Here is a 45472-nt window from a genome sequence, read left to right as displayed (position 1 = left end):
GCGGGAGTCGTTCTTCGGTCGGTCCCGCGGTGTGGTCACCACTTTTCCCGGAGCCGCTAACGCTCCGGAAACGACTCACTCACGCCCCGCGAACCGACCGCGCGCGAGCGGGGGAGACCGAACCGCCGCCGGCCTGGAGCACCGCGGCTCTGGCGCCCGCACACGGCCCCGAACCGTCTCCGAGCCGAAGCTCGGAGACGGCACCGGCGAAGACGGACGAGCCGGCGGGGAGGACTACACGGCCGTTCCACGCCCGATCCGCTGAACTGAAGGGGCGCGCACCGCCCCATCGCCGATCTCTCCGTTGGCGGCCTTTGATCGCGGTGGCTTCCTGCCGCACCGCCCCCGGCTCCGGCACTTCCGGCATGAATCCGACCGCTGCGCCCCACGTCGTCTACCGACGTGCCCGGTGAGGATGGCGGAGAGCCGGCAGGTGATCCAGAATGATCGGATGGTCACACTGGAGACTCCCCGTCTGATCCTGCGCCGCTGGCGCGAGGAGGACGTTGCGCCCATGGCCGCCGTCCATGCCGACCCCGAGGTCATGCGGTGGATCCGTGACGGCAGCGTCCGGGACGAACAGCGGACTCGCGACGGGATCCAGGCCTGGGAGGGCGAGTGGGAGTCACGGGGCTTCGGCCTGTTCGCCGTGGAGATCCGGTCCACTGGCGAGCTGGCCGGGTTCGCCGGCCTCGCGGTGCCCGACTACTTGCCGGAGGTACTGCCGGCGGTCGAGGTCGGCTGGCGGCTGGGACGTTCCCACTGGGGACAGGGCCTGGCCACCGAGGCCGCCGTGGCCGCGGTTCGGTTCGGGTTCGAAGAGCGAGGGCTGGAGCGGATCGTCAGCATCATTCAGGTGGGCAACGACGCCTCCGAACGGATCGCGACCAAACTGGGCATGCATCCGGTCCGGGAGACCGTCCATCCCACCTGCGACCGGCGAGTGCGGGTGTTCGAGTCGACGTCGGACCAGTCCGTGCCCACCGCTCGTTGACGGCGGCGGCGAAGCGGTGACCTCGTGACGGCCTGCGAGTCGCGGCCATGGCCTCGGCGGCCGCCGCGCCGGGGACGGCGCCCTCCCCGGCGCGAGCTCGAAACCGCGCCAGATGGTCTCCAGCCCGTCCCGGCCGGTGACCTTCTGCTCCGGCACCGCGGCGAGGCGACCGACGCCGAGGGAACATCAGGGGCACCGCACACCGGCGTGGATCCCGATCCTCACGACTGTCGCGACGGGCCGCGAGCGTCGGCTCCGTCCCATCCCTCGCCCAGGTCGGCGAGGGTGCCCGCTGAGCGGTTCGCGATTCGATCAGGAGTCGAGGCGCTGCGGCCCGGGCCCGACCTCGCGGACGACGGTGTAGGTGGGAGCGCCGCTCATGCGAGCCTCAGCCTTGCCGGACAAGCCCTCGAGTGCCGTGCCGATGGCGGCCATACGGCCGTCGGTGTCGGAAGTCTCCACGAAGGCCCGGTAGTCCGCCTCGCTCGCCCAGTGCACGATGTTGTACACGCGGGTGCCATCGGTACTTACGTGGAAGCGAGCCGACCGGTAGCCGGGATGGAAGCGCACCCACCGCTCCTGGATCCGCGCGAAGGCCTCCACCAGCTCCCGTTGGGTGTCGAAGCCGTCGACGGTGTAGTCGATGATCGAGTAGAAGCCGGTGTCCGCGTTCACGTCATGCTCCTCAGGTCGGTTGCGGGGCGATGCCTCGATGGCATCCTGCAACCTCAACCACAGTTGAGATCAAGGGCTCTACCGGTGTTCCCCGCGTCACCGGCCCGGCCTCGCACTGACCTCGCCGCCGCCCGGGACACGGGCCTACTCGCCCCTCTACCGGAACGGCTCCGTCGCTTCCGTTTCGTTTCGGCAAGTCGTCGGTGTATCACGTGTCCTCCCCGGGTCCGCCGTCCGGACGGACCCGGATCGGCAAACTGTCAGGAGGGCACCGCGGGGCATCTGGTGCCCCGCGGCGGGACTGTCAGGTCAGTGAGGTAGCTGTCCACGGCGTCCTCCATACACGGGCCGCTGGTGACACTGCCGTGCCCGTGCCCCTCGTAGGTGAGGAGCACGCCGCTGCGGCGGAGCTGCCGGGCCACCGAGACCGCCCACGGGTAGCCGGTGGCGGGGTCGTGCAGCGCGTTGGAGACCAGGATCGGCGGGGCTCCGTGTGCGTCCAGGCGGTGCTGCGGGTTGGCGGTCGGCGCGCCCAGGCACGCCGCTGCCATGTGGATCGGCAGCAGGTACGGCAGGTCGGGCGCGGTCTTGCTCATCATGGCGACGAGCGAGGCGTACTCCCGGTAGTCGCGCACGGGCAGGCGCCAGTCCGAGCAGAAGACCGGGGTGGCCATCGGCAGCGGCGCTATCGAGGTGGGCGACGCGGGCAGCGGCCGGCTCGCGTCCATCCCCGCGATCGCCTTGGCCAGGCCCGCGTAGTCGGCCGCATAGAACTTCCGGAACGCGATCTTGTTGACCAGATCCGAAGGCGACAGCGAGGTACCCGGCCCATCCGGGTCCTCCAGCTCGCCGCGCCAGGCCCGGGCCAGTAAGTCCCGCCAGACAGCGCGGACGTCGCGACCACGCAGCGCGCAGTCCGCGGCACCGGCGCACCACTTCACGAACTCCTGGAAGGAATCCTGTGCCGTGGCCGCCTCGGACCGCAGGAAGTCACGAGTGGTCGGCACGCTGTGGTCCATGACGCTCTCCAGCACCATGGCGCGCACGCGGCGCGGGTAGGTCTCGGCGTACTGCGCACCGAGCAGCGTGCCGTACGAGCTGCCATGGAAGGTCAGCTTCCGCTCGCCGAGGGCAGCTCGGAGGGCGTCCAGGTCCCGGACCGTCTGGGCGGTGTCGAGGTGGTCGAACACCGGGCCGGTACGGGCCCGGCAGTCGGCCCGGAGCCGCTTGTTGTACGCCAGGGTGGCGTCGAAGTCCGCCTGGCTCTTCAGCTCCGGTGACGGCCGCTCGGCAAGCAGGTCGCCGGAGCAGGTCACCGGGTTGCTGCGGCCCACGCCGCGCGGGTCGAAGCTGACGATGTCGAACCTGCGGCGGACCTCGGTGCTGAACCGGCTGATACGGTCCTCCACCATCTCCACACCCGAGTCGCCCGGCCCGCCGGGGCCGAACACCATCGGGCCGACGCGCGCGCCGGGGTCGGTGGCCTTGCGGCGGGCCACGGCCAGGTCGAGTCTCGGCCCGTCCGGGTGGGCCCAGTCGACCGGCACCGAAAGAGTGGCGCACTCGGCTCCTGGCTTTGCCGGGTCGCCGCACGGTGACCACCGCAGGGCCCCGGTGGCGGACGGCGACGCCTGGACGGCGGGAGAGGCGGCGAGGCCGACGATGACCACCATGGCGGCTCCCGCGGCCATGGCCCTTGCCGGCGCGGCGGTGCGCCGCAGTGCGGATCTGCCCCTTGACGGCACGGATCCTCCTTTGAAGAGAGCGGTTGTGTCCGGCCTGCGACCCCGGGGCGGCCGGCACGGCCCGGGTCACCGTCGTCACGTTAGGTGCGCTGTTGCCCGAGTGGTGTCCCTGTCGGGGGCTTTTCCGGGACGGGTCGGGGACAGCTCAGGGGTGATCGGCGCAGGTCCACTAAGGGTCAGGGTCGGGCCAGGGGGAAGGCCCGTCGCCGTCCCGGTCGGCCCGTCGGCCACGACGCGGCGCTCCCAGGACTCCGCCCGGGCAGGAATCGGTAGACGGGCCCGCGCGTGCCGGCAGGCGCCCCTCCCCCGGCGAGCCGGGGCCGAGGGTGACACCGCGACACCGCGATGGAGTAGGGGTTCTGCCGGGGACGGCTGACGCTTCGGCGGGGCTGGGCTGCGGGCCGGGGCCGGGGCCGGCTCCACGGTTCGCCACGGCATGGAGCGGTGTTCGGCACAGTCGTGGCCTGTCGTGGGTGTGAGTGGCGGAGCGTGCGTTGCCCTGCGACATGCGCCACCAGGCCCGCGCGCTCGCGCGGTGCGCCGTCAGGTGATAGGGCTCCGGCGCTGCCGGGAAGCCCGTCGGAGCCCAGGTAGCGGTTGACGCAGGGGCCGTCTTGAAGGGTGCGCCGGATGGCGGCCACGGTCCCCCGCGTACGCGGGTCGACGGGTGGGCGGTGGCCGTGGAGCAGACCGAGCAGGAGGCCGGCGTCCAGTTCGTCGCTGCGGCGGAGCGCACGTAGCTGTTCAGCCGCGGGTTGCAGCAGCGTGCTTCGACGAACTCGGCGTTGGCCTCTCGCTCTCGCCGCCAGCGCGGCGTGCCGGTCGGGGATCGATGCCGTCTGGCCAGGTCTGGACGTCGGGGTCGGCTTCTTGCCGTCCGTGCGCCCCGCGGCCTGTCAGTGCGGCTGCCGCTCGCCGTGGTAGCGCTGGGCGAGCCGGGCGAGGGCGACCGCGCCGAGCAGGAGGCCGAAGTCACGCAGTGCGACGTCGTAGTGGCCCGGGGTGGTCAGCAGGTTGACGATGATGCCGGCGAGCCATCCGGCGACCAGCCAGCCCCCGAAGCGCGGAGCGATGGCGACGGCGAGGCCCGCGACGATCTCGATCACTCCGACGGCGTACATGGCGGCCTGCGCGGTGCCCGGGACGATGTCGTTGATCCAGGGCGCCAGGTAGGTGGGCCAGTCGACGAGCAGGTTCGCGAACTTGTCCAGCCCGAACAGGATCGGCGCCACGGTGAACCCGGTGCGCAGGATGACGAACGCCTGGTAGCCGGGGTCGGTGCGGGCGGCCCGTCGGGGGGTGGCGGACGTGGTGGTTGTGGTTGCGGACGACATGACGCCCTTCCTTCTATCGGCAACACTTACTTACCATAGAAACGCGCCGACCTTCTTTAGTCAATGACTTTGGGTTTTACAATGGTGCTCATGGACCACCCGAAACAAGCGCCCCACCCCGACGTCTCCGCCGTCGCCGCTCTCGACGAGCCGACCCGCAGGAGGCTGTACGACCACGTCGTGCGCCAGCCGGGGCCGGTCAGCCGCGACGAAGCCGCCGAGGCCATGGGCCTGGCCCGCAAGACCGCGGCCTTCCACCTGGACCGCCTGGCGGACGAGTCACTGCTCGACGTCATCTACGAGCGGCGCAGCGGCCGCACCGGCCCGGGAGCGGGCCGGCCCGCCAAGCTCTACAAACGCTCCACCAAGCAGGTGACCGTCAACCTGCCCGAGCGCCACTACGAACTGGCCGGACGGCTCCTCGCACAGGCCCTGGAGGAATCGGAGGCCACCGGCGAGCCCGTCCGTGCCGTCCTGCACCGGAAAGCCCGCGAGCTGGGTACTCAGCTCGCCGGACAAGAGCCGGCGGGCGTCTTCGACCTGCTGGACGACAACGGATTCGAGCCGCGCCACGAGGGTGCCGCCATCGTCCTGGGCAACTGCCCCTTCCACGCGCTCGCCCGCGACCACACCCGGACCGTGTGCGGCATGAACCTTCACCTGCTCCAGGGCGTGCTGGAAGGACTCGGCGAAACCGGCCTCCAGGCCTGCCTTCAGCCCAGCCCCGGCCACTGCTGCGTCCGCCTCCAGCCCGCTTCCGCACCGCCCGTGAGCGTGCGGCGCCCCTGAGAACCGCCGTCGCCGGCAGCCCGCAGGCCCTCCTTCCCACTCCGAGGAGAACGTCATGGACTTCGCCACACCGGCCAGGGACTCGGCGCCGGATACGGCCGACCTCTCCGCCCGATTCACCGGGGTCCCCGCGCCCCAGACCACGCTGCCGTCCACAACCCCGCTGCGCGTCGTCCACGACACCGGCGGTATCGACCTGGGCGAAGCCGAACGCGCCGCCGCCCGGTTCCTCACAGCGCTCGGCATCGAAACCGACACCGAAAGCCTGGCGGGTACCCCCGGCCGCATGGCCCGTGCCTACGCCGAACTGTTCAGCCCCCGCCCCTTCGACCTGCCGACCTTCCCCGACGACGAGGGCTACGACGAGCTGGTGCCGGCACGCGGCATCCCCGTCCGATCCGTCTGCGAGCACCACGTGCTGCCCGTCGCCGGCACCGCCCACGTCGGCTACCTGCCCGGCCACCGCATCCTCGGCCTGTCCGAACTCGCCCGCGTCGTCGAACACTTCTCCTGCCGTCCGCAGGTCCAGGAACGCCTGACCAAGCAGGTCACCGACGGGCTGCACACCCACCTCGAGCCCAAAGGGGTCGGCGTCGCGATCGAAGCCGAACACACCTGCATGACCCTGCGCGGAGTCCAGGCCACCGGCTCCAGCACCCTCACCTCCACCCTCCTCGGCACCCTCCGCCACGACGCCCGCTCGCGTGCCGAATTCCTCGCCCTCGCCGGCATGCCCACCTGAACCTCCAGGGCCCGCCGGCACCTGCCGTCCCCTCCGGTCCCGCCTCCGAGCCGAGCGGAGCCGCGGAATACCGGTGCCGCGGCGGTCGGCGGTCTGAGATAAAAGGTGGACACGCAACCGATCCGGTGAGGCTTCCCGTGACGATCACCTGGCGCAGACTCGGTGAGTCCGACTTCCCGATGCTGAGGGAGTGGCTCCGGCAGCCCCATGTCGCACGCTGGTGGAACCACGAGACCTCGCCCGAGGCGGTCGCACGCGATTTCGGTCCGGCGGCCCGGGGCGAGGAACCTTCGGAGGACTTCCTGGTCGCTGTCGACGGAGACCCGGTCGCACTGGTGCAGCGGTGCCGGCTCGCCGACTATCCGCAGTACATCGGCGAGCTGGCGTCCCAGGCGGAGGTGCCCGAGCAGGCGATGACCCTCGACTACCTGATCGGTGACGCCCGGCTGACCGGCCGCGGGCTCGGCACGCGCATCATCCAGGCGATCGTCGCGGCCACCTGGATCGACCACCCGGACGCGAAGAGCATCGTCGTCCCCGTCCACTCCGCCAACCGCGCCTCCTGGCGGATGCTGGAGAAGGCCGGACTCCACCGCTACACCGAGGCATTTCTGGAACCCGGCAACCCCGTGGACGACCGGCTGCACTTCGTCTACCGGATCGACCGCCCGACCGACTGACCGGTCCCCCGCTCACCACGGCCGACGCCCGGTTGCGCCCCGGCACGGGCGGCCGCGGGCCGAATCGTCGCCTCGCCCCTGGTCCTGCCCGGGCCCGACCGCCAGCTCACCGGCCTGGCCGGCGAGCCACATCGCCATCGAAGCCGTCCCGGACCTCGGCGCGCCGACGCGTCGTCGCACGACGGACGCGTCGGCCGCGGGGTGAAGAACCGGCCCCCGGGGCCGGAGCACCCGCCGTCCTGCCGGGGCGGGCGAGGCAGGGGGCGTCGCCGCACCGGTTCCGTTCAGGGCGTGGTGGGTCGGCAGGCGGGGTGACCCCATCCCTGCGGGCCCTTGGCGATGGGGTCCTTGGCGGCGTAAGAGCCTCCGCAGTAGCACCTGCCGGGGAACTTCGCCTTGATGACGCCGCCTGTCGGGCGCCGGGCCCCGGCGCCCTCTTCACCGTCCCGGCCACGGGTCGGGCCGGCCGGTCGGGGGCGGGTGGTGCCTGGTGGCCGTGTGACGTGCCGGCGGCGTGCTGGCTGGTGGCGGCGTCGCTGGCGGCCTGGTCCGCGAGCGCGTTGAGGAGGTCGCCGTCCGCGCGGTGCGCCGGGACGTACACGAAGTCCACGTCCCGGTCGTCCAGGAGGGTGTCGATGCGCCTGACGAGCTCCTGGTTGGCCACGGGCTTGCCCGCCGCCGTCTTCCACCCGTTGCGCTTCCAGCCCGGCAGCCACTTGGTGACCGCGTTCATGGCGTACTGCGAGTCCATCCGCACCTCGAGCGGCACGGTGGGGTCGGTGGCCTTCAGCAGTTGTTCCAGGGCGGTCAGCTCGGCGACGTTGTTGGTCGCCTTCCCCAGCGGGCCGGACTCCCACTGCTGCGGGACCTCATGGACATCGGCGACGACATAGCCCCAGCCGGCCGCCCCGGGGTTCCCTTTGCTCGCCCCGTCACACGCGGCGATGATGCGATCAGACATCCTCCGATCATGCCAGCGCGGCCGGCGCGGCCGCACTCGCCTGCCACGGGCCGCCCCGTCCCGGCGAGGCGCGGCCCGGTCCCCGCCGGGTTCCCTTCGCTCCTGTGGGCGTGGACCCCGCGACGTCGCCGAACTGTGCCTCGCCGATCGCGGGCGAGGTAGTGGATCGGCTGAAGAGGCCACCCTGACGCGGCTTTCGTTGCCCAATCGTCATCGATGCCTCTCTTGATCGTCCGTGAGTTCGATGGCTAGCTTCGTCCGTCAAGACCATCCGGTAATCGGTCAGTCCAGTCCGATCCGGATGTGGACGAAGTGGAGACTCCATGACATCGCGCCCTTCGCGCACGCGCCGCGTCGTAGCCCCCGTTGGCATGGCCATGGCCACCGCACTGGCCTTCTTGCCGGCCACGGCCTCCGCGTCCTCCGGTGACCAGCGTGCCGCGACCGACCGCAGCGCCACGGCGACCCCGGCGGCCGGCGGTGAGAAGCTCAGCTACGTCGTCAACGTGAAGAAGGGCAAGGGGCACCTCGCCCCGGTCAAGAAGGCGATCGTCGAGGCCGGCGGCACCATCGTGATGGCGTACGACCAGATCGGTGTGATCGTCGTCCATGCCTCCAACGCCGACTTCGCGGCGAAGCTACGCGCCGTCAAGCACGTGGAGTCCGCGGGCGCCACCCGGACCGCTCCGCTCGCCGCGCAGAGCACCACCGACGCCGGGGGCGCCACCCAGCCGCTCACCGCCGAGCAGGCCGAGGCCGCGGCCGCGCAGGCGGCGCCCGGACAGGACCCGATGGAGCCGCTCCAGTGGGACCTGCCCGCCATCAAGGCGGACAAGGCGCACCTCAAGAGCCTGGGCAGCCGGGACGTCACCGTCGCGGTCATCGACACCGGCGTCGACGACACCCATCCCGACCTCGCCCCCAACTTCGACCGGGCCGCCTCGGTGGACTGCGTGGGCGGCAAGCCGAACACCGCCGAGGGCGCCTGGCGGCCGTACGCCACCGGCGGCAGCTCGCACGGCACGCACGTGGCCGGCACCATCGCCGCGGCGAAGAACGGCACCGGCGTCACCGGCGTCGCGCCCGGCGTCAAGGTCGCCGGCATCAAGGTGTCCACGCAGAACGACGGCATGTTCTACACCGAAGCGGTGGTCTGCGGCTTCGTCTGGGCGGCCGAGCACGGCGCCGACGTGACCAACAACAGCTACTACGTCGACCCGTGGATGTTCAACTGCACCACGGACCCCGACCAGAAGGCACTGGTCGAGGCGGTCTCCCGGGCCACGAAGTACGCCGAGCGCAAGGGCGCGCTGAACGTGGCCGCGGCCGGCAACTCCGCCTTCGACCTGGACGCCGACACGATCCTCGACGACTCCAGCCCCAACGACACCACCCCGGGCGACCGCGAGATCGACCCGTCGGTCTGCCTGGACCTGCCGCGCCAGGTGGACGGGGTGGTCACCGTCTCCTCGACCGGAGCCAAGGGCCTGAAGTCCTCCTTCTCCAACTACGGGCTCGGCGTCATCGACATCGCCGCCCCCGGTGGTGACGCGACCAAGTACCAGAAGCCGGACGCCCCCGCCGAGGACGGGCGCATCCTCAGCACGCTGCCCGGTGGCGGCCACGGTTACAAGGCCGGTACCTCCATGGCCTCCCCGCACGTCGCCGGTGTCGCGGCGCTCATCAAGAGCACCCACCCGAACGCGACGCCCAAGCAGGTCAAGCGGCTGCTCACCGGGCAGGCCGACGAGCTGGCCTGCCCGACGGAGTACGACCTCGACGCCGACGGCAAGGCCGACGCGGTCTGCGCGAGCGACGAGAACGGCACCGGCTTCTACGGAGTCGGCATGACGGACGCGCTGGACGCCGTCGAGAAGTGATCCACCCGCCGGCGGCGGGCTGCCCACCGGCAGCCCGCCGCCGGTGCCGGGTCTCGCTTCGTTCCGGCAACGCCGCGGTCCGGCCCGCTCGCCGGGGCGGCTGCGAACCCGCCCCGGGGCCACTCCGGTTGCGCTCCGCGGTCCCGGCCGTGCCGCCGTGCGGGTGCCCGGCCGCGGCCTGAACCGACCCGCCGCGTGGTGACCGGGCCGTTCCGGTGGCAAGCTCAGCGGCTGACGACGGTCTCCCGCGCCACATACGACAGCTTCTCCGGGTTGCGGACGTGGTAGGCCCCGGTGACACAGCCGTTCTCGACCCGCACGGCCACCACCCCGTCGATCTCCCCGTCGACGCGCACCAGCAGCCCCGGGCCGCCGTTGATCTGAACCGGCTCGACCGACCTGTCGGCGTCGCGCTTCCACCAGCCGCCCGCCAGCAGGCGGGCCACGTTGTCCGCGCCCACGATGGGCCGCGGCAGGGCGTGCCTGACTCCGCCGCCGTCGCTCAGGGCGACGACGTCCGGCGCGAGGATGTCGAGCAGGCTCTGCAACTCGCCGGTCTCGACCGCTCGCTGGAAGGCCTGGAGCGCCGCGCGGGTCTGGTCCGGGGAGACGGGGCCGCGTGGTCGGCGCGCGGCGACGTGTGCCCGGGCCCGGTAGGCGAGCTGGCGGACCGCGGCCGGGCTCCTGCCGACGGCTTCGGCGATCTCCTCGTAGTCGTGATCGAACACCTCGCGCAGCACGAACACCGCCCGTTCGACCGGCGCGAGCGTCTCGAGCACCAGCATCATCGCCATCGAGATGCTGTCGGCCAGTTCGACGTCCTCGGCCACGTCCGGCGCGGTCAGCAGTGGTTCGGGCAGCCACGGCCCGACGTAGGACTCCTTGCGCCGGCCGAGCGCACGCATCCGGTCCAGTGCCTGCCGGGTGACGATCCGCACCAGGTAGGCACGTCGCTCCCGTACGGTCGCCGGGTCCACGCCCACCCATCGCAGCCAGGCCTCCTGCAGGACGTCCTCGGCATCGGCGGCCGAACCGAGCATCTCGTAGGCGACGGTGAACAGCAGGTTGCGGTGGGCGACGAACACCTCGGTGGCCGAGTCGACCCGCTCCGCCCGGCCGGCACGATCAGGCGGCTCGGCTGCGCTCGTGGTCCGTTCGCTGCGCTCGCTCATACCCGGCTCCCGCCTGTTCGCTCCCAGCCCTGCTCCACCCACCAGACGCCGGTCCCCGCCATTCCGTAACACCCCCGCTCGGTGGCCTGTGCCACACCCCGGCGGCTGTTACCGGCGCCGGGCCGCCGACGTCTCGTGTTCGTCAGCACGCCGCGAACGAACGACCGGCAACGGCAGGCGGCATCCGAGGGGCGGCGGGACCGCCGGTCCCCTCGGCTGCGTCCAGCCCCACCCGGCGCATCGCTTCGAGCGGCGGACCCGGTGCGCCGCGGTACCGCGCCGTACCAGTCGTACACCCCGGCATCCAGGAGGCACGGAACATGAACCCCGGTAAGTTCGCAGTGGCGGGAGCAACCGGAAGGTTGGGGCGCCACGTCATGGACGTCCTCGCCGAAGGCGGGCACCACGCCGTGCCGATGTCCCGCGCCACGGGCGTCGACATCATCACCGGTGAGGGTCTCGCCGAGGCCCTCACCGGCGTCGACGTCATCATCGACGCAGCGTCGTGGCACGCCTCCGACCAGGAGGCCGCCACCGAGTTCTTCCGCACCGCCACCCGCAATCTGCACGAGGCCGGCCTGCGTGCGGGAGCCAGCCGGATCGTCGCCGTGTCCATCATCGGCGCCGACAAGGCCACCGCCGGCTTCATCGCTGCCCAGCAGGTGCACGAAGAGGCCCATCGGGCCGGCCCGCTGCCCGCTCGCATTCTGCGGGCCGCGCAGTTCCATGAGTTCGTCGGTCAGCTCCTGGACTGGCAGCAGGGCGAGGTCGCCCGCATCCCGGCCCTGCCCACCCAGCTCGTGGCCTGCCGCACCGTGGCGGAGACGCTGGTCGACCTGGCCACCGACCTCGACTCGCCGGCCCAGCCGGATCCCGGAACACCGATCCCCGAGATCGCCGGGCCCCGAAGGGAGACCTTGGCCGAGGCGGCAGCGCTCCTCGGCGCCCGTCGAGGCATCGAGGTCGTCGAGGTCGACGGCTCCGGCATACCCGATGCCGAGACGGCGGCGGCCGGCGGGTTCCTGCCCGGTCCGCACGCCAGGCTCGCCGGCCCCACGTTCCGGGAATGGCTCGACACCCAGCCCTGATGCGGACCGGCCCGGCCTGCGCCCGCGAGGGAAGTGCGTGTCCCGGGCCGCCGTCCGGCTCGCCAGGGCGGGTGCGGTGACAGGTCCGCGGCGCCACGACGGGGGGCCCTGACCGTCAGGGGTGTCGGGTGCGCGGATGGGCACCCGGCCGGCGGTCCGGCGCGTCTCCCGGGCGCGGGGCCCTGGTGGCCGCCGCGGCCCGGGCCCCGTTCAGTCCGGCCAGGTCCACTCGATGCCGTACACGCCGGGCGTGCATTTCGCGGGCAGCAGGTGCGTCGTGTGGAAGTCGTCGAGGGTGGCCCGGTGGCGGCGCTGGGGCTCGCCGTCGAGCTGCCGGCGGTAGTAGTGCCAGCAGCTCGACGGGAGCGCCCGGGGGTGGAAGCGCACGTGGAGCAGGTAGGCCCGGAGCGGCGTGGTGACGCGGCGGTCGTGTTGGCGGGAGAGGCCGTCGGCGCGGGAGCGAAGCGTGTACTCGACGACCGCGGTCTCGTTCACGGCCAGTCGGCGGCCGAGGGGGATGTCGGCTGCCACGCAGTCCACTTCCGGCAGGAACCGGATGGCCGGCGCCGGTCCGTAGGGGACGGTGAGGTCGATCGTCTCGGCCTTCGGCGAGTCCAGGGAGTGGATGACGGTCAGGTGCCGGACACCGCTGCGTACGGCGCGCACCACCGTGGTGACGCGTGTTTCGTCGATGAAGCGGTGCTCGTTCACGTTCACCGCCTCCTGGACGACCAGTCGCCGAAGGTCGGCGTTGAAGTGCGGGAAGGCCTCCCCCAGGACCTGTTCGACGTCGGAGTTCTCGCCGTAGACGCCGCGGATGGCGGCCGGGTCGTGCGGCGGGGCCCAGCCGCGTGGCCGACGGGGGCCCAGCAGCGAGCTGAGGGTTCCCGTCGGCAGGCCGAGCAGCGGCTCCAGCGCGTCCACGGCGCGCAGGGACTGGGGCTTCTCGGGCTGGCTGCGTCCGCTCTGCCAGTAGCTGAGGGTGGCGAGGCTGACGGTGATGTCGTGCGCCTGGAGGTGGTCGCGTATGCGTTCCAGTGACAGCCTGCGCCGACGCAGGGCCTGGCGGAACACGGACGCGAACGTCGTGTCGGGACCGTCGGTGGGGGGGACGTTCGGCATGGCTCTTCCAGCGGGCGGGAGGCCGCCGGAGGGCCGGGCAGGTGACCCAGGGCTCCGGCGGGTAGGGCTCGATGGCCGTTTCGGGTGCCAAGTGGCCAGGGCCGCCCACCTTATCCGGTGGGCGGCCCGTGGCCGATGGTGCTGCGGTCAGTTGGTGTTGAGGGTGAGCCCGTAGTAGCGGAGGGTGTCGTCGAGCGGCTGGAAGTACGAGGAGCCGCGGGAGTAGACGCCGCCGGTGCACTGCTGGCCGATCGGGCCGCCGGAGGTCATGCCCTGGGCCTGGTTGCCGGAGATGTAGGCGCCGCCGCTGTCGCCGCCCTCGGTGCACACACTGGAGGTGGCCAGGCCGGTGACCACCGTGTCGGGACCGCCGTTCTGGTCCTTGTAGGTGACGGTGACGTTGTACGAGCCGACGGTGCCGCAGGTCCACCCGGTGGTGGCGCCGGACTTGCACAGCGCGGCACCGGACGCGGCGCGGCTGCTGCCCTTGACGGCGACCGTGCTGGTGCTGCCCTGACCCCAGGTGCCGACGGCGGTGGTGATCGAGTGGCCGGAGTTGATCGAGGCGATACCCATGTCGACGCTGCGGGTGCCGAGCGCGAAGCGGGTCTTCACGCCCTTGGCGAAGGCCGTTCCGTCGTAGCGCAGGGTGGGCAGGTTGGAGACGCAGTGCCCGGCGGTGACCAGGTACTGACGGCCGGACTGGTCCCGGGCTCCGTACCCGACGGAACACCACCCGTTGGTGTCGTTGATCGTCATCTTGCTGCCGGGGTAGATCGCGGCCTGGGGCGCCAGTGGCTTCTCCCCCCGCACGACCTTGACGGCGTCACCGTGCTTGGCGGCCTCGGCCAGGAACGCCTTGGCGGCGGCCCCCTGGGTGTCGTTCACCTTCACGGTGACCTTGTCCGAGGCCAGGTCCACGGACCAGGCGACCACTCCGGCCGGAGTGCGCTTCGCGGCGACGGCGTCCAGCTTGGCCTTGATCTCGTCGAGCTCGGCCTGTCCACGGGCGGGCACCCGGGCTTCGAGGCCCGCCTTCTCGATCCTGTCGACATCGGCGGCCCGGCCGGCGTTGACGGTCAGCTTGCCCGAGGTGTCGAAGAAGGCTCCGTCGACGGATATCCCTCTCTTCCGCAGCCCGTCGAGCTTGGTCTGCTGGGCGTCCTGCCGGTCCAGCCGGTCGATCGCGGCCTTCTCGCTCACACCGAGTGAAGCGGCGAGCGCCTGCACCATCTCAGGCTGGTAGCGCGGAGCGGGCGCCGTCTCCTGTGCCTGCGCCATGGTCTGGGTTCCCAGCACCGCGGAGGCCGACAGGACAGCGCCCACCACGGCAATACCGAGATTACGGGAGTTACGCACAATGAATCCTTCCGAATAGCGGACAGGAACCCGAGGGGGGTGATATCGCCGAACCGCACGGGAATGCCGTGTCGCCGAAGAGAGGACCCCTGTCCGGCGGGAGTGGAGAACTCGCCGCGACCGGAACTATGTCCCAGCGCATCGCCGCGTCACAAGGTCCACGACGGCGGCAACTTTTAACAGAGACTCCGACATAAATGTTGAATGGAGCCAGGCCGGCGCTTGCCCCACCTGGGGTTATGCCGGTCCTCGCGCAAGCGGGCACCGTCCCGCCCCGCGGCGGACTCCGGCGCGGACCCGGACGGCCTCACTCAAGGAAGAACCTTCCGGCGGGGAATGGCTGCACTGCCCTCGGTGCAGACTGATCCGCGCCCGGGGGAAATGGGGAAGGTTTATCTGTTTCAGTCCCCGAAGGGCATGTTCGGTCATCCCGCCGAGGACCGCGGCGGGCCTGGACCGGCTTCGGCCCGCGGCACGGGTTCGGACCTCGCGCGGGCAGGTCTCGACGGTGCTTCAGCCGAGGGAGACACCACACCCGGAACGCCGTCGACGCGGTGCGGAGCACCGGTGCGCGGTTCGCGTTCTCCGACGGCCGCGGCCATCGGGAAGTCCGAGAACCCGAAAAGCGGCCGGCGAAGATCGCCGGCCGCGAACACTCAACCCGACTGTCGGCATCCGTGACGTGGACGCCGCAGCGGTCTCACCCGCCGAACCGCACGCTCTGGGCCCGGTACCTGCCCCACGTGATGGCCGTGTGGGAGGGCACCACCTCGCTGACACCGGCGCAGCCGTAGTTGTCGAACACCCGGGCGGCGGTGTCGGTGTCGTTGTCGACTCCCAGGGCGGGCGTGTCGAAGTCGTAGCACACGAAGTCGGTCGGGTTGACGAACCGCCCGTGGCTGCCGTCGATCCGGTCGTAGACGAATGTGCCCGTGGCGGCCCGGGCGTCGGTGGCGGGCCCCACGGCCAGGAGGAGCGCGGCGCACAGGGTCGGTACGGCACGGGTGGCGGACAGGAGCTTCGTCACGGTGTGTCCCTCCTTCCTTCTGGGCCCGTACCGTGCGGGCCCCTGCCGGCCAGGGTCCCGCTGCCCGGACTCCGGGTTAAGGCCTCTCCCCCGCGCCCACCCGATCGAAGGACGGCCCGCTTCCCTGTTCCTTCCACGGCCTGCTCACTCACCCCACCATGCTCGTCCACCACGCCCAGGGGAACCGGCCCGGCCGGCTCGCCGGGCCCGTCACCATCGAGGTCCGCGAGCGGATGCCGTCCGATTCCCAACGGCCCGGCCATTTCCCAACGGCACGGCCATCTCCCAACGGCACGGCCATTCCCCAACGGCACGGCCCGTTTCCGCGCCACCCGGCAGCGGTGTGATCATCATGGGAAAGTGCCGCTTTCCCGTGTGCCGCAGCGGCCGGGAAGTCCGTCAGCCGTTGATCCGCGGCCGCATGCCCATCGCCTTTGAGTTCCTGTTACGGCAGCGCCCTGCGTGTTCTCGTGGCAGTGCGGTCCGCGGTGCGCGACCATACGGACGCCGGCACGGAAACGACCGTCGGCGTCGTCGTGAGAAAGGGCCCCGGCCGGCCACCCGCCCCGCGTCCACCGCCGCGGACCTGGTCCGACCCTTCCGGCCGGCGGGTGCCGGGGGCGCGCTACGGACCCGGTTCGCGGTCGCCCGACACCAAGAGAAGACAACGTCAGGAACAGCAGCCAGCAGAAGGAAGCACCGAGACAGAAAGAAGGACGGACGTGTCCGGCAGCGAAAGCGAGAACCCGGCAATCCCCTCTCCGGCCCCCACTCCGACCCGCCCCAAGACGAACCGGGACTGGTGGCCGAATCAGCTGGATCTACAGGTCCTCCACCAGCATTCGCCCCGCGCCAATCCGATGGGCGCGGATTTCGACTACGCGAAGGAGTTCGCGTCCCTCGACCTCGACGCGCTGAAGCGGGATGTCTTCGAGGTGATGACGGAGTCCCACGACTGGTGGCCTGCCGACTACGGGCACTACGGGCCGCTCTTCATCCGGATGAGTTGGCATGCCGCCGGAACGTACCGGATCGCCGACGGGCGGGGCGGTGGTGGCAGCGGCGCGCAGCGCTTCGCCCCTCTCAACAGCTGGCCGGACAACGCGAGCCTCGACAAGGCGCGCCGGCTGCTCTGGCCGGTCAAGCAGAAGTACGGCCGGAAGATCTCCTGGGCCGACCTGCTGGTCTTCGCCGGCAACTGCGCCATGGAGTCGATGGGCTTCACGACGTTCGGGTTCGGCTTCGGGCGGGAGGACGTCTGGGAGCCCGATGAGATCTTCTGGGGGCCCGAGGACACCTGGCTCGGAGACGAGCGTTACAGCGGCGACAGGGAACTCGCCGGTCCGCTCGGCGCCGTGCAGATGGGACTGATCTACGTCAACCCGGAGGGGCCCAACGGCAACCCGGATCCCCTGGCCGCGGCCGGGGACGTCCGCGAGACGTTCGCACGGATGGCGATGAACGACGAGGAGACGGTCGCGCTCATCGTCGGCGGCCACACGTTCGGCAAGTGCCACGGGGCGGTCGATCCCTCGTACATCGGCCCGGAGCCCGAGGCCGGCCCCGTCGAGCAGCAGGGTCTCGGCTGGCGGAACACCTACGGCAGCGGCAAGGGCGCCCACACGCTCACCAGTGGGCTCGAGGGCGCGTGGACCACGGAGCCCACGAGGTGGGACAACGGGTACCTGGACAACCTGTTCCGGTACGACTGGGAGTTGACGACGAGCCCCGCCGGCGCCAAGCAGTGGACTCCCACCGACCCGTCGGCCCAGGGCACCGTGCCCGATGCCCATGACCCGTCGAAGAGGCATGCTCCCATGATGCTGACGACGGACCTCGCGCTGAAGGTGGACCCCGTCTACGAGCCGATCGCGAAGCGCTTCCACGAGAACCCCGACCAGCTCGCGGTGGCGTTCGCCAAGGCCTGGTACAAGCTGCTGCACCGCGACATGGGGCCCGTCTCGCGGTACCTCGGCCCGTGGATTCCCGAGCCCCAGCTGTGGCAGGACCCTGTGCCGGCGGTGGATCACGAGCTGGTCGCGGACGAGGATCTCGCCGCTCTCAAGGGCACCATCCTCGCCTCCGGGCTGTCCATCGCCCAGCTGGTCACCACCGCCTGGGCGTCGGCGGCGAGCTTCCGCGGGACCGACAAGCGTGGCGGGGCCAACGGGGCACGGATCCGGCTCGCACCGCAGCGGGACTGGGAGGTCAACGACCTCCCCGAGGTGACCGAGGCGCTGAGGGCCCTCGAGCGGATCCAGCAGGACTTCAACCTGTCCCAGTCCGGCGGGAAGAGGATCTCGGTCGCCGATCTGATCGTCCTGGGCGGGTGCGCGGCCGTCGAGCAGGCCGCGAGGAACGCCGGGCACGACATCGCGGTCCCGTTCGCCCCGGGGCGCACGGACGCCTCGCAGGAGCAGACCGACGTGGAGTCGTTCGCCCCCCTCGAACCCCGGGCGGACGGGTTCCGCAACTACCTGCGGGCCGGGGAGAAGCTCCTGCCGGAGACCCTCCTGCTGGACCGCGCCAACCTGTTGCTGCTGACCGCTCCGGAGATGGCGGTGCTGATCGGCGGCATGCGGGTCCTGAACACCTGCTTCCAGCGGTCCCCGCACGGCGTCCTCACCCACCGGCCGGAGACCTTGACCACCGACTTCTTCGTCAATCTGCTCGACATGGGCACGGAGTGGAAGGCATCGGCCTCGGCGGAGAACGTATTCGAAGGCCGGGATCGCGGTACCGGCGAGGTCAAGTGGACCGCCACCGCCGTCGACCTGGTCTTCGGTGCGAACTCCCAGCTCCGGGCGCTCGCGGAGGTCTACGCGGCGCAGGACGCGGGAGAGAAGTTCGTGCGTGACTTCGTGGCGGCGTGGGACAAGGTGATGAACCTCGACCGGTTCGACCTCACCTGAGTCCGGTGTCCCTGCCGGCCGCTCCACCGGCCGGCAGGGCCGGCCCCCGACCGCCGCCATGACGACGGCGGCTCCCGGTCCCGGCGCGCTCGGGCCGCTCCGGCGGCGAGTGCCCGGCGGGGGACGGAGACCGCGGTCCGGACGCCGCCCCGCTGAGGCAGCCTGCCGGTGGACGGAGGTGCCCACCCTGCCGTCCACCGGCGCCGTCCTTGCCCGGCGGGGCGGGCACCTCCGGTCCCCCGTATCCTTGCCGCACGCCCTTCCGCCAACCGATCATGTCTGTCGTGGAGCGGCCGAGTGAGATCATCGAGTGCGGGGACTTCGTCCTGCGGCGCTGGCGGGGACAGAGCGACTTCGGTCCGGCGTTCACGCTGATCGAAGAGTCCGTGGACCATCTTCACCCGTGGATGCCGTGGGTCGCCCGGCACAGCGAGAAGAGCACCCGGGAGTTTCTCGCGAAGTCCGAGTCGAAGTGGGCGAGCGGCGAGGTGTACAACTATGCCGTCGTCGCCGGCGGCACACTCAGCGGCATGTGCCAGACCTACCGCGTGGGCGAACGCCGGGGATGGCGGATGGGGTACTGGCTGCACCCGGCCGCCACCGGCCGGGGCATCGCCACCAGAGCCACGGCGGCCATGCTGGCCGAGATGTTCGCCCTGCCGGGCGTGGAGTACGTGGAAATAGCGCACGACCTGGCCAACACCCCCAGTGGTGCCGTTCCGCGCCGGTTGGGGTTCACCGAAGTCCGGCGGGAGCGGGCGACTCCCCCCGTGGCTCCGGCCGGCAGCGGCATCGATGTGGTCTGGCGCCTGGACCGCCCCGGCCCTCCCGGCGCCGCTCCCGCTCCCGGCGGGTAAGGACGGCCTCGTCCTCGGACGCGGCGGCCAGGACGGAGTGCGGCCGCTGCCGGTGGCCCGCGCGCCGCTACTCGCCGCGCCGCGTGTCGCGGCAGCCGGTCAGGCGGGCCGCGGTCAGCGGTGCGGAACCCCGGGCAGATTTTGCCGGCGGGCACCAGTGGCCCGGTACGTCACACCGCCCACCTCCCTTATGGGGGCCCCGCACATGCCCCTGCCGGCGCTCCTTGCCTAGCGTGTGCCCCGCGCGGGCGCCGAAGCGGCGCCGTGGAGCCGGCGAAGGGGTCGAGAACATGCGGTACGGAGGAGACCGGCGAAGGTGGTGGCGGCTGCTGCTCGCGTTGTTGATCTCGGTGGGGGTCGGGGTGCCGGCCGCCGGTGGGAGCGCGGCCGCCGCCGGGCTGCCGTCGTACCTGACCCAGGAGGCGAGCTACGGAACCGGCACCGTCGGGAACGGCTGGGAGCGGGTCGAGCGCTATCTCGACACCACCAGTGGTTTCCGCACCGAGGGCTTTCCGCAGGACGGCCGTGGCGACCAGGACGGCAAGCGGGTCACGTACTTCGGCGGGGTCTCCCGCCCGTACTCCGGCCGCTTCCTGCTCTACTCGGCACCAGGCTGGAACACCGGTGCCCGCACCACGCCCGTGCTGCTGGTCCATGGGGCCAACGACACGGCGGACCGCGCCTGGGCCAACCCCGGCGAGGCGGGCGGCTACGGCTGCGGCGCCATGTCCTGCCCCTCGACCGGGCTGATGCAGTACCTCTCCGAGCGCGGCCACCGGGTGTTCGCGGTCGGCTTCGCACACAAGCAGGGCGACAACCTGATGCAGGCGCAGATCGTCGGCGACGCGATCGCGGTGATCAAGGCGAAGCTGGGCGTCGGCAAGGTCGACCTGGTGGGCTGGAGCAAGGGCGAGATGTCGACCCGGGCATACGTCTCCTCGGTCAAGCCGAGCTGGGGGCGGTCCTACGCCGGGGACGTACGCCGACTGGTCACCGTGGGCGGTCCCAACGGCGGCTACGACTACCCGTACGCGCACGGCTGGGCGCATGACTTCTCCATCTGGCCGGAGTGCGGCGGAAAGGTCAACGCCCCGTCTCCGCACTCCCATATGACCTGCTACGGCCGGTACACGGCACACCCGGAGTACTCCATGACGCCCTCCGGCGGTCACGACAACTACCCCGGGCAGCGGCAGATGCTGGCCCGCTGGGACGGGGTGTACGGAGTCGACGGCGCCGCGCAGGACTGGCACACGACCTACTACGGCGGTCAGGGCTTCTACACCGCGGGCGGCGGCATCCAGGCCGCCATCGACGCCGGCTCGCTGATCAAGCCACTGCACGACGCCGGGGTACCCGCCTCCGTCGCCACCTACCTGCTGGCCGGCGGCTCACCGGACGTACCGGGGATCTTCAACGAGAACCGCGGGCCGAGCGACGGGGTCGTGTTCGTCTCCAGCGCGCTGGACACCACCGGCATCGCCGCCGTCGGCGGCAAGGCCACCGTCTCCGGCGCCAACCACCTGGAACTGGGCTGGCACAGCGAGGCGGCGGCGCGGATCGCCGCCTGGCTCTCGTAGACCCGAACCGACCCGCAGGACGTACGAAGGACCGGAGATGACCGCGAGCCCACTGCGCACCCGCCGGGTGCCGACCGCCCGGCTGACCATGCAGATCACCGAGGTGCGGGAGGAAGGCGAGCCGGTCGTCCTCGTGCACGGCAATGTGTCCTCCGCGGCCTTCTGGCGCACCACCCTGCCGCTCCTGCCCGAGCGCTACCGGCCCATCGCGCCGGATCTGCGGGGCTTCGGCGGCACCGACCCGCTGCCGATCGACGCCACCCGCGGACTCCACGACCACGTGGACGACCTCGCCGCGCTGCTTGCCGCGCTCGGGGTGACCCGGGCCCATCTGGTCGGCTGGTCCATGGGCGGCGGGGTGGTCATGCAGTACCTGCGCGAGCACCCGGCCGCGGTGCGTTCGGTGACCCTGGTCAACCCGGTCTCCCCGTACGGATTCGGCGGGACCCGCGGGGTGGACGGAATCCTCAACTCCGCGGACGGGGCGGGTTCCGGCGGCGGCACCGCCCATCCGGAGTTCGTCGCCCGCCTCGCCGGGGGCGACCGTGGCGAGGAGTCCCCGCTCTCGCCCCGCTCGGTGCTGGCGGCCTGCTACGTCAAGCCGCCGCTGCGCCCCGCGTACGAGGACGAGTACGTGGAGGCCATGCTCACCACCCGCACCGGCGAGGACCACTACCCGGGCGACAGCACGGCCACCACGGTCTGGCCGGGGACGGCGCCCGGCACCCGGGGCGTACTCAATTCGCTCTCCCCCCTCCACTTCCGGATCGACGACCTGCATCTGGTCGACCCCAAGCCCCCGGTGCTGTGGATCCGGGGCGAGGACGACGTCATCGTGTCGGACACCTCGATGTTCGACCTGGCGCACCTGGGTGCGATCGGCGCGGTGCCGGACTGGGACGGCACCCCCGCCCAGCCGATGGTCGCGCAGACCCGCGGCGTCCTGGAGCGCTACGCGGCATCGGGCGGCGCGGTACGGGAGGTCGCCGTGGCGGGCGCCGGGCACGCGGTGCACCTGGAACGGCCGGAGGAGTTCGGCTCGGCGCTCCTGGAGGTCCTGGAGGTCCTGGCGTGACGGTTCGCCTCACCCGGCAGGGAGCCGTCCGCGGCCGTGTCTCCCCGGACGGGGTGGTGTCCTTCCTGGGCATCCCTTACGCCGCCCCGCCCTTCGGTCCGCTGCGGTTCAGCGCGCCGGCCCTCCCCGAGCCGTGGACGGGCGTCCGCGACGCCCTGTGCTACGGACCGACCCCGCCCCGAGCCCCTTATCCACCGCCCTTCGACGCCTTGGTCCCGGAGGATGTCCGGCCCGGCGAGGACTGCCTGAACCTCAACGTCTGGACCCCCGCGCCGGAGCCTGGGGCCGGGCTGCCGGTGATGGTGTGGGTGCACGGCGGGGCATTCCAGAACGGCTCGGGGTCCACCTCCGGGTACGACGGCGGCGCCTTCGCCCGCGACGGGGTCGTCTGCGTCACCTTCGACTACCGCCTGGGGACCGACGGTTTCCTGCACCTGCCCGGCGTTCCCGGCAACCGCGGCCTGCTGGACCAGGTGGCCGCCCTCCGCTGGGTGCGCGACAACATCGCCGCCTTCGGCGGTGATCCCGGCCAGGTGACCGTCTTCGGCCAGTCGGCCGGCGCGATGAGCATCGGCCAACTGCTCCTGCTGGACGAGGCGCGCGGGCTGTTCCGCCGGGCGATCCTGCAGAGCGGCGCCTGCCACCACTTCCTGCGCCCGGCCACGGCGGCCGGGATCGCGGCCCACCTGGCGGCCGAACTCCGCATCGAGCCGACGCCGGAGGCCTTCGCCGCGGTCCCGCTCGCCGAACTCCTCCTCGCCCAGGGCGAACTCCGCACGGAGTTGAGAAGCCGCCCCGACCCGGCACTCTGGGGCGAGGCGCTGCTCAACCTCATGCCCTTCGAACCGGTGAGGCCCGAGCTGTCACTGCCCGGCCCGGACGACCCCGGCGTGGACCTGCTGGTCGGCAGCACCCGCGAGGAGTACCGCTTCTTCCTGGTCCCCACCGAGCGCATGGACGCCGTCACCGAGGAACGCCTGCATGTCATGGCCGCCGCCTACGGCGTCGACCCGGAGCAGGCCCTGCCGCTGTACCGCGCCACCCACCCCGCCGCCACCCCGGGCGAAACCCTGGCGGCGCTCGCCACCGACTGGTTCTACCGGGTCCCCGCGATCCGGCTGGCCGAGGCCGTCCCCGGCTCGTATCTGTACGAGTTCGGCTGGCGCTCCCCGCGGTACGGTGGCCGGCTCGGCGCCTGCCACGCCCTGGATGTGCCGTTCGTCTTCGACCGGCTGCACGACCCCTGCTACGCCGCGCTGCTCGGCCCCGAGCCGCCCCAGGCGCTCGCCGACGCGATGCACGGGGCGTGGGTCTCCTTCGCGAAGACGGGCGACCCCGGCTGGCCCGCGTACGACACGGATACCCGCAGCACCATGATGTTCGGCCCCGAGCCCGGCCCGGTGGCCGACCCCCGCCCGGAGCAGCGGGCGCTGTGGGAAGGGGTCCGCTGACCCTCCCCACCGACCGGGACGGCGACCGCCGCAGAATCGCGGCACCGGCCGACCGGGCTCGTGCGAGTCACGGACAACCCAGCCCTTCCCACGACGCGGTGAGCTGGTGACGGTGGCGCCGTGGGTGTCCGCCGCCGGGAGACGGCCGGCGCCCACGACGTGCCGAGGCGGCGGGTCGGTCACAGCCCGATGTCGGCCAGCCACTGGCTCGTGGTCCGGGGGGCGATGCCCAGCAGTTTCCGGGCGGAGGTCTCCGGGGCGATGGAGCGGCCCGGTGTGGCGCTCATCGCCCGGTAGATCTCCGCGACATGGGCGGCGGCGCCTTCTCCGATCAGGGGTGCGACCGAGGTACGGAACTCCTCGGGGGTGATCGGCTCGAAGACCACGTCCCGGCCCAGCCGGGCGCCGAACGCCTCGGCCAGGTCCGGCCCCGTGATCGCCGGGTACTGGCCGACGGAGACCGTACCGGTGATGTCCGTGTGCTCGAACAGGGCTACGGCGACATCGGCGATGTCCAGGTGGGACGCCCAGGAGACGGGGAAGTCGGCCCGGATCGGGTAGGGCAGCACGCCGCGCTCACGGGCCGAATCGGTGACGTAGGGCATGAGCAGGTTCTCCAGGAACAGCTCGGGCGCGATCACCGCATGGCAGACGCCGCTGTCGGCCAGGCCGGCCACCATCGTTGCGGCGGCACCGCCAGAGGCGGGGTCGGTCGGGGCACCGCTGGTGGAGAACAGCACTCGGGCCGGACGAGCCTCGCGGACGGCGGCGAGGATGTTGCGCACGAAGATCCGGTGGTCCCCTTCCGGGGTCACCGGCAGGTGGACGAACACCCCTGCGGCGCCACGGTAGGCCTCGGTCAGATCAGCGGCGGATGAGTAGGCGGCGGACACCACGCGCGCGCCGTCCACGACAGCGCGCTCGTTGCGGGTCACGGCAGTCACGGACTTTCCCGCGGCGGCGAGAGCGGCGACGACAGGGGCACCCTGGGCGCCGGTGGCGCCATGAATCACGTAGGTCATGGCCCTATTAGTGCATGCGATGCCCCAGTTACATCAACTGCACTAATGGACTACTCTCAGAAAATGTCCATTCCCAGCCTCCCCGAGTGCGGTGTCGCCCGGTTCCTCACCGTCATCAACGGCCCCTGGTCCACCCTCATCGTGCGCGAACTGCTCGAGGGCCCCCGCCGCTTCACCGAACTGCGCCAGGCACTGCCTGGCATCAGCCCGCACACCCTGACCAGCCGACTGCGCCAGTTCGCAACCCACGGCATCGTCACCCGCACCACTTACGCGGAGATCCCCCCACGCGTCGAGTACCGCCTCACCCCACTCGGCGAAGGACTGCGCGACGTCCTCGAGGCCATGAACACCTGGGGCCGAGCGGTCCCCGACCCGGAGCCCGACGCCGCGGTGTGAACCGCGGACCGCTCAGCGGTCCCCACCGCTCAATCGCCGTACGGGAAGGCCCGCTCGGGTCCGTCGGCCCTCATCGTCATGCCGCCGCGGCCGCCTGGCGGTCTCCGAGCCAGGACCGCACGGATCCGGCACGGCCTGGTCCACAGCGCGGGGGGAAACCTCGGCCGTGTATCGAAAGTGGATCTTGGACTATGAATGATCACGGCTCATGGGTCGGGGAGATCTCACGGACGAGCAGTGGGCGGTACTGGAGCCGCTGACACCAAGGGGCGCCAGGGCGGGACGGCCGCCCGTCTGGCCCCGGCGGCGGTTGATCGACGGCATACGGTTCCGTGTCCGGCAAGCTCGCGGTTCGCCATGAGGCGACCGTCCTCGTCGCCGCCATCAACGAGTGGCTCTGAGCAGTGCATCCGATCCTGCCCCGGGGCGGTGAGGCAAAATCAGCTCGCCGCACCAGCGCGCCAGATGGCAGGGTGCGGCGCATGACGCCCCCGTATCAGATTCGTGCCGACTACGACGCCCGCACGATCGTGATCTATCAGGCGTACTCGCCTGCCATCGCTGACGCGGCACTGCGGGCGGGCCGCTTCGTTGCGCCGTTCTCGTTCCACCGGATGACGTGGATCAAGCCGTCGTTCATGTGGCTGATGCACCGCAGCAACTGGGCCCGCAAACCGGGCCAGGAACGTGTTCTCGCCGTGCGGATTACCCGGGAGGGCTGGGAGGAGGCCCTGTCCCAGGCCGTGCTGACGACCGCCGACCCGGCGGCGGTGGCCCGGGCAGCCGTACATGTCCAGTGGGACCCGGAGCGTTCGCCGCGCGGAGCGGCACTGAACCACTACAGCATCCAGGTCGGCATCGGCCGCCACCTGATCCGCACGTTCACCGACGACTGGATCGTCAGCCTCACCGATCTCACCCCCCAGATCCGCAAGGCCTCGACACTGATAAAGACCGGGCACGCCACCAAGGCACAGCGGCTGCTTCCGGCGGAGCGGACCTACCCCATACCGCAGACACTGCAAGACGTCGTTTGCCCAGCCAGATGACAGGAAACGTGTGCGGGGCCATCCACGGCCCACCACATCACGAGCACTTTCGATACACGGCCTCACCGGCTCGCCACCTGCGAACCTGAGCAGCCATCGGGTGACGTCCCCGCCTCCGTGCTGCCTTCCCGTCGCCGGAGGTCGAGGGCCCGCGCCGATCCGGCAGGGCCCGGGAGACCCGCTGCTACGGTGAGGAATCCACAGGCTCGTCGACCGCCGGGGAGGCGCGGTGAAGGCGCTGGCGCAGGTGCTGGATGACCTGGTCGGGATCGTGACCGCGTCCGAGCAGGACACCACATGGACGGGCAGGTGGGATACGGGCGACGAGATGGTCGGAGAGCTGCGGGACCACGCGGAACGCCTCCGTCGCGGCGACACCTCCGGACTGGGTGAGCTGGAGTTCCTCTTCCTGCCCACGGGGCCCTTGCAGGAGGTGTCGGTCAGCAGCGGCTGGGGGGACCGGTTTCTGGTCCTGGCCGGGCGTTTCGACCGGGCACAGGCAGCGCGCGGGACGGCCCCTGGGACGTGAGGACACCTGAACTCGCTGGTCGGCGCCGGCCCACCGCCGCGCATGGCGGTCCTCGGCCGGGGTCGCCGACGTCTCCGTGAAGTCGTCCGGTCGAGGCGCGGCGCAGAAGTATGAGCGGGCCCTGGTCCGACCTGACCGGTCAAGGCCGGCCGACCGCCACCGTCAGTGGTGCATCGGCGAGCTGTTGGCGGGCGATGCCACGGTGGAATGGCCGGTCACGCGACGCACACCGGGCCGCGCCCCCGTGGAAGGGACGCGGCCTCGCTGATTTCAAGGAGTCGTCCACGGGCCCGCCGATGGGTGGCTGGAGAGCCATCCATCCGCACATGCCCGGAGCCGTCCCGGCCGCCGGCCGTCCTCCGCGATGCACCTGCTGGAAGCCGCCGTTGGCCGGTGGCAGCTTCCAGCGGTGGTGTGTCAGCTGACGGCGAGGAGGTCGACGACGAAGATCAGGGTCTCGCCCGGCTTGATGGCCGGTGAAGGTGAACGGTCGCCGTACGCCAGGTGGGGCGGGATGACCAGCTTCCGACGGCCGCCGACCTTCATGCCCGCCACACCCATGTCCCAGCCCTTGATGACCCTTCCCGCTCCCAGCGGGAAGTCGAAGGCCTGGCCGCGGTTCCACGAGGCGTCGAACTCTTCGCCGGTGGAGAAGGACACGCCCAGGTAGTGGACCGACACCGTTGATCCCTTGGTGGCTTCGACTCCGTCCCCCACCTGGATATCGGTGATGTCCAGGTACTCGGGCGGCTGGCCCTGGGGAAAATCGATCTCCGGTCGCTCAAGCGCCATCTCTCGCTCCTCGTTCTCGGTGTCTGCCGACCTCCGTCGGCCGGCACATCTGGAATGATCACCCTCCCATGCGGACCGCCCGGATCGCACCGAGAGCCCCCTGAGGACCCTCGGGAGACCTCGGGAGACCTCATGCCACCGTCACAGGCCTGGCTCCTGGCCCTGCACACCGCAGCCGACACCCGCCCGGCGGCCGCCTCGGACGCACCGGGGACGCGGGCTCGCCTCGGATACGGTCACCGCGTTCCGCACCCCGTCGACCGAAATAGTAGCCATGGACATAGTAGCCATGTACTCTATTCGCCATGAGCAAGGGTTCACCGGGCCCCACGCCCGGCTTCCTGGTATGGCGGCTCGCCAACAAGTGGCGCGTCGCGGTCGACCGCGCGCTGGCCCCGCTGGGCCTCACCCACGCGCAGTACTCACTGGTCGCGTCGCTGTACGGCATGCAGCGCGGCGGCGAGCGGCCCAGTCAGCGCCGGCTCGCCGACCACATCGGTCTGGAGGCGCTGTACGTCTCGAAGCTGGCGCGCGCCCTGGAGTCGGCCGGCCTGATCGAGCGCACCCGCGATCCCCGCGACCCGCGCGCCGTGCAGCTCGCCCTCACCGAGCAGGGCCACGCCGTCACGCGGCAGGCCATCACGGTGGTCCAGGAACTGCTTCAGCAGTTGCTGGAGCCGCTCGGCGGCCTCGACGCCCCGCGGACGCGTGCGTTCACCGACGAGCTGACCACCCTGCTCAAGGCACCCATCACTCCACCCGCACCGAACGACGAGAGCACTCAGGGGACGACGCCATGACCACCACCGCATCCACCACCGCATCCACCAGCCCGGCCCCCGTCGCCGACGCCCGCGCCCTCGGCCTGGCCCACTACGCCGCCCGCGGCGTCCTGGAGCTCGTCCTGGCCCGGCACGGCATCACGTTCCAGCAGCAGATCGCGCTGCGCGCCGCCGTCACCGCCGACGCCCCGCGGACGCCGGACGATCTCGTCACTCAGGTCCGGGGCTCCCTCAAGGCCGACCCGTCCGACATCCGCGCCACGCTCGACGAACTGCTGGCCCAGCGGTGGCTCGTCGCGGACGGCGCGCACCTCCGCCCCACGGACGCGGGGCGCGAGCTGATCGCGGCCGTCGGCGCGGAGACCGCCCCCGTCACCGCCCGCGTCTGGGGTGGGATACCCGCCGAGGACCTGGCCGCCGCCGGCCGCGTCCTCTCCCTGGTCACCGAGCGTGCCAACGCGGAGCTCGCGGCGCTGACCGCCTGAACGCCCGACCGGCGGATTAGTGGAATATTCAACTGCTGGTGGTGGTTGACGGCGCCGAAGGAGGTCACCAGTGGACACCACCTACAACGCCACCGGCAACGCCTACTACAGCCACGGGACACCGGCGGAGCGCTGGGAGCGGGCGCAGCTGTTCTTCGAGGCCAGGGACTATGCCGCCGCGGCACGGGTGCTCGGCGGGCTGGTCGAGGAGGTACCCGAGCAGACAGCGCCTCGGCTGCTGCTGGCGCGCGCCTACTACCACTCGGCGCAACTGCGGCGCGCGGAGGCAGAGTTGCGCATCATCGTGGAGCGCGACCCGGTCGAGCACTACGCCCGGCTGATGCTGGGCCGCACCCTGGAGCGACAGGGGCACACCGAGGAAGCCCGCTCCCACCTGCGCATCGCGTCGGCGCTCGCCGGTGACCGCGGGGACGACTGAGGCCTACGGCGGGCGGACGCCGGCCCGGCTCCCCCGCGGAGCCGGGCCGGCGTCGCCCGGGAGTCCAGAGCAGGGGCACCGGAGGCGGCACCGGCCACGACCACTGCTCCCGCGGTCCGTGCGAGCTGTGAAACGCCGGCTCCCTCACGCGGGCTGCGGGACACGGGCCCGGTCGGGCAGGGCCTGCTCCACCCAGATGGTCTTGCCGGTGGAGGTGTAGCGGGTGCCCCACAGTTCGGCCATCTGGGCGACGAGGAACAGCCCCCGGCCGCCCTCGTCGTCGCCGGCCGCGTGCCGCAGGTGCGGCGAGGTGTGCCCGGTGTCGGACACCTCGCAGATGAGGGTGCGGTCGCGGATGAGCCGCAGCTGGATCGGCCCGGCGGCGTAGCGGATGGCGTTGGTGACCAGCTCGCTGACGATCAGTTCGGTGGTGAACGCCAGCTCGTCGAGCTGCCAGGCGCTCAGCTGGCGCACCGTGTCCGCCCGGGCGCGGGCGACCTCCGCCGGGTCGGCCACCAGCTCCCGCACGGTCACCTGCTGCCCGCCGAGACACTTGGTGCGGACCATCAGCAGGGCCGCGTCATCGGCCACCGTCCCGGGCAGCAGCGCCGCGACGGCCTGGTCGCACAGCTCCTCCAGGGGGAGTTCGTGCCGGGAGACCACGTGGGCGAGCCGGTCGAGCCCCTCGTCGAGGCCGTGGTCCGGGGTCCGCACCAGCCCGTTGGTGAACAGCGCCACGACGCTGCCCTCGGAAAGGTCGATCTCGGCGCTTTCGAACGGCAGGCCGGCCCGACCCAGCGGCGCACCCTCGGGTACGTCGGGAAGGGTGACGGCTCCGGTGCGCGGATCGACGACGGCGGGCGGCGGATGCCCGGCGCGGGCCAGGGTGCAGCGGCCGGCGACCGGGTCGTAGATGACGTACAGGCACGTCATGCCCACGGCTTCGTCCGTGCCCAGCGCCTCGTCGCCCTCCCCGTGCACGGCGGCCCAGTCCTTGACCGACTGCCCGATCAGGTCGTCCAGCCGGGCCAGGAGCTCGTCGGGGGCGAGGTCCAGACGGGCCAGGGCGCGGACGGTGGTGCGCACCCGCCCCATGGTGGCGGCGGCCCGCAGACCGTGTCCGGCGACATCGCCGACGACGAGGGCGACCCGGGCGCCGGACAGCGGGATGACGTCGAACCAGTCGCCGCCCACCCCGGCCTCGCTGTCCGCGGGCAGGTAGCGGTACGCGACGTCCACCGCGGTCTGCGGCGGCAGGGTCTGCGGCAGCAGGCTGCGCTGGAGGGTGAGGGCGGCGGTGTGCTCACGCGCGAACCGGCGGGCGTTGTCGACGCAGACGGCCGCACGGGCGACCAGCTCCCCGGCCAGCGCCCGCTCGTCGGAGTCGAACGGGTCGGGGTTGCGGTCACGCGAGAAGGCGACCAGGCCCAGCGTGGTGTCACCGGCTCGCATCGGCACGACGAGGCGGGAGTGCGGGCCGTTGTGCCCGGCGGCCGCCGCGGGGGTATCGAGGACCGGTCGCCCCGAGGCGAGGCAGCGCGCCTCCGGCGAGCCCGGCGGATGGCTGAACGTTCTCCCCGCACCGTCCGGCTCCGGTGCGCCGGAGCCGGGTGCGGGCTGCCCGGCCACCCGCTCCACGCGCCGCCCGGCCGCCGCGTCCGTGTCGTCCGCGGCCCCCTCCCGCACGCCTTCGACCAGGTCGACGGTGATCGCGTCGGCGAAGTGCGCCATGCCGACCTCGACGAGCTGCTCCGCGGTGCACACCACGTCCAGGGTGGTGCCGATGCGGTCCCCCGCCTGGACCAGCAGGGCCAGCCGCTGCTGGGCGCGATAGCGGTCGGTGATGTCCGCCGCCTCCTCGCACACCCCCAGCGACTCGCCCCGCGCGTCCTGCAACCGGTAGTAGGAGCAGGTCCAGAAGTGGTCGTGGTCCGGGTCGGCGGGCGGGCGGCCCCGGTAGTGCAGGTCCCGGACCGGCTCGCCGGTGGCGAGGACCTGCCGCATGACCTCCGCCAGCGCCGCGGGGTGGCCCTCGGAGACGACCTCGCCCGCCGGGATCAGCTCGTCGGCGGCCGCCCCGATGTACTTGGCGGGCTGCACGACCTCCTGCTGGGCGGCCACGTTGGACCAGGCCAGACGCATGTCCGTGTCGTAGATGGTCAGGGTGGTCGGGGACTGGGTGGCCAGTCCGCGCAGCATCGCCTGGTGGGACTCCCAGTGCCGCAGCTCCTCGAGGTCGGCCGCGACGATGATCCAGGCGGGCCCCGACCCGCCGTCGGACAGCGCGCACGACGTCGTCGCTATGTGCAGCGGGCCGCCGTCCTTGCGGCGCGCCTCGAACACCTCGCTGCGTACGGTGCCGGCCTCCCGCGGGCCGGTGGGCCGAAGCCGGGCGCCCGTGTCACGCGCGGCCGCCGACAGCCGCTCCGCGGTGCGGCCCAGTACCTCCGCGGCGGGATAGCCGAACAGCGCCTCGGCCGCCGGGCTCCAGCCGATGATCAGGCAGTCGTCGTCGAGCACCACGGTCGCCGCCCGAGTGACGTCGAGGGGACCGCGGAAATCGACCGGGTCGGCCGAGTCCCATGCCCGCATCGCACCACCTCACACCTCGTACCTCAGGATCCGCCCGCGGCTCGGTCCGCACAACCGCGCCACCGTCCGCGCCACCGGCCGTTGGACACATCGTCGCCCCGCCCCACCACGACCGCCTGGGAGTAGCTGATGCGCCACACGGAGCCACCCGCCGGGGAGCGGCCCATCGAGCCGGAACTCCGGGACAAGGGCCTGCGGCACGGCGCCCTCGGGCTGACGGCCAGCGTCGTGCTCGGCATCTCCTCGGTGGCGCCCGCGTACGCCCTGACGGCCACACTGGGCCCCGCGGTCGACGAGGTGGGGCCGCAGACGCCCGCCGTCTTCCTGTCCGGGTTCCTGCCGATGTTCCTGGTGGCGTACGCCTACCGGGAGCTGAACCGGTCGATGCCGGACTGCGGTACGTCGTTCACCTGGACGGTCAAGGCGTTTGGGCCGCACGTCGGCTGGATGTGCGGCTGGGGGACGGTCGTCGCGACCGTCATCGTGCTGTCGAACCTCGCCGGGGTGGCGACCGACTTCCTCTATCTGACACTCGGCGAGCTGACCGGCAGCACGGGGGTGGCCGGGCTCTCGGACAACAAGGCCGTCAACATCCTCACCTGCCTGGGGTTCCTGGCCGGGGCCACCGCAGTGGCCTACCGCGGGATGACGGTCACCAAGGAGGTGCAGTACGTCCTGGTGGCGATGCAGCTCGCGGTGCTCGCCCTGTTCACGGTGCTGGCGCTGGTCAAGGCGGGCGACGCCGGCTCGGAGTTCGCCGTGCGGAGCTCATGGAGCTGGCTGGACCCGGGGCGGACGCGGTCCTTCGCCGCGTTCACGGCCGGTATCTCGCTGTCGCTGTTCATCTACTGGGGGTGGGACACCTCCCTGACCGTCAACGAGGAGACGAGCGACAGAAGGCGGACGCCGGGCCGGGCGGCGCTGCTCACGATGGTGATCATCCTGACGACGTATCTGCTGGTGGCCGTGGCCGCCCAGCGGTTCGCCGGTGTCGGACGCGAGGGCTACGGGCTCGGCAGTCCGGAGACCGGCGACAACGCGTTCGCCGCGCTGGCCGATCCGGTCCTGGGCGAGCTGGCGGCGCTGATGTTCTTCGCGGTGCTGGCCAGCTCCGTCTCCAGCCTGCAGACGACGTTTCTGCTGGCCGCGCGGACACTGCTGGCCATGGGCTTCTACCAAGCCGTGTCCCGGCGCTTCGCCGAGGTGCACCCGCGGTTTCGCAGCCCGTCCTTCGCCACCTTGTGCGCCGGCGCCGGCACCGGCCTGTTCTACACCGTGATGACGCTGGTCAGCCGGCACGCCCTGGTGGACACGATCTACGCGCTCGGTTTGATGATCTGCTTCTACTACGGTCTGACGGCGTACGCCTGCGTGTGGTACTTCCGCACGGAGCTCACCGCCGGCGCCCGGGACTTCGTCTTCAAGGGGTTGTTCCCGGCGCTCGGCGCCACCTTGCTGACCGCGGTGTTCCTCAAGACGGCGGTCGACACCTGGGACCCGGCGTACGGGTCGGGCGACGCCCTGTTCGGCGTCGGAACGGTCTTCTGGATCGCGGTCGGACTGCTGGGGCTCGGGCTGCTGGTCATGCTGGTGAGCCGGCGCCGCGCGCCGGCGTTCTTCCGCGGCCGGACGCTGCGGCACACGCACCCCACGCTGGACGCGCCGTACTGACCGGAGCGGGCCGGGCCCGAAGCCGAAGGGCGGTTGCGGGGCGGACCGCTCAGCCGGGTGCGGGCGGGCAGGCGAGACCGCCAGACCATGGATCGTGTCCGCCGAACGCATGCCGCACGGGATACGCACGCGACAGGTACGCAATGTGTGCGGTTCGGAGAGTAGGGTGAGATCGGAGGTGTCCGATGTCCGAGCTGTTCGACGCGGTCGACGCGCTGGTCGCGTCCCGGTCCCCGCTGCCGCCGCCGGCCGAGCGCAAGCGCCTGCGCCAGGCCCACGCCCTCACCCTGGACGAGGTGGCCGCCGCCCTGGACGTGCGGCGGGCCACCGTCGGCGGCTGGGAGTCGGGCAAGTCGGAGCCGCGGCCGCCGGAGCGGGAGGCGTACGCGCGTCTGCTCACACAGCTCGCGCGGCTCTACCCCGCCCCCGAGAGCACCGGTGCCCCGCGGGAGGACACCGCGGGGCCGCAGACGTCCGCCGCGGCGGTGCCAGCGGCGCAGGCTCAGCCCGCAGGTGGGGCGCGGGAAGCCGCGCCCCGGGGTGGGGCGGAGGAGCCCCCGGCCCGGTCCGTACCTCCCGCCGCCGATCCCGCGCCTCCCGTCGTTCCCGCGCCTCCCGCCGCCGTCCCCGCACCTGCCGCCGTTCCCGCACCGGCTGCCGGATCGCGTCCGCGTGCCGCCCGGGCTCCCCGGTCCTCGGGCGGATCGGGCACACCGACGTCCGCCCCCGCGGGAACCCCCGCGTCCGGCGGCGCGTACGCGCACGGCCCGCTGCTCGTCCTCGACGCGGACGCCGAGAGGCAGGTGACCGGCTACGGTGTCGACGGCCTGATCATGGACGTGCCGGCCAGGTCGCTGCCCGCCCTGGTCGAGTGGACACTGACCGAGGCACGGCTCGGGGCGGAACGGCTGCACGGCTGCGGCAAGGACGCCGACCCGCTGCTGGTGCTCACCCGGGCGGCGTGCGAACGGTACGGGCTGCCCGCGTCGCTGTCGGAGTCCGAGCGGCTCGCCGGGCGGCTCCCGGAGGGGCACAAGGTCGTCAAGCAGCTGGAGCGGGCCCACTGGCAGCTCACCCGGCGCGGGTTCGGGCCGTGGGCACGGATCTACCGGCCGGCCCAGGGAAGCCGTCGGAGTTGCGTGCAGCTGTGCATTCCCTCGTGGCACGCCCTCGACGACCGGGCCTGGGGCCATGCCGCGCGGCTGGAGCCGGCCGACCTGGCCCGGTTGCTGGGCGTGTACGCGCGGCGGGTGATGACGCCGGTCGGCTCCACCGCTGTGACGGGGCTGCATCTGATGACCGCGCTCAACCCGCCGACCCGCGCGAGCGAGCCGGACCAGGACGGCAGGCGGCACCGCGAGCACCGGCCCGGGTCGCTGGGAACGGAGCCGGTGGATCCGGCGCCGTGCGAGGCGACCGACGGGCACCCGGTCCTGGCGCACCTGCCCCGCTTCCACCTGCGCGGCCCGGAGGAGAAGCTGTTCGAGGAGGCGTACGACTGGGCGCGGGACCTGACCGATTCCGAGTGCATGCGGCGCTTCCTGGTCGGCATCGACGTGAACCTGGCGTTCGGCGCGGCCGCCAACGGCGCCGTCGTCGGCCTGGCCGCACCGCCGGTACACGTCACCGATCCGGTCTTCGACCCGGCCCTGCCCGGCTCCTGGCTGGTCGACCTCTCCCACGTCGACCTCGGCCGGGTGAAGGTCGGCAAGGAGTGGCGTGCGCTCGACGGCGAGTTGCTGCCCAGTCCGTTCACCCCGACCGGCGAACGCCCGACGGGGCCGGCCTGGTACGCCACCCCGACGGTCGCGTACGCCGTCGAACTCGGCTACGACGTCGCCCCCCTCGAGGCCTGGGTGCGCCCGGACAGCGGCCGGCTCCTGGACGGCTGGTACAAGCGGCTGCGCGACGCCTACGTCGCCACCATGGCGGATCTGGGAGTGGGCGAAAAGCTGTCCCCGGCCGACTTCCTGACGGCGATGGGCGGCTACAAGGACCGCGATCCGGAGCTGGCGGTCGTCCTGAACGCCGTCAAGATGACCGTCAAGGGCGGTATCGGCAAGCTGCGGGAGAAAGCGCGCGGCGGCGGCTGGAAGCCGGGGCAGGCCTGGCCGGCCCTCGCCCGCCCGACGTGGCGGCCGGACATCCGCGCCACCGTCATCTCCCGGGCCCGGATCAACATGCACCGCAAGATGCTCAACCTGGCGGCGGCCACCGGACGGTATCCGGTCGCGGTCCTGTCCGACTGCGCCGTGTACGCCGCCGACGGGCCCGGCCCCCTGGACGTGCTGCCCTACGGCGCCGACGGCAAGACGGTGCCCGGCAGCTTCCGGCTCGGCGTCTCCCCGGGGATGGTCAAGCACGAGGGCACCCAGAGCGTGCTGTGGGGCGCCCAGGTGCTCGAACAGCTCGGCCAGGACGGCCAGGACGGCAGGGTCGCCAACCTCGCCCGCTACATCAAGACCGGCGAGGTCACCGCCCAGGACACCGGAGAGTAGGCGAGTCACGGCCGTGGTCACGTTCGCGGAGGAACTCGACAAGGCGGTGCAGGGCGCGTTCACCCGCCCTCTCCCCAAGTCCGCCGGAGCGCGGATGCGCTACCTGGTCCGCCGGCACCAGCACAGCACCCGGCGCGTCGCCGAGTTGCTGGGCATCAGCCGGCGCACCGTCGAACGGTACGTGAAGGACCAGATCAGGCACCCTCGGCCGCAGCTCGCCGACCGTCTCGAACGCGAGGTCCGCGCGCGGTGGCAGCCCCAGATCCGTGCCCAGGCCAAGCAGGCCGCGGCCACCACCACAGGCATCATGATCGACACTCGCGCCCGCTTCGGTTACACCGCCGCCCCGGGCAGCACCGACGACGCCCGCCTGCGTCACCTCACCCTCGCCCTGCCCCCGCAGTACGCCGCCCGCCTCTTCCAGGCCCAGGAGGCCGGCGCCACCGAGGACCAGCTCCGCCAGGTCGCGGCCGAAGCCCTGGGCGAGGTCTACTTCCGCGACAACGGCCGCCGCGCCCACGGCCTCGAAGTGGCGTTGACCGACCTCGAGCACCTCGAGTTCGAGCTGTAGCCGGACCCGCTCGCCCTGACGGACACCGAGGCCGCCACCGGCAGGTGACCTCTGCCGGGACGGCCCGCGATCCGCACCCCGGTGCGGCGTCATCCGCCCGGGATCGGCTGGGTGAGGTTCACCGGGTTGCCGTCGGGGTCCTGGATGTGGGCGACGCGCTGTCCCCACGGCATGTCGTCGGGGCCGCCCTGGACCGATCCGCCCAGCGCCGTCACCCGGCCGAGCGTCTCGTCGACGTCGTCGACACCGATGCTGAGCAGGATCCGCGGGGCCGCCGCCCCGGCCCCCTGGTCCGCCGCGGCCACCAGGCCGAGGTCGGTGTCGCCGATGCGCAAGCCGAGGTAGAACGCCGGTCCTTCCTCCGGCACCCGGAAGATCTGCCTGGCACCGAACAGTTCCGTATAGAAGCCGAGCAGGACGTCCTGGTCGGCAGTGATGATCACTGGCTGGATGGTGGACATGGCACTCCTGTCGAGAACGGTCGTGTCACTGGGTAGACCGTTCGGGGACGGTGAACTCATCGGCGACTCCGCCCCGCCGGACGATCGGGTCGGCGGCCAGGCGCCGTCTGCCCTGTCGTGGCCGAGGCGGGGCCCACCGGGCCGGGCCGGACTCCGGCGCCGGCACCTCAGCCCTTGCGGTTCTCCGGCCGTGCCCCTCGGACCACATACAGGGAGGTGCCGACGGCGAACGAGCTGAGCGCCGGGATCCAGGCGAGCGTCTGGGCGGCGGGCTGCGCGGCCCAGGACCACAAGGCCGCGGCGCGGCCGGGGGTGCCGCCGGAAACGTACAGCGTGGAGAGGTAGACGAAAGTGGGCGCCCAACTGAGCCGGGCTCCGACGACCGCGGCCGAGGCCAGCGCGACGCCCACCGCCCCGATGAGGTTGCGCAGCAACGCCGCGGTGCCGAAACCCTCCGCGGAGGCTGGGGCGACCAGCGCCAGGCTGAGACCGGCGATCAGGGTCAGCGCCGCGAGGTGGCCCAGCCGGCGGGCCGGCCAGGGCCGGGCGGCCGTCCCGTCCAGGGCTGGTGAGTGCTGGTACAGGCTGGTGCCGAGGGCACAGGCGGCGAACACCGGGGCCATCGCCTGGGCGGGGATCCGTTCGGCCGGGTCGAGGTGGAAGACGGGCAGCCGGCCACAGGCGGCGACCAGGCCGGCGGCGGCGAAGAGCATGGCCGTGGTGCGGAGCAGCGCCCGCGAGCGCGCGTACAGGACGAGGCCGTACGCAGGTGGCAAGGATGCCGGGGGACGGTTCACAGGACAGGCACCGCCTGTGTGTCGCAGGATCCGACGGCCTTGAAGTAGCGGCTGAGCCAGGCGCGTCGGCGGTCGTCGTCCATGGCGGTCAGGCGGCTCAGGGCCCGGGATTCGGCGCGCATGGCGTCGATGCCCCGGTCACCCCACTCCCGTGCGGTCTCCTCCATCGCCTTCCGCCGGCTTTCGCTGAGGTCGTTGGAGACCAGCCAGTCCCGCACGACGCCGTGGACGGGGTCATCGTGCTCGGCCACGCATTCGGGTACCAGCGCGGAGGTGGTCTCCCAGGCCAACCGCTGCGGCTCGGTGAGTTCACCACGGACGACCTCCTGACCGAGCAGGAGTTGCGGCACCGGGAAACGGTCGGGCAGGTGCCGGACGCCCTCGAGCCGGCCGATGACTCCCGCCATGGCCGCGGAGACGTGCGGCAACATGTCCCTCCGCTCTCCGGGGACGCACACCTTGGGCACCGAGTCGTCACACGCCCGCGCCCGGGCCCAGGCGGGCTCGTGCCACATCTCCTCACCCGCCCGGGCGATCGAAACCGCGGCGGACGCCGCGAGAGCGAGGGGGACGACAGCGGACCAGGACCAGCGGGAGCGCAGGGTGGTGGCGAGGACCGCGGCGGCGGCGAGACCGCCGGTCCACACCATCATCGCCGGCGGCTGCCACCACACCGGCTCGGCGCGGACGAAGCCATCGTCGGCCGCCGGGCTGAGGAAACGGGCCGGGGACTCGTCGAAGGTCGCGTAGCCCAGCAGCAGGTACAGGCCGGCGGCCAGCACGGGCGGCACCAGCCGCCCCGGGGCGAACCTGCCGACGACGACACCGACGAACGCCGCGGCGGCGAGGAACACCAGGTCCGCGGCCGGCGGCGCGAGCAGCGGCCGGCCACCGGAGGTGTACGGCCAACTGGCCAGCATCGAACCGGCCGTGACCACGGCATGAGCCGCCACCACCGCCAGCGCGACCGGCACCGCGACCACCAGGAACTGGGCGAACGCGCTCCTGGCCGCACAGGCGCGCAGCACCGCCATGTGGGAGCGCTGCTCGCGGGCGCCCAGCCAGCAGCCCGCGGCGGCGGCGAACGGGCCGAGGACCAGTACCGCGAACATGTGCAGTTCCTGCTGGGTCTCAGGCCAGCTGCCCTGCCAGGAGTCGGCCGACGCCACCATGTGCACCGCGTCCGCGGCCGACACGACCAGCGCGATCCAGCGGGCCGGGCCACCGCGCACCTCGGCGACCAGCGGGTGGCGGGCGCTGCGGTCCGGTCGGGTACGGGTGCGGGAACTGTGGTCGAGGGTGGGCGTACTCATCGCCGTGCCCCCGGCGCGGCGGCCGACCCGGTGCGCCGCAGGCGGAGTGCCTGCGTGTATCCGCGCTCGACGGGACTCTGAGTGGCTTCCGGGTCCTCCAGCCGCTCCCCGAGGGCGGCCAGGGTGTCGGGGGTACCCCGGTAGACCACCGCCCCGGCCTCGATGAGGGTCACCTCGGTGCACGCGGTGGCCACGTCCTCCACCAGGTGTGTGGAGACGATGACGGTGGTGCCCGCCTCCCCCAGCTCTCTCAGCAGCACCCGGAAAGCGATCCGCTGCTCCGGATCCAGGCCCGCGGTCGGTTCGTCGAGCAGCAGCACGGCGGGGTCGTTGACGATGGCCTGGGCGATGCCGACCCGCCGCACCATGCCGCCCGACAGCGTCTTCATCCTGGCGTCGATCCGGTCCGCGAGACCGACCCGGGCCACCGCCTGCTCGACGGCCGGCCCTGCCTGCGCCGCCGGGATGTCCTTCAGCCACGCCACATAGGCGACGAAGTCCCGCACGGTGAAGCCCGGGTAGTAGCCGAAGTCCTGCGGCAGGTAGCCGAGCCGGCGACGGGCGGCGGACAGCTCCCGGTGTCCCGACACCTCCCGGCCCAAAAGTTGCACCCGTCCCGCGGTGGGGCGGGCGACCGTGGCCAGTACCCGTATCAGCGAGGTCTTGCCCGCCCCGTTCGGACCCAGCAGGCCGTGCACACCCGGCCCGAACTCCAGGTCGACGGCGTCCAGGGCGACGGTCCTGCGGTGCCGGACGGTCAGCCCGGCGATGTTCAGCACACTCACAGATCTCTCCAGACGATTCATGCACGGGGCCGGACGGAGCCGGGCCCGAAGTCGAACGCGTGGCGGCGCAGGGCGACCAGTGCCGCGCCCGCGACGGCGGCGGCGGCCCAGCCCGACTGCGGTCCGGCGCCGGTCAGACAGGCGTCCAGCCGCTCGGTCAGCGCCCCCAACGGAAGGACCCCGCCGCCCGGTCGGTCCGCCAGGACCACCGGCGCCAGCAGCGCCAGGCTCCAGCCGCCGGCCAGGATCCCGGCAGCGGCCAGGCACCCGATGTACGAGCCGAGAGCGAGGCAGCTCAGCGTGAGCGCCAGGCCCGGCAGCAGCCAGGCGGCGGGGCCCGGCACCCCTGGCCGGTCCGGCGCGACGGCGCTCGCGGCCGTCAGCAGCGGCAGGCTCACCGCGAGCACCGCGGCACACCGGGTCAGCAGCAGCCGCAGACCGCCGGACGGGGCAGCCAGGGCGATCTCGTGCACGGGATCGGCGGACGGCCCGTAGGAGACCGCCACACCCGCCAGCGGCAGCAGCGGTGCCACCGCGAGCAGCACCGGCCGGACCCCGTCGAACCCCGCCCCGTACGCCAGCACCACCGCCCCGACGCACACCACCAGCACCGCGACCAGCCACGCCCCCCACAGAGCGGGGCCGGCAGCCCACAGCAGACGGACGGACCACCGGGCCCGCCCGGGCCTCCCGGCCGTTCCCGACCGGGCCGGCGCCGCTGCCGGCACGGCGGCCAGCAACGCAGCGCGTACGTCCGCCACGACATGCGCCGTGTCCCTACGGGAGCACACCGCCAGAGACACCGTCACGGCGCAGTCGCCGCAGACCTCCACATGCTTCTCCAGTGACCACTCCGCCGCCTCGTCCAGGGTCCCGGCCGCGTAGCGCGCGCTCATCTCGCCGTCGACGTGCCAGGCCCCTTCCGCAGTCCCGTGCGCGGTCCGGTAAGGCCACGTCATGTCAGTCCTCCAAGCGATGTGCGGTCGTCGGCCAGTTGGGCCAGGGCGGCGCGCAGTTCGCGGCGGGCCCGCATGGCTCTGGTCTTGACGGTGCCTTCGGGTATGCCGAGCATGCCTGCGGCCTCCCGTGTGGTGAGCCCGTCCACGACCGTGGCCCGGAGCACCTCGCGCAGTTCCGGTGAGATCCGGCCGAGCGCGGCGCCCACCTCCCCGTACTCCAGCCCGTCCAGCACCCGCTCCTCGGCGGAGGGGGCCACCTGCGGGGGCGTGGGGGGCACCCGCTCGGCGCGGGTCTGGGCGCGCTGGGCGTCCACCAGCCGCCGCGCCGCGATCACCCACAACCAGCCGCCGCATTCCGCGCCCCGGTAGGAGGCGGCGGACCGCCACACGGTCATGAAGGTGTCCTGCAGCACCTCCCGTACCGTCTCCGGATCCGCGCAGCGCCGCGACAGCCGCGCCAGCAGCCAGCCCGCGTGCCGGTCGTAGAACGCGGCCAACGCCTGCTGGTCCCCTCCGGCGACAGCACGCAACAGCACGGCGTCCTCGTCTCGGTCAGCCCTTCTCGGGCGGAACAGTGTCACGCATCCTCTATCGCTCGACCGGCCGCGTCCGGTTCACCGGCTCCGCCGCCGATGGGCGGCCCGGGCGCCGGGACACGGTACGGGCTCCACCGCGCGGGATCCGTGATCACCGCTCGGCGCCGCGTCGCCGGGCTCCCGGGGGCCGTCAGCCCGCTCGGGGGCGAACACCGCGTGCCCCCGGCGCACTTCCGCGGCCCTGCCCCGCGGGCCCGAATTCCGGTGGGTCCAGGGCCGGGGCTCCTGGCGGTGGCGGGCCGGGGCGGCGGAGGTTCGGGCGGGCTCTCGGGTGTGGGTGGCACCGCGGCAGGCGGAGCGGGGTCCGCGCAGCCGTGCCTCCGGCCTTCGGCAAGGAGCCAAGCGACCGCACGTCCGGGCCCGCGGTCACGGTGGATGTGCCCGGTCGTCCTCGCGCCGAACGCCAGGCCGCTGCACGGTTCGACGGACGGGGATCGCCTGCCGGTGGCTCAGTCCACGTCCACGTCCACGTCCACGTCCACGTCGACGAACAGCGCGTTCATCGCACCGAGTACCCGCAGGCAGGCGTCGATGTCCGCCATGGTCAGATCTCCGTCCACGCGACGCAGCAGGGCCTGCTCGCGGGCGCGTGCCGCGCCGATCGCGGCCCGGCCCTCGTCGGTGAGTCTGATGAGCGGCGAGCGGCGGTGCGCGGGGTTGGCGACGCCGCGCACCAGCCCGCGTCCCGCCGCGTCGTTCACCATGCGTTGTACGAACTGCCGGCTGAGCGCCTGCGCCCGGCCCATCTGCGGCACGGTCATGGGCCCGTGGGTCCGCAGCAGGTCGAGCACCGCACGCACCCCGACCGACAGGCCCTCGTCCGGCGCCGTCTGCTCCACCTTTCGGTGGACCCGCCGGTAGAGCGGGCCGACCAGGTCGAAGACCTCCATGAGGTGCTCGGCCAACTCGTCCGGCCGGGACGAGGCGAGGGCCGCGGAGGGTTCGTCCGTCATACCGTCATTATGACACCTTGGTTGTCAACTCACGGGTGAAGATGACACCTTGGTCGCCATGAGCGTCGATCCCGCATCCGCCCCGGTCCGTTTACTGCAGACGTCCGACGGCCGCTTCACCTACCGGGAGGCAGGTTCCGGGCCGCCCCTGGTGTTCCTGCACGCCGGCTTCCTCGATCACCGCATGTGGGAGGACCAGCTGCGGGTCTTCGCCGCGCACCACCGGACCATCGTGTTCGACGCCCGCGGGCGCCCCACCGCGGTGCCGGGCGCCGCGCACTACCCCGACATGGACGACCCCGTCCGCTACAACGCCGAACTGGCCTCGTTCCCGGAGACGGTATGAACAGCGCCCTGCTCGTGATGGACGTCCAGCAGGCCATCGTGGACATCGTCGACGACGGCTCCGGATACCTGCCGCGCCTGCGCGGGGCCATCGACGGCGCCCGGGCCGCGGGCATCCCCGTCATCTACGTGGTCATCGCGCTACGCCCGGACTTCCCGGAAGTCGGCACCCGCAACCGGGCGCTCAACGACATCGCGCGGGCCGGGCTCTACGTCGAGGGCGCCCCCGGTACCGAGATCCACCCTGACGTCGCGCCCCAACCGGGTGACGTGGTGGTCACCAAGCGACGGGCGAGCGCGTTCTCGGGCAGCGACCTCGACGTGGTACTCAGGGCGCGGGGCATCGACAGCCTCGTGCTCACCGGCATCGCCACCAGCGCCGTGGTCCTGTCCACCCTGTGCCAGGCGAACGACCTGGACTTCGGCCTCACCGTCCTCGCCGACGCCTGCCTGGACACCGATCCCGAGGTGCACCGGGTTCTCGTCGAACGGCTCTTTCCGCAGTGGGCGGACGTCGTCACCATCGACGGCTGGCTCGACGCCATCGCACCCCGGTAGCGAATCCTCGATGGTGCGGGAAGGGCACGCCCGGGTCCGATCGCCTGGTGGCGCGTCAGCCGTGGGAGTGGCGGCCCGTTCGAGGAGACCAGTGTGCCCGTGACCACCTGACCCGGCCAAGGTCGTGGATGCCGACCTTGTCTGCCGCCGGAGGCCTTCGCGGTGGCAGGATGTGTGGTCACCAGCACCCGGGAGGTCCCATTGGACGGCCAAGGCGGCCCTGGCGCGGCAGAAGGCTTCAACGTCTTCGCCGTCGACGCCACCTGGCCGGAATCACGCCAGGTCACAGGGCACGGTTACCACCGGGCCAGTGGCGACATCCATGTGTACCTGTGGTTCGGCTCGCCGCACTTCGACCCCGAGGTCGAGCACGTCACCGTCTGCAGCGCGTCATCCGGCAACCCGGAGGCCGGCGAGGCCCTGGAGCGGGCTTTCGAGACCTACCGCCACCCCGGCGAGGCACCTCCTGACGGCCCGCCGGCCTCCGAACCCGTCACCATCACCACAGACGGGAGACCCATGACGTTCGAACTGTGGCGTGACACCGGCACCTCGCACTGGGTCGCACGGGGACGCGTCGAGAGCACCGAAGTGATCCTGTCCGGCTCCAAGGTCGAACCCAGCGAGCTCAGCCTGGTCCGCGTGAGTGACCTGGCCTCGTTCTCGAACCCCTTCGCGCCCCTCGGCTGACCGCACCGCACGGCGGCCCGCACGCCCCTGTCCCCTTGTCCGGAAAACGGGCATGCCGGGCAGCGGCCGGCTCCGCGTAGCGTGACACCGCGGGCCCTCCGCGCCGGCACGTCCGGCGCCCGAGGCGATCGGGCGCCGGGGGCGGCAGCAGGCGGCGGACGGCGGTCAGGGGCGCGCTGATCGGGGTGTCACCCACGCCGAGGAGGACGGGCGTGCCCGGGCATGCCGACCGGAACCGATTCGATTCAAGGGTTCCTGAATTCAGGATCATGTGTACCGTCGTGGGATGCTCACCGTTGCCTCCGACATCGAGGTGCTGGCCCGGTTCGGCCGCGCGCTCGCCGACCCGATCCGCTGCCGCATCCTGCTCGCCCTGCGCGACGCGCCCGCCTATCCCGCCGACCTCGCCGACGCGCTCGGCATCTCGCGCACCAGGTTGTCGAACCATCTGGCGTGCCTGCGTGACTGCGGTCTGGTGGTGACCGTGCCGGACGGGCGCCGTACCCGCTACGAGTTGGCCGACGAACGCCTCGGCCACGCGTTGGACGACCTGCGCACCGCCGTAGTGGCGGTGGAGACCGACCGGACATGCGTCGACGCCGACGAGAAGGGGTGTTGCTGACCCATGGCCGCAGCGACGCCCCTGTCCCTCGGGCCCAGTCCGGCCCGGCGCGACGCGCTCACGAAGCGCATACGGCTGCTGGTGGCGACGACCATCGCGTACAACACCATCGAGGCGGTCGTAGCGATCACCGCGGGGACGCTGGCGTCGTCCACCGCACTGATCGGATTCGGCCTCGACTCGGTGATCGAGGTGTCCTCCGCCGCGGCGGTCGCCTGGCAGTTCTCCGCTCGCGAGCACGCGGTACGCGAAGCGCGGGAGAAGACCACGCTGCGGATCATCGCCATCTCGTTCCTCGCGCTCGCCGCGTACGTCACGGTCGACGCCGTCCGCGCGCTGGCCGGGACCGGTGAGGCGGAGCGCTCCGTCCCCGGCATCATCCTGGCCGCCCTGTCCCTGGCGATCATGCCGTTCCTGTCCGCCGCCCAGCGCAAGGCCGGGCGGGCACTGGGGTCGGCCTCCGCGGTGGCGGACTCCAAGCAGACCCTGCTGTGCACGTACCTGTCCGCCGTGCTGCTGGTGGGGCTGGTGCTCAACGCCACCGTCGGCTGGTCCTGGGCCGATCCGGTCGCGGCCCTGGTGATCGCCGCCATCGCGGTGAAGGAAGGCCGCGACGCCTGGCAGGGCAAGGGCTGCTGCGCGCCGTCCGCCCGTGACGCCGCCGGCTCCGGCGAAGAGACGGCCGGGCCGGATACCTGTGGTTGCCGTCCGGGCTGCGACTGCTGCTGACCGGCCTCCGCCCGCCGAGGATCCCGACCCCGCAAGCGTGCGGGGCCGGATCCTGTCGTGACAGCGGGCTTCCCGGCGAGCAGGGGCAGCCACGGTCGGCCACCACGGTCTTCGCCACCGCCGACCGGACGCACGACCGCGCGGTCGGGCGGTGCGGAGCAGAACGTTCCGGCGCCGCGGGTGCGCCACACCGCCGTCTCGTCCGGCAGCGCGGTCAGCCGCTGCTACCGGTACCGGGCCCGCGGGAGTTCCTCGCCCCTCCCCGGGCCGAGGTGGTCGGTGCGGGCGGCGGAGTTCACGATCAGCGACCCGCCGGTGAACACCACGGCCAGGGCGCGGCTGTCGCCGAGGTCGAGCAGACGCTGTTGCCCAGCCCTTCGTCGACGATCGGG

The 45472-nt window shown here is 72.3% G+C and carries 42 protein-coding genes and 2 pseudogenes; 26 read left to right on the top strand and 18 right to left on the bottom strand.

Annotated features, from left to right (window positions below):
* The first annotated feature begins 451 nt into the window (after window positions 1–451).
* Entirely contained in the window at window positions 452–994 is a 543-nt protein-coding gene (locus ACH4B3_RS27980; protein WP_398467357.1) for a GNAT family N-acetyltransferase, read from the top strand.
* A gap of 312 nt (window positions 995–1306) precedes the next feature.
* Here ACH4B3_RS27980 and ACH4B3_RS27975 read toward each other — a convergent pair whose 3' ends face one another.
* From ACH4B3_RS27975 to ACH4B3_RS27965, 3 genes are all read right to left on the bottom strand, one after another.
* Window positions 1307–1669, bottom strand: a complete 363-nt coding sequence (locus tag ACH4B3_RS27975) for an antibiotic biosynthesis monooxygenase family protein (RefSeq protein WP_398467355.1) — start codon at window positions 1667–1669, stop codon at window positions 1307–1309.
* Window positions 1670–1929: 260 nt separating this feature from the next.
* Window positions 1930–3360, bottom strand: coding sequence for an alpha/beta hydrolase (locus ACH4B3_RS27970; protein WP_398467367.1), 1431 nt, complete (start codon window positions 3358–3360; stop codon window positions 1930–1932).
* A 950-nt stretch (window positions 3361–4310) separates the two neighbouring features.
* Window positions 4311–4748 (bottom strand): hypothetical protein, encoded by a 438-nt coding sequence (locus ACH4B3_RS27965; protein WP_398467353.1) that lies wholly within the window; start codon window positions 4746–4748, stop codon window positions 4311–4313.
* 84 nt (window positions 4749–4832) lie between these two features.
* On the opposite strand from ACH4B3_RS27965, the gene ACH4B3_RS27960 reads away from it, so the two are divergent.
* From ACH4B3_RS27960 to ACH4B3_RS27950, 3 genes are all read left to right on the top strand, one after another.
* Window positions 4833–5537, top strand: coding sequence for a helix-turn-helix transcriptional regulator (locus tag ACH4B3_RS27960; RefSeq protein WP_398467365.1), 705 nt, complete (start codon window positions 4833–4835; stop codon window positions 5535–5537).
* A 55-nt stretch (window positions 5538–5592) separates the two neighbouring features.
* Window positions 5593–6279: a GTP cyclohydrolase I gene (gene folE, locus ACH4B3_RS27955; RefSeq protein ID WP_398467351.1), complete on the top strand. Its 687-nt coding sequence runs from the start codon at window positions 5593–5595 to the stop codon at window positions 6277–6279.
* Window positions 6280–6416: 137 nt separating this feature from the next.
* Window positions 6417–6959 carry a GNAT family N-acetyltransferase gene (locus tag ACH4B3_RS27950; RefSeq protein ID WP_398467349.1) on the top strand — a complete coding sequence of 181 codons (543 nt, stop codon included), beginning with the start codon at window positions 6417–6419 and terminating at the stop codon, window positions 6957–6959.
* A gap of 284 nt (window positions 6960–7243) precedes the next feature.
* Here the strand turns inward: ACH4B3_RS27950 and ACH4B3_RS27945 are convergent.
* A pseudogene (locus tag ACH4B3_RS27945) lies at window positions 7244–7920 on the bottom strand (ribonuclease H).
* A 323-nt stretch (window positions 7921–8243) separates the two neighbouring features.
* On the opposite strand from ACH4B3_RS27945, the gene ACH4B3_RS27940 reads away from it, so the two are divergent.
* Window positions 8244–9800, top strand: a complete 1557-nt coding sequence (locus tag ACH4B3_RS27940; protein WP_398467347.1) for a S8 family serine peptidase — start codon at window positions 8244–8246, stop codon at window positions 9798–9800.
* A gap of 224 nt (window positions 9801–10024) precedes the next feature.
* Here ACH4B3_RS27940 and ACH4B3_RS27935 read toward each other — a convergent pair whose 3' ends face one another.
* A complete protein-coding gene (locus tag ACH4B3_RS27935) occupies window positions 10025–10972 on the bottom strand; it encodes an RNA polymerase sigma-70 factor (protein WP_398467345.1) in 948 nt (315 codons plus the stop codon).
* 320 nt (window positions 10973–11292) lie between these two features.
* On the opposite strand from ACH4B3_RS27935, the gene ACH4B3_RS27930 reads away from it, so the two are divergent.
* A complete protein-coding gene (locus ACH4B3_RS27930; protein ID WP_398467343.1) occupies window positions 11293–12060 on the top strand; it encodes an SDR family oxidoreductase in 768 nt (255 codons plus the stop codon).
* Between the two features lie 210 nt (window positions 12061–12270).
* Here ACH4B3_RS27930 and ACH4B3_RS27925 read toward each other — a convergent pair whose 3' ends face one another.
* From ACH4B3_RS27925 to ACH4B3_RS27915, 3 genes are all read right to left on the bottom strand, one after another.
* Window positions 12271–13182 carry a hypothetical protein gene (locus tag ACH4B3_RS27925; RefSeq protein ID WP_398467341.1) on the bottom strand — a complete coding sequence of 304 codons (912 nt, stop codon included), beginning with the start codon at window positions 13180–13182 and terminating at the stop codon, window positions 12271–12273.
* A 147-nt stretch (window positions 13183–13329) separates the two neighbouring features.
* A complete protein-coding gene (locus tag ACH4B3_RS27920; protein ID WP_398467363.1) occupies window positions 13330–14463 on the bottom strand; it encodes a S1 family peptidase in 1134 nt (377 codons plus the stop codon).
* A gap of 778 nt (window positions 14464–15241) precedes the next feature.
* Window positions 15242–15568, bottom strand: coding sequence for a hypothetical protein (locus tag ACH4B3_RS27915; RefSeq protein ID WP_398467339.1), 327 nt, complete (start codon window positions 15566–15568; stop codon window positions 15242–15244).
* Window positions 15569–16290: 722 nt separating this feature from the next.
* Here ACH4B3_RS27915 and katG point away from each other — a divergent pair.
* From katG to ACH4B3_RS27890, 5 genes are all read left to right on the top strand, one after another.
* Window positions 16291–18480, top strand: a complete 2190-nt coding sequence (gene katG / locus ACH4B3_RS27910; protein WP_398467337.1) for a catalase/peroxidase HPI — start codon at window positions 16291–16293, stop codon at window positions 18478–18480.
* Window positions 18481–18755: 275 nt separating this feature from the next.
* The gene (locus ACH4B3_RS27905; protein ID WP_398467335.1) at window positions 18756–19337 is read left to right on the top strand and encodes a GNAT family N-acetyltransferase; all 582 of its coding nucleotides are present in this window, start codon (window positions 18756–18758) and stop codon (window positions 19335–19337) included.
* A 290-nt stretch (window positions 19338–19627) separates the two neighbouring features.
* Complete coding sequence (locus tag ACH4B3_RS27900) at window positions 19628–20917, top strand: esterase/lipase family protein (protein WP_398467333.1); 1290 nt, start codon at window positions 19628–19630, stop codon at window positions 20915–20917.
* 37 nt (window positions 20918–20954) lie between these two features.
* Window positions 20955–21992 carry an alpha/beta fold hydrolase gene (locus ACH4B3_RS27895; protein ID WP_398467331.1) on the top strand — a complete coding sequence of 346 codons (1038 nt, stop codon included), beginning with the start codon at window positions 20955–20957 and terminating at the stop codon, window positions 21990–21992.
* Window positions 21989–23443, top strand: a complete 1455-nt coding sequence (locus ACH4B3_RS27890; protein WP_398467329.1) for a carboxylesterase/lipase family protein — start codon at window positions 21989–21991, stop codon at window positions 23441–23443. The genes ACH4B3_RS27895 and ACH4B3_RS27890 overlap by 4 nt, the downstream gene beginning before the upstream one ends.
* 179 nt (window positions 23444–23622) lie before the next feature.
* Here ACH4B3_RS27890 and ACH4B3_RS27885 read toward each other — a convergent pair whose 3' ends face one another.
* Window positions 23623–24465, bottom strand: a complete 843-nt coding sequence (locus tag ACH4B3_RS27885; protein ID WP_398467327.1) for an NmrA family NAD(P)-binding protein — start codon at window positions 24463–24465, stop codon at window positions 23623–23625.
* Window positions 24466–24528: 63 nt separating this feature from the next.
* Between ACH4B3_RS27885 and ACH4B3_RS27880 the strand changes: the two genes are divergently transcribed.
* From ACH4B3_RS27880 to ACH4B3_RS27865, 4 genes and pseudogenes are all read left to right on the top strand, one after another.
* Window positions 24529–24864: a winged helix-turn-helix transcriptional regulator gene (locus tag ACH4B3_RS27880; RefSeq protein ID WP_398467326.1), complete on the top strand. Its 336-nt coding sequence runs from the start codon at window positions 24529–24531 to the stop codon at window positions 24862–24864.
* A gap of 208 nt (window positions 24865–25072) precedes the next feature.
* Window positions 25073–25204: pseudogene (locus ACH4B3_RS27875) on the top strand (transposase); the annotation flags it as partial.
* A gap of 142 nt (window positions 25205–25346) precedes the next feature.
* A complete protein-coding gene (locus tag ACH4B3_RS27870) occupies window positions 25347–25913 on the top strand; it encodes a DUF4291 domain-containing protein (RefSeq protein WP_398467324.1) in 567 nt (188 codons plus the stop codon).
* 229 nt (window positions 25914–26142) lie between these two features.
* Complete coding sequence (locus ACH4B3_RS27865; RefSeq protein WP_398467322.1) at window positions 26143–26442, top strand: hypothetical protein; 300 nt, start codon at window positions 26143–26145, stop codon at window positions 26440–26442.
* A gap of 417 nt (window positions 26443–26859) precedes the next feature.
* On the opposite strand, the gene ACH4B3_RS27860 is transcribed toward ACH4B3_RS27865, so the two are convergent.
* Window positions 26860–27234 carry an FKBP-type peptidyl-prolyl cis-trans isomerase gene (locus tag ACH4B3_RS27860; protein ID WP_398467320.1) on the bottom strand — a complete coding sequence of 125 codons (375 nt, stop codon included), beginning with the start codon at window positions 27232–27234 and terminating at the stop codon, window positions 26860–26862.
* Between the two features lie 305 nt (window positions 27235–27539).
* On the opposite strand from ACH4B3_RS27860, the gene ACH4B3_RS27855 reads away from it, so the two are divergent.
* The 3 genes from ACH4B3_RS27855 (at window position 27540) to ACH4B3_RS27845 (ending at window position 28940) form a co-directional block, all read left to right on the top strand.
* Window positions 27540–28034: a MarR family winged helix-turn-helix transcriptional regulator gene (locus ACH4B3_RS27855; RefSeq protein ID WP_398467318.1), complete on the top strand. Its 495-nt coding sequence runs from the start codon at window positions 27540–27542 to the stop codon at window positions 28032–28034.
* Complete coding sequence (locus ACH4B3_RS27850; RefSeq protein WP_398467316.1) at window positions 28031–28501, top strand: MarR family transcriptional regulator; 471 nt, start codon at window positions 28031–28033, stop codon at window positions 28499–28501. The genes ACH4B3_RS27855 and ACH4B3_RS27850 overlap by 4 nt, the downstream gene beginning before the upstream one ends.
* A 70-nt stretch (window positions 28502–28571) precedes the next feature.
* On the top strand, window positions 28572–28940 hold the full coding sequence (locus ACH4B3_RS27845) for a tetratricopeptide repeat protein (protein ID WP_398467314.1): 369 nt from the start codon (window positions 28572–28574) through the stop codon (window positions 28938–28940).
* Between the two features lie 144 nt (window positions 28941–29084).
* On the opposite strand, the gene ACH4B3_RS27840 is transcribed toward ACH4B3_RS27845, so the two are convergent.
* Complete coding sequence (locus ACH4B3_RS27840) at window positions 29085–31532, bottom strand: SpoIIE family protein phosphatase (RefSeq protein WP_398467312.1); 2448 nt, start codon at window positions 31530–31532, stop codon at window positions 29085–29087.
* Window positions 31533–31661: 129 nt separating this feature from the next.
* On the opposite strand from ACH4B3_RS27840, the gene ACH4B3_RS27835 reads away from it, so the two are divergent.
* The 3 genes from ACH4B3_RS27835 to tpg all read left to right on the top strand — a co-directional run bounded on the left by ACH4B3_RS27835 (window position 31662) and on the right by tpg (window position 36272).
* Window positions 31662–33203, top strand: coding sequence for an APC family permease (locus tag ACH4B3_RS27835; RefSeq protein WP_398467310.1), 1542 nt, complete (start codon window positions 31662–31664; stop codon window positions 33201–33203).
* A gap of 185 nt (window positions 33204–33388) precedes the next feature.
* Window positions 33389–35701 (top strand): telomere-associated protein Tap, encoded by a 2313-nt coding sequence (gene tap / locus ACH4B3_RS27830; RefSeq protein WP_398467308.1) that lies wholly within the window; start codon window positions 33389–33391, stop codon window positions 35699–35701.
* 13 nt (window positions 35702–35714) lie between these two features.
* Window positions 35715–36272, top strand: coding sequence for a telomere-protecting terminal protein Tpg (tpg, locus tag ACH4B3_RS27825; protein ID WP_398467306.1), 558 nt, complete (start codon window positions 35715–35717; stop codon window positions 36270–36272).
* Between the two features lie 89 nt (window positions 36273–36361).
* Here tpg and ACH4B3_RS27820 read toward each other — a convergent pair whose 3' ends face one another.
* The 7 genes from ACH4B3_RS27820 to ACH4B3_RS27790 form a co-directional block, all read right to left on the bottom strand.
* The gene (locus ACH4B3_RS27820) at window positions 36362–36733 is read right to left on the bottom strand and encodes a VOC family protein (protein ID WP_398467304.1); all 372 of its coding nucleotides are present in this window, start codon (window positions 36731–36733) and stop codon (window positions 36362–36364) included.
* Window positions 36734–36900: 167 nt separating this feature from the next.
* Window positions 36901–37509, bottom strand: a complete 609-nt coding sequence (locus ACH4B3_RS27815) for a hypothetical protein (RefSeq protein WP_398467302.1) — start codon at window positions 37507–37509, stop codon at window positions 36901–36903.
* Between the two features lie 17 nt (window positions 37510–37526).
* Window positions 37527–38843 (bottom strand): hypothetical protein, encoded by a 1317-nt coding sequence (locus ACH4B3_RS27810; protein ID WP_398467300.1) that lies wholly within the window; start codon window positions 38841–38843, stop codon window positions 37527–37529.
* The gene (locus ACH4B3_RS27805; RefSeq protein ID WP_398467298.1) at window positions 38840–39649 is read right to left on the bottom strand and encodes an ABC transporter ATP-binding protein; all 810 of its coding nucleotides are present in this window, start codon (window positions 39647–39649) and stop codon (window positions 38840–38842) included. Before ACH4B3_RS27805 ends, ACH4B3_RS27810 begins: the two co-directional genes overlap by 4 nt.
* Window positions 39646–40587: a zf-HC2 domain-containing protein gene (locus ACH4B3_RS27800; protein WP_398467296.1), complete on the bottom strand. Its 942-nt coding sequence runs from the start codon at window positions 40585–40587 to the stop codon at window positions 39646–39648. Before ACH4B3_RS27800 ends, ACH4B3_RS27805 begins: the two co-directional genes overlap by 4 nt.
* On the bottom strand, window positions 40584–41168 hold the full coding sequence (locus tag ACH4B3_RS27795) for an RNA polymerase sigma factor (protein WP_398467294.1): 585 nt from the start codon (window positions 41166–41168) through the stop codon (window positions 40584–40586). Before ACH4B3_RS27795 ends, ACH4B3_RS27800 begins: the two co-directional genes overlap by 4 nt.
* A 464-nt stretch (window positions 41169–41632) precedes the next feature.
* On the bottom strand, window positions 41633–42136 hold the full coding sequence (locus tag ACH4B3_RS27790; protein WP_398467292.1) for a MarR family winged helix-turn-helix transcriptional regulator: 504 nt from the start codon (window positions 42134–42136) through the stop codon (window positions 41633–41635).
* 58 nt (window positions 42137–42194) lie between these two features.
* Between ACH4B3_RS27790 and ACH4B3_RS27785 the strand changes: the two genes are divergently transcribed.
* The 5 genes from ACH4B3_RS27785 (at window position 42195) to ACH4B3_RS27765 (ending at window position 45080) form a co-directional block, all read left to right on the top strand.
* Window positions 42195–42482: an alpha/beta fold hydrolase gene (locus ACH4B3_RS27785; protein WP_398467290.1), complete on the top strand. Its 288-nt coding sequence runs from the start codon at window positions 42195–42197 to the stop codon at window positions 42480–42482.
* Window positions 42479–43039, top strand: coding sequence for a cysteine hydrolase family protein (locus ACH4B3_RS27780; RefSeq protein WP_398467288.1), 561 nt, complete (start codon window positions 42479–42481; stop codon window positions 43037–43039). The genes ACH4B3_RS27785 and ACH4B3_RS27780 overlap by 4 nt, the downstream gene beginning before the upstream one ends.
* A 174-nt stretch (window positions 43040–43213) precedes the next feature.
* Window positions 43214–43729: a hypothetical protein gene (locus ACH4B3_RS27775; protein WP_398467286.1), complete on the top strand. Its 516-nt coding sequence runs from the start codon at window positions 43214–43216 to the stop codon at window positions 43727–43729.
* A gap of 286 nt (window positions 43730–44015) precedes the next feature.
* Window positions 44016–44351: an ArsR/SmtB family transcription factor gene (locus ACH4B3_RS27770; RefSeq protein WP_398467284.1), complete on the top strand. Its 336-nt coding sequence runs from the start codon at window positions 44016–44018 to the stop codon at window positions 44349–44351.
* Window positions 44352–44354: 3 nt separating this feature from the next.
* Window positions 44355–45080: a cation transporter gene (locus ACH4B3_RS27765; protein ID WP_398467282.1), complete on the top strand. Its 726-nt coding sequence runs from the start codon at window positions 44355–44357 to the stop codon at window positions 45078–45080.
* The last annotated feature ends 392 nt before the right edge of the window (window positions 45081–45472 follow it).

This window comes from Streptomyces sp. NPDC018031, from assembly GCF_044327625.1.
Taxonomy (GTDB): domain Bacteria; phylum Actinomycetota; class Actinomycetes; order Streptomycetales; family Streptomycetaceae; genus Streptomyces.
This window is presented reverse-complemented; position numbering and strand designations above follow the sequence as displayed.

What these genes read in the sequence shown, in the direction of transcription:
- ACH4B3_RS27980 (WP_398467357.1), top strand. Translation starts at nt 452, where the DNA reads ATGGTCACACTGGAGACTCCCCGTCTGATCCTGCGCCGCTGGCGCGAG.
- ACH4B3_RS27970 (WP_398467367.1), bottom strand. Translation starts at nt 3,360, where the DNA reads ATGGCCGCGGGAGCCGCCATGGTGGTCATCGTCGGCCTCGCCGCCTCT.
- ACH4B3_RS27965 (WP_398467353.1), bottom strand. Translation starts at nt 4,748, where the DNA reads ATGTCGTCCGCAACCACAACCACCACGTCCGCCACCCCCCGACGGGCC.
- folE (WP_398467351.1), top strand. Translation starts at nt 5,593, where the DNA reads ATGGACTTCGCCACACCGGCCAGGGACTCGGCGCCGGATACGGCCGAC.
- ACH4B3_RS27940 (WP_398467347.1), top strand. Translation starts at nt 8,244, where the DNA reads ATGACATCGCGCCCTTCGCGCACGCGCCGCGTCGTAGCCCCCGTTGGC.
- ACH4B3_RS27935 (WP_398467345.1), bottom strand. Translation starts at nt 10,972, where the DNA reads ATGAGCGAGCGCAGCGAACGGACCACGAGCGCAGCCGAGCCGCCTGAT.
- ACH4B3_RS27930 (WP_398467343.1), top strand. Translation starts at nt 11,293, where the DNA reads ATGAACCCCGGTAAGTTCGCAGTGGCGGGAGCAACCGGAAGGTTGGGG.
- ACH4B3_RS27925 (WP_398467341.1), bottom strand. Translation starts at nt 13,182, where the DNA reads ATGCCGAACGTCCCCCCCACCGACGGTCCCGACACGACGTTCGCGTCC.
- ACH4B3_RS27920 (WP_398467363.1), bottom strand. Translation starts at nt 14,463, where the DNA reads ATGGCGCAGGCACAGGAGACGGCGCCCGCTCCGCGCTACCAGCCTGAG.
- ACH4B3_RS27905 (WP_398467335.1), top strand. Translation starts at nt 18,756, where the DNA reads ATGTCTGTCGTGGAGCGGCCGAGTGAGATCATCGAGTGCGGGGACTTC.
- ACH4B3_RS27900 (WP_398467333.1), top strand. Translation starts at nt 19,628, where the DNA reads ATGCGGTACGGAGGAGACCGGCGAAGGTGGTGGCGGCTGCTGCTCGCG.
- ACH4B3_RS27895 (WP_398467331.1), top strand. Translation starts at nt 20,955, where the DNA reads ATGACCGCGAGCCCACTGCGCACCCGCCGGGTGCCGACCGCCCGGCTG.
- ACH4B3_RS27885 (WP_398467327.1), bottom strand. Translation starts at nt 24,465, where the DNA reads ATGACCTACGTGATTCATGGCGCCACCGGCGCCCAGGGTGCCCCTGTC.
- ACH4B3_RS27880 (WP_398467326.1), top strand. Translation starts at nt 24,529, where the DNA reads ATGTCCATTCCCAGCCTCCCCGAGTGCGGTGTCGCCCGGTTCCTCACC.
- ACH4B3_RS27870 (WP_398467324.1), top strand. Translation starts at nt 25,347, where the DNA reads ATGACGCCCCCGTATCAGATTCGTGCCGACTACGACGCCCGCACGATC.
- ACH4B3_RS27860 (WP_398467320.1), bottom strand. Translation starts at nt 27,234, where the DNA reads ATGGCGCTTGAGCGACCGGAGATCGATTTTCCCCAGGGCCAGCCGCCC.
- ACH4B3_RS27855 (WP_398467318.1), top strand. Translation starts at nt 27,540, where the DNA reads ATGAGCAAGGGTTCACCGGGCCCCACGCCCGGCTTCCTGGTATGGCGG.
- ACH4B3_RS27850 (WP_398467316.1), top strand. Translation starts at nt 28,031, where the DNA reads ATGACCACCACCGCATCCACCACCGCATCCACCAGCCCGGCCCCCGTC.
- ACH4B3_RS27840 (WP_398467312.1), bottom strand. Translation starts at nt 31,532, where the DNA reads ATGCGGGCATGGGACTCGGCCGACCCGGTCGATTTCCGCGGTCCCCTC.
- ACH4B3_RS27835 (WP_398467310.1), top strand. Translation starts at nt 31,662, where the DNA reads ATGCGCCACACGGAGCCACCCGCCGGGGAGCGGCCCATCGAGCCGGAA.
- tap (WP_398467308.1), top strand. Translation starts at nt 33,389, where the DNA reads ATGTCCGAGCTGTTCGACGCGGTCGACGCGCTGGTCGCGTCCCGGTCC.
- ACH4B3_RS27820 (WP_398467304.1), bottom strand. Translation starts at nt 36,733, where the DNA reads ATGTCCACCATCCAGCCAGTGATCATCACTGCCGACCAGGACGTCCTG.
- ACH4B3_RS27810 (WP_398467300.1), bottom strand. Translation starts at nt 38,843, where the DNA reads ATGAGTACGCCCACCCTCGACCACAGTTCCCGCACCCGTACCCGACCG.
- ACH4B3_RS27805 (WP_398467298.1), bottom strand. Translation starts at nt 39,649, where the DNA reads ATGAATCGTCTGGAGAGATCTGTGAGTGTGCTGAACATCGCCGGGCTG.
- ACH4B3_RS27800 (WP_398467296.1), bottom strand. Translation starts at nt 40,587, where the DNA reads ATGACGTGGCCTTACCGGACCGCGCACGGGACTGCGGAAGGGGCCTGG.
- ACH4B3_RS27790 (WP_398467292.1), bottom strand. Translation starts at nt 42,136, where the DNA reads ATGACGGACGAACCCTCCGCGGCCCTCGCCTCGTCCCGGCCGGACGAG.
- ACH4B3_RS27785 (WP_398467290.1), top strand. Translation starts at nt 42,195, where the DNA reads ATGAGCGTCGATCCCGCATCCGCCCCGGTCCGTTTACTGCAGACGTCC.
- ACH4B3_RS27780 (WP_398467288.1), top strand. Translation starts at nt 42,479, where the DNA reads ATGAACAGCGCCCTGCTCGTGATGGACGTCCAGCAGGCCATCGTGGAC.
- ACH4B3_RS27770 (WP_398467284.1), top strand. Translation starts at nt 44,016, where the DNA reads ATGCTCACCGTTGCCTCCGACATCGAGGTGCTGGCCCGGTTCGGCCGC.
- ACH4B3_RS27765 (WP_398467282.1), top strand. Translation starts at nt 44,355, where the DNA reads ATGGCCGCAGCGACGCCCCTGTCCCTCGGGCCCAGTCCGGCCCGGCGC.